The sequence below is a fragment of the Wolbachia endosymbiont (group A) of Barypeithes pellucidus genome (genome assembly GCF_964030885.1).
In the GTDB taxonomy this organism is placed as follows: Bacteria; Pseudomonadota; Alphaproteobacteria; order Rickettsiales; family Anaplasmataceae; genus Wolbachia.
This window is the reverse complement of sequence record NZ_OZ034985.1, coordinates 807,402-865,072: the sequence shown is the minus strand read 5'-3', so window position 1 is coordinate 865,072 and position 57,671 is coordinate 807,402. Positions and strand designations below refer to the sequence as shown.

Annotated in this window: 50 protein-coding genes and 3 pseudogenes (1 of these 53 only partly in view); 24 read left to right on the top strand and 29 right to left on the bottom strand. The window is 36.4% G+C overall.

Features of this window, described 5'->3' with window-relative positions:
- Together ltrA (ACQH1X_RS04420) and ACQH1X_RS04415 are read left to right on the top strand one after the other, a co-directional pair.
- Nucleotides 1-544: the 3' end of a group II intron reverse transcriptase/maturase gene (gene ltrA, locus ACQH1X_RS04420; protein ID WP_425385808.1), read on the top strand. 758 nt of this gene lie to the left of the window's left edge; 544 of the gene's 1,302 nt are visible here — the last part of the coding sequence; its start codon lies off the left edge, out of view; it ends in the stop codon at nucleotides 542-544.
- A gap of 11 nt (nucleotides 545-555) precedes the next feature.
- A pseudogene (locus tag ACQH1X_RS04415) lies at nucleotides 556-792 on the top strand (hypothetical protein); the annotation flags it as partial.
- 9 nt (nucleotides 793-801) lie between these two features.
- On the opposite strand, the gene ACQH1X_RS04410 reads toward ACQH1X_RS04415, so the two are convergent.
- The gene (locus tag ACQH1X_RS04410; RefSeq protein WP_252154099.1) at nucleotides 802-1,284 is read right to left on the bottom strand and encodes an IS630 family transposase; all 483 of its coding nucleotides are present in this window, start codon (nucleotides 1,282-1,284) and stop codon (nucleotides 802-804) included.
- Nucleotides 1,285-1,312: 28 nt separating this feature from the next.
- On the bottom strand, nucleotides 1,313-1,660 hold the full coding sequence (locus tag ACQH1X_RS04405) for an IS630 transposase-related protein (protein WP_425385784.1): 348 nt from the start codon (nucleotides 1,658-1,660) through the stop codon (nucleotides 1,313-1,315).
- 62 nt (nucleotides 1,661-1,722) lie between these two features.
- Between ACQH1X_RS04405 and ACQH1X_RS04400 the strand changes: the two genes are divergently transcribed.
- Complete coding sequence (locus tag ACQH1X_RS04400; protein ID WP_425385810.1) at nucleotides 1,723-2,097, top strand: cytochrome d ubiquinol oxidase subunit II; 375 nt, start codon at nucleotides 1,723-1,725, stop codon at nucleotides 2,095-2,097.
- Between the two features lie 19 nt (nucleotides 2,098-2,116).
- Here the strand turns inward: ACQH1X_RS04400 and ACQH1X_RS04395 are convergent, their stop codons facing one another.
- From ACQH1X_RS04395 to dcd, 6 genes are all read right to left on the bottom strand, one after another.
- Nucleotides 2,117-2,290, bottom strand: coding sequence for a hypothetical protein (locus ACQH1X_RS04395; RefSeq protein WP_425385809.1), 174 nt, complete (start codon nucleotides 2,288-2,290; stop codon nucleotides 2,117-2,119).
- Between the two features lie 11 nt (nucleotides 2,291-2,301).
- Nucleotides 2,302-3,603, bottom strand: a complete 1,302-nt coding sequence (ltrA, locus tag ACQH1X_RS04390) for a group II intron reverse transcriptase/maturase (protein ID WP_425385808.1) — start codon at nucleotides 3,601-3,603, stop codon at nucleotides 2,302-2,304.
- 26 nt (nucleotides 3,604-3,629) lie between these two features.
- The gene (locus ACQH1X_RS04385; protein WP_246433168.1) at nucleotides 3,630-4,016 is read right to left on the bottom strand and encodes a hypothetical protein; all 387 of its coding nucleotides are present in this window, start codon (nucleotides 4,014-4,016) and stop codon (nucleotides 3,630-3,632) included.
- Entirely contained in the window at nucleotides 4,006-5,178 is a 1,173-nt protein-coding gene (locus tag ACQH1X_RS04380; protein ID WP_425385807.1) for a baseplate megatron protein TIM-barrel domain-containing protein, read from the bottom strand. The genes ACQH1X_RS04385 and ACQH1X_RS04380 overlap by 11 nt, the downstream gene beginning before the upstream one ends.
- A 47-nt stretch (nucleotides 5,179-5,225) precedes the next feature.
- The gene (locus tag ACQH1X_RS04375) at nucleotides 5,226-5,645 is read right to left on the bottom strand and encodes a hypothetical protein (protein WP_425385806.1); all 420 of its coding nucleotides are present in this window, start codon (nucleotides 5,643-5,645) and stop codon (nucleotides 5,226-5,228) included.
- A 661-nt stretch (nucleotides 5,646-6,306) separates the two neighbouring features.
- Nucleotides 6,307-6,864, bottom strand: a complete 558-nt coding sequence (gene dcd, locus ACQH1X_RS04370; protein ID WP_425385805.1) for a dCTP deaminase — start codon at nucleotides 6,862-6,864, stop codon at nucleotides 6,307-6,309.
- Between the two features lie 141 nt (nucleotides 6,865-7,005).
- Between dcd and ACQH1X_RS04365 the strand changes: the two genes are divergently transcribed.
- Nucleotides 7,006-8,022, top strand: a complete 1,017-nt coding sequence (locus tag ACQH1X_RS04365; RefSeq protein ID WP_425385804.1) for a substrate-binding domain-containing protein — start codon at nucleotides 7,006-7,008, stop codon at nucleotides 8,020-8,022.
- 289 nt (nucleotides 8,023-8,311) lie between these two features.
- On the opposite strand, the gene ACQH1X_RS04360 is transcribed toward ACQH1X_RS04365, so the two are convergent.
- Nucleotides 8,312-9,112 (bottom strand): ankyrin repeat domain-containing protein, encoded by an 801-nt coding sequence (locus tag ACQH1X_RS04360; protein WP_425385803.1) that lies wholly within the window; start codon nucleotides 9,110-9,112, stop codon nucleotides 8,312-8,314.
- The gene (locus tag ACQH1X_RS04355) at nucleotides 9,102-9,230 is read right to left on the bottom strand and encodes a hypothetical protein (protein ID WP_425385802.1); all 129 of its coding nucleotides are present in this window, start codon (nucleotides 9,228-9,230) and stop codon (nucleotides 9,102-9,104) included. The genes ACQH1X_RS04360 and ACQH1X_RS04355 overlap by 11 nt, the downstream gene beginning before the upstream one ends.
- 128 nt (nucleotides 9,231-9,358) lie before the next feature.
- Between ACQH1X_RS04355 and ACQH1X_RS04350 the strand changes: the two genes are divergently transcribed.
- Entirely contained in the window at nucleotides 9,359-10,801 is a 1,443-nt protein-coding gene (locus ACQH1X_RS04350; protein WP_425385801.1) for a TrkH family potassium uptake protein, read from the top strand.
- A gap of 361 nt (nucleotides 10,802-11,162) precedes the next feature.
- Here ACQH1X_RS04350 and mgtE read toward each other — a convergent pair whose 3' ends face one another.
- Nucleotides 11,163-12,533: a magnesium transporter gene (gene mgtE, locus ACQH1X_RS04345; RefSeq protein ID WP_425385800.1), complete on the bottom strand. Its 1,371-nt coding sequence runs from the start codon at nucleotides 12,531-12,533 to the stop codon at nucleotides 11,163-11,165.
- A gap of 145 nt (nucleotides 12,534-12,678) precedes the next feature.
- Between mgtE and prfB the strand changes: the two genes are divergently transcribed.
- From prfB to ACQH1X_RS04330, 3 genes are all read left to right on the top strand, one after another.
- Nucleotides 12,679-13,783, top strand: a protein-coding gene (gene prfB / locus ACQH1X_RS04340) for a peptide chain release factor 2 (protein ID WP_425385799.1) whose coding sequence is annotated in 2 segments (ribosomal slippage) — nucleotides 12,679-12,753 and nucleotides 12,755-13,783 — 1,104 coding nt in all. Because the reading frame shifts where the segments join, the coding sequence is not laid out codon by codon here.
- Between the two features lie 72 nt (nucleotides 13,784-13,855).
- Nucleotides 13,856-14,530, top strand: a complete 675-nt coding sequence (locus ACQH1X_RS04335) for an ankyrin repeat domain-containing protein (RefSeq protein WP_425385798.1) — start codon at nucleotides 13,856-13,858, stop codon at nucleotides 14,528-14,530.
- Entirely contained in the window at nucleotides 14,494-15,486 is a 993-nt protein-coding gene (locus tag ACQH1X_RS04330; protein WP_425385797.1) for an ankyrin repeat domain-containing protein, read from the top strand. The genes ACQH1X_RS04335 and ACQH1X_RS04330 overlap by 37 nt, the downstream gene beginning before the upstream one ends.
- A 245-nt stretch (nucleotides 15,487-15,731) precedes the next feature.
- Here ACQH1X_RS04330 and ACQH1X_RS04325 read toward each other — a convergent pair whose 3' ends face one another.
- From ACQH1X_RS04325 to ACQH1X_RS04300, 6 genes are all read right to left on the bottom strand, one after another.
- Complete coding sequence (locus ACQH1X_RS04325; protein WP_252154099.1) at nucleotides 15,732-16,214, bottom strand: IS630 family transposase; 483 nt, start codon at nucleotides 16,212-16,214, stop codon at nucleotides 15,732-15,734.
- A 28-nt stretch (nucleotides 16,215-16,242) separates the two neighbouring features.
- A complete protein-coding gene (locus tag ACQH1X_RS04320; RefSeq protein ID WP_425385784.1) occupies nucleotides 16,243-16,590 on the bottom strand; it encodes an IS630 transposase-related protein in 348 nt (115 codons plus the stop codon).
- 528 nt (nucleotides 16,591-17,118) lie between these two features.
- The gene (locus ACQH1X_RS04315) at nucleotides 17,119-17,463 is read right to left on the bottom strand and encodes a DMT family transporter (protein ID WP_425385796.1); all 345 of its coding nucleotides are present in this window, start codon (nucleotides 17,461-17,463) and stop codon (nucleotides 17,119-17,121) included.
- 16 nt (nucleotides 17,464-17,479) lie between these two features.
- The gene (locus ACQH1X_RS04310) at nucleotides 17,480-17,794 is read right to left on the bottom strand and encodes a DMT family transporter (RefSeq protein ID WP_425385795.1); all 315 of its coding nucleotides are present in this window, start codon (nucleotides 17,792-17,794) and stop codon (nucleotides 17,480-17,482) included.
- 99 nt (nucleotides 17,795-17,893) lie between these two features.
- Nucleotides 17,894-19,000 (bottom strand): D-alanyl-D-alanine carboxypeptidase family protein, encoded by a 1,107-nt coding sequence (locus ACQH1X_RS04305; RefSeq protein WP_425385794.1) that lies wholly within the window; start codon nucleotides 18,998-19,000, stop codon nucleotides 17,894-17,896.
- Between the two features lie 1,102 nt (nucleotides 19,001-20,102).
- Nucleotides 20,103-23,654 carry a UvrD-helicase domain-containing protein gene (locus ACQH1X_RS04300; protein WP_425385793.1) on the bottom strand — a complete coding sequence of 1,184 codons (3,552 nt, stop codon included), beginning with the start codon at nucleotides 23,652-23,654 and terminating at the stop codon, nucleotides 20,103-20,105.
- Between the two features lie 81 nt (nucleotides 23,655-23,735).
- Between ACQH1X_RS04300 and ACQH1X_RS04295 the strand changes: the two genes are divergently transcribed.
- The 11 genes and pseudogenes from ACQH1X_RS04295 to ltrA (ACQH1X_RS04245) all read left to right on the top strand — a co-directional run bounded on the left by ACQH1X_RS04295 (nucleotide 23,736) and on the right by ltrA (ACQH1X_RS04245) (nucleotide 32,314).
- On the top strand, nucleotides 23,736-24,602 hold the full coding sequence (locus tag ACQH1X_RS04295) for a 4-(cytidine 5'-diphospho)-2-C-methyl-D-erythritol kinase (protein ID WP_425385792.1): 867 nt from the start codon (nucleotides 23,736-23,738) through the stop codon (nucleotides 24,600-24,602).
- A 4-nt stretch (nucleotides 24,603-24,606) separates the two neighbouring features.
- On the top strand, nucleotides 24,607-24,972 hold the full coding sequence (locus tag ACQH1X_RS04290; protein ID WP_425385791.1) for an Mth938-like domain-containing protein: 366 nt from the start codon (nucleotides 24,607-24,609) through the stop codon (nucleotides 24,970-24,972).
- Between the two features lies 1 nt (nucleotide 24,973).
- A complete protein-coding gene (locus ACQH1X_RS04285) occupies nucleotides 24,974-25,783 on the top strand; it encodes a metal ABC transporter permease (protein WP_425385790.1) in 810 nt (269 codons plus the stop codon).
- Nucleotides 25,784-25,914: 131 nt separating this feature from the next.
- Nucleotides 25,915-26,103, top strand: coding sequence for a hypothetical protein (locus ACQH1X_RS04280; RefSeq protein ID WP_425385789.1), 189 nt, complete (start codon nucleotides 25,915-25,917; stop codon nucleotides 26,101-26,103).
- A gap of 5 nt (nucleotides 26,104-26,108) precedes the next feature.
- Nucleotides 26,109-27,125 carry a DNA polymerase III subunit delta gene (gene holA, locus ACQH1X_RS04275; RefSeq protein ID WP_425385788.1) on the top strand — a complete coding sequence of 339 codons (1,017 nt, stop codon included), beginning with the start codon at nucleotides 26,109-26,111 and terminating at the stop codon, nucleotides 27,123-27,125.
- Between the two features lie 401 nt (nucleotides 27,126-27,526).
- Nucleotides 27,527-28,420 (top strand): Rpn family recombination-promoting nuclease/putative transposase, encoded by an 894-nt coding sequence (locus tag ACQH1X_RS04270; protein WP_425385787.1) that lies wholly within the window; start codon nucleotides 27,527-27,529, stop codon nucleotides 28,418-28,420.
- Nucleotides 28,421-28,882: 462 nt separating this feature from the next.
- Nucleotides 28,883-29,677, top strand: coding sequence for a 4-hydroxy-tetrahydrodipicolinate reductase (gene dapB / locus ACQH1X_RS04265; RefSeq protein WP_425385786.1), 795 nt, complete (start codon nucleotides 28,883-28,885; stop codon nucleotides 29,675-29,677).
- On the top strand, nucleotides 29,674-30,432 hold the full coding sequence (gene pstB, locus ACQH1X_RS04260) for a phosphate ABC transporter ATP-binding protein PstB (protein WP_253307333.1): 759 nt from the start codon (nucleotides 29,674-29,676) through the stop codon (nucleotides 30,430-30,432). The genes dapB and pstB overlap by 4 nt, the downstream gene beginning before the upstream one ends.
- A 100-nt stretch (nucleotides 30,433-30,532) precedes the next feature.
- Nucleotides 30,533-30,685, top strand: a pseudogene (locus ACQH1X_RS04255) (IS256 family transposase); the annotation flags it as partial.
- An 82-nt stretch (nucleotides 30,686-30,767) separates the two neighbouring features.
- A complete protein-coding gene (locus ACQH1X_RS04250; RefSeq protein ID WP_246433168.1) occupies nucleotides 30,768-31,154 on the top strand; it encodes a hypothetical protein in 387 nt (128 codons plus the stop codon).
- Nucleotides 31,155-31,180: 26 nt separating this feature from the next.
- Entirely contained in the window at nucleotides 31,181-32,314 is a 1,134-nt protein-coding gene (gene ltrA, locus ACQH1X_RS04245; RefSeq protein WP_425385785.1) for a group II intron reverse transcriptase/maturase, read from the top strand.
- On the opposite strand, the gene ACQH1X_RS04240 is transcribed toward ltrA (ACQH1X_RS04245), so the two are convergent.
- Nucleotides 32,311-32,793 (bottom strand): IS630 family transposase, encoded by a 483-nt coding sequence (locus tag ACQH1X_RS04240; RefSeq protein ID WP_252154099.1) that lies wholly within the window; start codon nucleotides 32,791-32,793, stop codon nucleotides 32,311-32,313. The genes ltrA (ACQH1X_RS04245) and ACQH1X_RS04240 overlap by 4 nt on opposite strands.
- Before the next feature lie 28 nt (nucleotides 32,794-32,821).
- Nucleotides 32,822-33,169 carry an IS630 transposase-related protein gene (locus ACQH1X_RS04235; RefSeq protein WP_425385784.1) on the bottom strand — a complete coding sequence of 116 codons (348 nt, stop codon included), beginning with the start codon at nucleotides 33,167-33,169 and terminating at the stop codon, nucleotides 32,822-32,824.
- Between the two features lie 399 nt (nucleotides 33,170-33,568).
- Here ACQH1X_RS04235 and ACQH1X_RS04230 point away from each other — a divergent pair.
- Nucleotides 33,569-34,204, top strand: a pseudogene (locus ACQH1X_RS04230) (phage terminase large subunit); the annotation flags it as partial.
- Between the two features lie 276 nt (nucleotides 34,205-34,480).
- On the opposite strand, the gene mutS reads toward ACQH1X_RS04230, so the two are convergent.
- From mutS to ACQH1X_RS04210, 4 genes are all read right to left on the bottom strand, one after another.
- On the bottom strand, nucleotides 34,481-36,991 hold the full coding sequence (gene mutS / locus ACQH1X_RS04225) for a DNA mismatch repair protein MutS (protein ID WP_425385783.1): 2,511 nt from the start codon (nucleotides 36,989-36,991) through the stop codon (nucleotides 34,481-34,483).
- Between the two features lie 257 nt (nucleotides 36,992-37,248).
- Nucleotides 37,249-37,386 (bottom strand): hypothetical protein, encoded by a 138-nt coding sequence (locus ACQH1X_RS04220; protein ID WP_425385782.1) that lies wholly within the window; start codon nucleotides 37,384-37,386, stop codon nucleotides 37,249-37,251.
- A 19-nt stretch (nucleotides 37,387-37,405) separates the two neighbouring features.
- Complete coding sequence (locus ACQH1X_RS04215; protein ID WP_425385781.1) at nucleotides 37,406-38,062, bottom strand: ankyrin repeat domain-containing protein; 657 nt, start codon at nucleotides 38,060-38,062, stop codon at nucleotides 37,406-37,408.
- A 185-nt stretch (nucleotides 38,063-38,247) separates the two neighbouring features.
- On the bottom strand, nucleotides 38,248-39,390 hold the full coding sequence (locus ACQH1X_RS04210; RefSeq protein WP_425385780.1) for a Fic family protein: 1,143 nt from the start codon (nucleotides 39,388-39,390) through the stop codon (nucleotides 38,248-38,250).
- A 237-nt stretch (nucleotides 39,391-39,627) separates the two neighbouring features.
- Here ACQH1X_RS04210 and ACQH1X_RS04205 point away from each other — a divergent pair, with 237 nt between their 5' ends.
- Entirely contained in the window at nucleotides 39,628-40,353 is a 726-nt protein-coding gene (locus ACQH1X_RS04205; protein WP_425385779.1) for a TerC family protein, read from the top strand.
- Between the two features lie 174 nt (nucleotides 40,354-40,527).
- Here the strand turns inward: ACQH1X_RS04205 and ACQH1X_RS04200 are convergent, their stop codons facing one another.
- The 3 genes from ACQH1X_RS04200 to serS form a co-directional block, all read right to left on the bottom strand.
- Complete coding sequence (locus ACQH1X_RS04200) at nucleotides 40,528-40,671, bottom strand: WPE palindromic element domain-containing protein (RefSeq protein WP_265035086.1); 144 nt, start codon at nucleotides 40,669-40,671, stop codon at nucleotides 40,528-40,530.
- 1,075 nt (nucleotides 40,672-41,746) lie between these two features.
- Nucleotides 41,747-43,018, bottom strand: coding sequence for a phosphoribosylamine--glycine ligase (gene purD, locus ACQH1X_RS04195; RefSeq protein WP_425385778.1), 1,272 nt, complete (start codon nucleotides 43,016-43,018; stop codon nucleotides 41,747-41,749).
- Nucleotides 43,019-43,052: 34 nt separating this feature from the next.
- Nucleotides 43,053-44,330, bottom strand: a complete 1,278-nt coding sequence (serS, locus tag ACQH1X_RS04190) for a serine--tRNA ligase (RefSeq protein ID WP_425386666.1) — start codon at nucleotides 44,328-44,330, stop codon at nucleotides 43,053-43,055.
- Nucleotides 44,331-44,473: 143 nt separating this feature from the next.
- On the opposite strand from serS, the gene ACQH1X_RS04185 reads away from it, so the two are divergent.
- The 3 genes from ACQH1X_RS04185 to ACQH1X_RS04175 all read left to right on the top strand — a co-directional run bounded on the left by ACQH1X_RS04185 (nucleotide 44,474) and on the right by ACQH1X_RS04175 (nucleotide 47,897).
- Nucleotides 44,474-45,793, top strand: a complete 1,320-nt coding sequence (locus ACQH1X_RS04185; RefSeq protein WP_425385777.1) for a hypothetical protein — start codon at nucleotides 44,474-44,476, stop codon at nucleotides 45,791-45,793.
- Between the two features lie 25 nt (nucleotides 45,794-45,818).
- A complete protein-coding gene (gene dusB, locus ACQH1X_RS04180) occupies nucleotides 45,819-46,790 on the top strand; it encodes a tRNA dihydrouridine synthase DusB (protein WP_425385776.1) in 972 nt (323 codons plus the stop codon).
- 981 nt (nucleotides 46,791-47,771) lie between these two features.
- Complete coding sequence (locus ACQH1X_RS04175; RefSeq protein ID WP_265034340.1) at nucleotides 47,772-47,897, top strand: hypothetical protein; 126 nt, start codon at nucleotides 47,772-47,774, stop codon at nucleotides 47,895-47,897.
- A 243-nt stretch (nucleotides 47,898-48,140) separates the two neighbouring features.
- Here ACQH1X_RS04175 and ACQH1X_RS04170 read toward each other — a convergent pair whose 3' ends face one another.
- From ACQH1X_RS04170 to rplJ, 3 genes are read right to left on the bottom strand one after another with little or no spacing between them, the layout of a single operon-like run.
- Entirely contained in the window at nucleotides 48,141-56,654 is an 8,514-nt protein-coding gene (locus ACQH1X_RS04170; protein ID WP_425385775.1) for a DNA-directed RNA polymerase subunit beta/beta', read from the bottom strand.
- A gap of 58 nt (nucleotides 56,655-56,712) precedes the next feature.
- Complete coding sequence (gene rplL, locus ACQH1X_RS04165) at nucleotides 56,713-57,114, bottom strand: 50S ribosomal protein L7/L12 (protein ID WP_253307301.1); 402 nt, start codon at nucleotides 57,112-57,114, stop codon at nucleotides 56,713-56,715.
- Nucleotides 57,115-57,140: 26 nt separating this feature from the next.
- The gene (gene rplJ, locus ACQH1X_RS04160) at nucleotides 57,141-57,659 is read right to left on the bottom strand and encodes a 50S ribosomal protein L10 (protein ID WP_425385774.1); all 519 of its coding nucleotides are present in this window, start codon (nucleotides 57,657-57,659) and stop codon (nucleotides 57,141-57,143) included.
- Between the last annotated feature and the right edge of the window lie 12 nt (nucleotides 57,660-57,671).

Genomic DNA, 57,671 nt, shown 5'->3' with positions numbered 1-57,671 from the left:
TGTGGTTTGTTGCGAAAGTAAGGTAGACGCGGAAGAATTTCTGGAATTACTGAAACAAAGGCTAAATAAATTTGGGTTGGAAGTATCTGAAAACAAGACCAGAGTAGTAAAGTTTGGCAAGAGGGAGTGGCAACAAGCGATAAGAGAGAAACGAAGGACGGAAAGTTTCAATTTTCTGGGGTTTACGCACTATGGTGCAAAAAGTCGTCGTGGTAGATTAATAATGGGACATAAAACCTCAAAGTTAAATCTAGCCAGAAAACTAAAAGAAATCAAGGAGTGGTTGAAAATAGTCCGCGGAAGTATTCGACTTAAAGATTGGTGGCAAGTACTGAAGGCTAAATTAACAGGACACTATAACTACTTTGGTATTAGCGGAAATTATTGGTGTTTGAAACAATTTTACACATCAGTAAGAAAGCTAGCATTTAAATGGATAAATCGGCGTAGTCAGAAAAAGAGTATGACCTGGGAACAGTTTGTACACTACGTAGAAGTAAATCCATTACCAAAGCCAAAAATACATTTTTCTTTATATGCATAAGAGGGACGACTGTGAAAACTAATATTGATGAGCCGTGTGCGGGAAATCTGCAAGCACGGTTCTTTAGGGGGAGTTGTAGTAATAAAACTCAAACGAGAGGAGTAAAGCTACAGCTTCTACCGAACATATTTGGATATGCACTTTTAGGTTCTACATGGCTCATAATGAAGACAGAAAATATAACACAAGAATGGGCACGCAAGGTTGCTTCTTATACGCTTGGTTTTGTAGGTATTTTCATGGGACTATAGTATTTTCTAAAATGAATGATAAATTTCCATTATGGTATTACCAACCAAAAGTTGTAAGTCTGTACATTTATACATTAGAGGTCTGAGGCGGCTTTTGATGGTATGCCAACAGTGTTCTATGGGATTCAAATCTGGTGAATATGTTGGAAGATACAGCACATGACAGCCAAAAGACTCTATTAATGATTTTGTTTTAGTGGTCTTATGAAATGTAGCATTATCCATAACTATGGTTGTGCCAAGTGGCAATTTAGGTAATAACATCTTCTCCAACCATATATTGAATACCTCTTTGTCACACCCACCTTTGAAAGTCATTGGTGCAATAAATCTCATTCCAATCCACCCGGCTACTATACTGATTCTCTCTCGAGTTCTCCCTGGAATATCTGCATAAATTTTCTTTCCTCTTGGAGCACGTCCATATTCTCGGTATAATTTATTATCAACTCCTGCTTCATCTATATATAAGATGCTGGAATGGTCTATTTTTGAGATTTTATCAATAAACTGCTGCCTATCTTCTTGATTGCGCTCTTGATATAGTGTGACTTTTTTTTAAAGTAATTTTTAGCTGTTTTAGTCTATACCAAATTGAATTTATTCCAAATCCAAGATTTTGTTTCATCTCTGCCAGAGTATGATCTGGATTCTTTGTAACATATTCTTCGAGTATTTTTGGGTCTATTTTTCGAATAAAGCTGCCGTTTTTAGATGGCTTGAGGCTTTCACCAGCAGCTTTCTTTTTTAACCAGCGGTACAAAGTTGCTATTCCTATCTCCAGAAGCTCTGCCACCTCAACCTTCTTCTTCCCTTTTCCTATCATCGATATTGCCTTTTCTCTTAAATCCACACTATACGCCATTATAACCCAAATACCTTATTATACCTTTATCATTTACTTTGGGAAATACTATAGTGAGTGTAATGACACCATTTTTAAATGAACGTATTAAAAACTTTTGGTTTAGTATGCCAAATTTTTATTATTTATTTTCTATTCCATTACTCACATCTTGGCTATTTTTTATGCTGTGGTTTGATCTCCAGAATACTAAACGGGAGTACCGTCCATTCTTTTTCAGTATTGCTATTTTTTTTATGGGATATTTAGGTTTAGGAATTAGTATCTACCCATGGATTATACCTTTTCAATATATCATTCTGGATGCAGCTGCTTCTGGGCCAAGTTTATCTTTAATGCTCATTGTTATAATACCGCTTTTACCAATTATTTTAACTTACACTGGTTATTGCTATTATGTCTTTCGTGGAAAATCAAATTATAAACACACATATTAAGGAGTTAGTGATCTTATGGTTAAAACGTTACCCTTAAATCAAGCAGTCGTTCTGGCAATGGCGTCAACTTAAGAGTCTTGTTCGGTAGAAGCTGTAGCTTTACTCCTCTCGTTTGAGTTATATTACTACAACTCCCCCTAAAGAACCGTGCTTGCAGATTTCCCGCACACGGCTCATCAATATTAGTTTTCACAGTCGTCCCTCTTATGCATATAAAGAAAAATGTATTTTTGGCTTTGGTAATGGATTTACTTCTACGTAGTGTACAAACTGTTCCCAGGTCATACTCTTTTTCTGACTACGCCGATTTATCCATTTAAATGCTAGCTTTCTTACTGATGTGTAAAATTGTTTCAAACACCAATAATTTCCGCTAATACCAAAGTAGTTATAGTGTCCTGTTAATTTAGCCTTCAGTACTTGCCACCAATCTTTAAGTCGAATACTTCCGCGGACTATTTTCAACCACTCCTTGATTTCTTTTAGTTTTCTGGCTAGATTTAACTTTGAGGTTTTATGTCCCATTATTAATCTACCACGACGACTTTTTGCACCATAGTGCGTAAACCCCAGAAAATTGAAACTTTCCGTCCTTCGTTTCTCTCTTATCGCTTGTTGCCACTCCCTCTTGCCAAACTTTACTACTCTGGTCTTGTTTTCAGATACTTCCAACCCAAATTTATTTAGCCTTTGTTTCAGTAATTCCAGAAATTCTTCCGCGTCTACCTTACTTTCGCAACAAACCACAAAATCGTCGCAAAACCTTATTAGTTGTATATATCCTCTGGATCTTGGTTTAAATTTCTTTTCTATCCATAAATCCAACACATAATGTAAGTATATATTTGCTAATACAGGACTTACTATACCACCTTGGGGTGTACCTTGTTTTGTTGCTTCATAATTTCCAGCTTCGACTATCCCTGCCTTGAGAAACCGCTTTACTAACCACAGCAAATTTGGGTCAGTTATTCGTTCCCTTAGACATCTCATTAGCCATTTATGCTGTATATTATCGTAGAACTTCTTGATATCCACTTCTACAATGTAGTTTATTGGCTTGTACATAACTGCTTTATCTAGTGCATTTACCGCTTGATGACAGTTTCTTCCAGGTCGAAATCCATATGAGCTGTCCAGAAAGTTTGCCTCGTAAATATTTTCTAATATCTTCTTCAGCATAATCTGTACTAATTTATCCTCGGTCGATGGTATTCCGAGTCCGCGTTTCTCTTTACTTCCAGCTTTCGGTATATATACCCTCTTTACTGGTTGTGGTTGATATTGCTTCCTCTTCATACTTTCTACTAGCACTTCGAGTTTCTCATTCAGATTTTCTCCGTATGATTCCACTGTTATCTGGTCTACTCCACAAGCCTTGTTACGCTTCAGTTCTTTATAACATCTCGCAAGATTCTCTGTATTTATCAGATGGACTAACGATGTGAATTTTAGTCGCTTATCTTGCTTTGCTCTTACTGCTATCTGGTTTAGTTTATTTTGCATGTTATTCCAACCTCCGTTGTATTGGCCTAGCAATCCCTATTCCAGTTACTATATTGCTGATCGCTTCCCCTTGTACGTGGCTTTCCCACATTCTGAGTACTATCAATCAGTCCGACTTCCCCTGCATCTTCCGCTAGTTCTTGCCTTTGTTGACTTGTTCCAGCGTACCTTTGTAGGAATGCATAGGATCTCCCAAGTTCACTTGAAGTCCATTTCAATACATGGCACGGTCTCAGATCCCGATAGAGTGAGTGATAACTTGCCTTTACGTTATCCTTCATGCTGTCTTCCATGGCCATGAAAATGTCGACCTCTATGTCTTCAGGTATTTCGGAACTCAATCCCTTCACTTTCGTTGTACCCTGCATTGTCCATCCCACTAGCTCTATTACACTCGTTACCTCATGCAACATAGTGGTCTGTTCCAAACTGTTGGCTAGACTTTGTTTGTGTTGGATTTTCACCAACTGTTCTCCAAGCACTTCTTGGCGCACCATACCCTACCCCACTATTCCAACCACCCATTACATCCTCCGCGGAATAACCAAAAGGAGGCTCTGGACCATCAGTCAGTGGAAAATAAGCATCTATGCCAACAACGTCGATATACTCTGAAGACCAAAGCTCATCCATATTATACCAACCATCATACGAATGGTATTCGCTCCAATCTGCGGCGTAGGTAACTGTTACTTCTTTCCCAAGATCAAGTTTTATCTGCTTTGCAAGCTTAACTAGCTCTATAACGGCAGGGTAATTACCTTTTTCATCTCTGATTTTGGTAAGTTCAACAAATTCAGAACCAATGATAAACCCTTCCACTTTAGTTTGTTTGGCAATGCTTGCATAATGCTCTATCAATTTGTTATATTGATTCTCAAAAAAATCACTTATATCCCCAGGGGTCCCGCTCAATCTTCCTCGCCACTCTTTGTTCTTTGTATCAAGTAAGGGCATCGGATAGAGTATTACCTTATAACCTCTGCTGTGTAGCTCTTCTATATATCTTATTAGCGCTGAATCACTAACTGTGCCACCATATCTTGGGTTTCCACTCGCATCTTTTGAAATTAGCTGAGCATTATCTCTGGTTACACCCCCTACTTGCCAATCATCAGGTAATATTGCGGAATCATCTTGAAATTCAACTGCAGGGTATATTTTACAATCTTTAATGTTCAGATCATTCACAAACCAATTGACTACTACCGATACCCACTCAACATTTGGCAAATCTTCTTTTAATTGATCCAAAGAAAGCATTGCATCGCTCTTTTTAGTGTGGTTGTTGTGATTTACCCTTTGCGCCAGTCCATATGGGACATATTGGTTGCTGCTTATTTTCTCTTGCGCGATTTTCTTCTGTATTTTTGTATCATATACAAACTCTCCTGAGCCTGGTATTATATTGATATTCCGAATATTTTTCGCTATTGAAAACCCAACGGGCTTTAATGCAGTTTGCACTTCAAATGTAAATACCGGAACACGATTATTATAGTCTGCTAAAGGAAAATTCTTGATGACTATGTAAGATATTCCCCTGTAAGCCGGCACACCTTCGATTGACGACATAAATGGATCAGGATTTTGGTCTTCTCTGCCGCGGTAAAAAGTATAATCTATTTCATCAAAGCTAAGTGATGTTGTATCTGCCCAGATTCTGTTAATTTTTCTACTTTCCCCTTGCAGATCGCAATTGCAAGCGTTGCATAGTAATTATATGTAACGTTCATACCTCTTCCAATTTTACTTTTGGTGGTTATCGCCTCTTCTTTGATTGGCTGCGCCCAAATAATATTCCCCGCAACTCGGGCAGTGCCATAGATAATTGGTATCGTCCTTCCATAGGTTGAGGTTTGAACTTGCAGATTTTTTAGTCTCGTACCATGCGTTACCTTTTGCTCTGCATCCAAACCAAACATTGCGCTATCTAGCTGTGCACCAAGAAGAGCACCGAGTTCTGAGCCGATAATCCGGCCAATTGGACCAAAAATGCTGCCTGCTTGACCAAAAATTGATGATAAAATTATTGTGGACATAATGATCCTCCTTCTGATAGATTTTTTTGAAATTGTTGAGAAAAATCCAAGTGTCACGCTACTTGGATGACACCTATAACCTTGTCATTCCAGTGCTTCCTCCTTTGTCATCCCAGCGCTCCGACACTGGGATCTATTTCATAGCTGTACGAACATTCATTTTTGAAGGTAAATTGCACAGCAAATGGTGTCATTCCAGTGCTTGACACTGGAATCCAGAAATTTTGCTTATAACTGAGCTGATGAGCTAAAGGTAGTTGTCTTACGCTAAAACAAACGTTTTTAATTAAGTTGCATAGAAGCTGGATCCCAGTGTCTGGGCACTGGGATGACACCCCACTGGTGGGAATTGCTCCCAAACTACAACGTTCGTACAGTTGTGGATCTATTTTGCATGTAACTCCAACTGTGTTTTGGCATAAAACGCGACGCGTATTAGACTTATTTGCAAGCAAAGCTTGCTAGATCCCAGTGTCACGCTACTCGGATGACAAGAAAGGGGCTACTTGGATGACAGATACTATGATAAGAAATTCAACAACTTATAATTAATAATTGAAGTTTTTAATTAAGAAAAGCACATGAGTAAATCGTGTAGCTATAATTATTGTAAGCAACAATGAAAAAGTACGGAAGTGAAAAATTACCACTCTCATGGCAATCACTTTACCAGCGGCAAAGTGATACCATGCTGATTCATATATTTTCCTTTCATATCATCATATGATTTTTCACACTCACTTTCGCCGCTTAAAAATACGAATTGGCATGCGCCTTCATTAGCATAAATTTTTGCAGGAAGTGGAGTGGTGTTTGAGAATTCGAGTGTGACATGACCTTCCCATCCAGGTTCTAAGGGAGTAACGTTTACTATAATTCCACACCTTGCGTAAGTTGATTTACCAACACAAATGACCAGTACATTCCTTGGTATGCGAAAATATTCCACTGTGCTTGCAAGCACAAAGCTATTTGGTGGAATTATGCATACATCTGTTTCCCTATCTATAAAACTATTCTCAGAAAAATTTTTAGGGTCCACAACAGCTGAATTAACGTTAGTAAAAATTTTAAATTTATTATCCACTCTTGCATCGTAACCGTAAGATGATAGTCCAAAAGATATGACACCTTTGCTGCTTTTTTGATTCACAAAAGGCTCTATCATTCCAAAGTTTTCAGCTTTTTCTCTTATCCATTTATCTGGCATAACTGCCATAACTGTTCCTTAAAGTTGTGTAATACTTACAATAATATAAAATAAAATTTAAATGTAAACTGTAGCTTTTGTCATGCAATTAAAGCTTTTCAGTTTGATTTTTTATTACAATAATTAGATTTATGTTCTTAACTAAAAATAATGCTTAGAAACTTTCTCCTGATTTTTGTATTCGTATTATTCACGCCGCTGTCAAATGCTGATGCCAGGAAATACATCAGAATTGTTGGGTCTTCAACTGTTTTTCCTTTTATCTCATTTGTAGCCGAGGAGTTCAATCGTGTATTCTCTTTTAGGACTCCAGTTGTGGAATCAATAGGAAGTGGATCAGGGTTCAAAATGTTTTGCTCAGGAATAGGGGAAGACACGCCAGACATCACCACTTCATCTCGCCCTATAAAGGAAGTAGAAAGAGAACTATGTAAAAGGAATAAAATTAATGAAGTGATAGAGATCATCATTGGCTACGATGGAATTGTCATTGCAAATTCAAATCAAAGCCATAGATTTGATTTCACAAAGAAGGACTTATTTGAAACTTTATCTGCATATTCTCAAGAAAATGATAAATTAGTAAAAAATAATAAGAAGTTTTGGTCTGATGTAAATCAAGCCTTACCAAAAACAGAAATTGAAATTTATGGTCCACATCAAAATACAGGTACATACGAAACTTTGGTTAATTCTATTATGCTTGATCAATATTCATGCATGAATTCAAGAATTTTTAAAGAGAATTATCAAGATCAGGAAGAAAGAAAGAAAGCATGTGGTAATATAAGGGATGATGGAAGGTATATAGAAGTTGGAATTAATGAAAACATAATAATACAAAAATTGAAAAGTAACAAGAACGCTTTAGGGATATTTAGTTTCAGCTTTTTAATGAGGAATCAAGATAAAATACAAGGAAGCACAATTGCAGGAATTGAGCCAACTTATGAAAATATATCATCAGGAAAATATATATTATCAAGACCTCTGTACCTTTACATAAAGAAAGAACACCTGGATACTGTTGATGGATTCAGAGAATTCATAAAAGAAATTATAGATTCGATCGGCATTGAAGATGGGTACCTATCTAGGCTTGGTCTAATTCCACTTTCAAGTGAAGATATAAAGAAAGCTTCAGCAAAAGTTTATGATATAACGTGACGGCAACACTTCTTGTATCCGTTCAGGATAGCGGCAAGGTAGTATAACCATAGAGTAAAAGTGAGTTTACAACAAATGGTGTCATGCAAGTAGCTGACACTGGAATCTAATTTCGCTTTATGATGGTGTCATTCCAGTGCTTGACACTGGAATCCAGGAAACTTAACTTTACACCAGGTAATAAAAACTGGATCCCAGTGTCAAGCACTGGGATGAAACCCTCCTGGTAGCACAACGTTCGTACAGTTGTGTGTCAGCTACTCGGATGACAGGAGATAATGCAAAAAGTCTATTGATTAACACAACACGACTTGTTTTTGTCTGTAAATACCTTGTCTGCATTTGGATTTTCCAGTTTCTCACAAACCTTAGCAATACCAGCACCCATTAATATAACTGCTGCCAAAACTGCTAAAGCCAGTGCAACTGCAGGATACGCTAGCACATAGGCTGCAACAGCACCAGCTACGCATAGTCCAGTAACACCTAGAGCGATCTTCCCTTTGTGTTCACTCCAGAAGTTTGTATCGTTCTTTTCTGGGGTTTTGTTGCTACCATTTACTGGGGTTTGTTTGCCAGTAGACTCACTGTTTTGTCCCTTTTCTTTTGAAGGAGCCTTTAGAGTATTTATTATCGCTTTCATATCTTCCTTATTTTCTACGTACTGTTCATGAGACTCAGCCCACTCTAATAGAGATTCACCATGTGGAGGCTTTACGTCAACATTAACTCCTTTTGCTATTAGAGCTTCGAATACCCTTAAATTGCCACGCTCAACAGCCTTAGATATTGGAGTATGTTTACCTCCCGCTGCGTTAACATCAGCATTTGCTTCCATTAGAAGATCTACTAGCTCTTTATGTTTAGGATCGCCACATTCCTTTTCAATAGCAATAATCAATGGAGTCAATCCATCTACATCCACTGCATTAACATCAGCCCTTACTTTTATTAGAAAATTTGCCACCTTTGAATCTTCACGGTTAAAAGCAGCTGTTAATAATGTGTGTTTAGATTCTACTCCGTTATTAACAGTAGTAAACACATGATCAAAGCTAAATTTCCCTTTTTTCCACTCTTTAATATGCATCTGAATCTAGTAATAATTGACTTTTTATTGCTTCAATTACGTTATCTTGATTCAGACTGCTGTTAGCACTTGCGAACTTTAATGCTTTGTATATTATTGAAAACTGTTCATACTCCATATCTTACCTCTAATTTATAAACAATTTAATTATCACACATATTTACAAGTAAGTCAAGTGCGCTGTTACAACAAAGTGCTTGACGTTAGAATAGCTTTTATGGTTTTGTATAGCTAGAAAGTAACTCTATGGAACGCTTACGCTCAATTGTATTTATTGTGGGAATATTCCTATTGCTGTTTAGCTTAGCAATGCTTATTCCTGCTATTACCAATAAGTATCTCAGCTACGAATGGAAAAATTTTCTCGCTGGATTCATAATTACCTGCACATCTGGCGTAACTTTTATTTTGCTCGGTAAATTAAGTAGATTGCATGGCATGCCAGCAATTTTTGCGGTTACTAGTTGCACCTGGATTGCCTTGTCTTTGTTTGCAGCTATTCCTTTCTATTTTGATAATCTGAGCTATGTTGATGCATTATTCGAAACGATATCTGGCATCACAACCACAGGGGCAACTATATTTGATGATATTGAAAAGCAATCTCCGGGAATACTGCTGTGGAGAGCAATGCTGCATGGCATAGGTGGTTTTGGTGTAATCACTTTAGGAATTGCAGTTTTTCCTATGCTCAAGATTCTCAGCCTAAATAATTTACTTTATTCTGAATATTCAGATGCTACCAAAAGGAAGTTGCCGAACACGCGAAGCGTAGTGGTTCATGTTACGGCAATATATTATGGCCTAATTTTGTTATGTATATTTTCCTATTATCTAGTTGGTATGCCACTGTTTGATGCAATATGTCACGGAATGTCCGCTGTATCAACTGGTGGATTTGCTAACTATAATGATTCTATAGGGCACTATAATAACCCTATGTTAGAAGTCATAACGATCATTTTTATGATTTTGGGTTCTCTGCCTTTTCTTAGCTATTTAAAAATTATAAGACGGTTAGACATTTGCTATGACGAACAGGTCTCTTACTTTGTTAAGATAGTTATTGTTTCATCTTTATTTGCTTGTTTTTGGTTGTATAAAAATGTTGATTTAGGAGTGTCATTATCATTTAGATGCAGCACATTTACTATCACTTCCTTGATTACGTCAACTGGTTATGCAATCTGTAATCATATAGATTGGAGCTTCATTTCAGTCTTAGCTTTTTTTCTAACCTTTGTTGGTGGATGTAGTGGTTCTTCAAGTGGTGGCATCAAAATCTTTCGTTTGATCATTTTTCTAAGGTCTATAGAAAATCACTTTCGCCTTTTATTAAACCCAGGCGCAGGCAATAGGGTAAAATTCAATGGAAAAATTCTGGAGAATGATGAAGTTCACTCTGTCTTTATATTTTTTGCAATTTTCATGTTAACGTTTACCATTTCATCAGTAGTGATGTCTTACTTAAGCAATGCGGACTTTATAACTAGCATCAGCTCAGTCTCTGCAACGCTTACAAACTCTGGCCCGGGATTTAGTAATTTAATAGGCCCTTCAGGTAACTATTCTTCTTTCAGTAATGAAGTAAAATTATTTCTATCGTTTTTAATGCTGCTTGGCAGACTTGAAATATTGCCAATCTATTTTTGTATAGGCAATTTATTCTTATTTAATAGAAAGAAATAGTTGGTGAAGTTGTGAAACTTGATATTATAGCTAAACTGACTTACGACAATTTGAAAAACGACAAATTCGTCATTCCGCTACTCGTTAGCGGAATCTATGCCGAGATACCGCGAATAAATTCACAGCTGTACGAACATTGTCTATCAGGAGGGTGTCATCCCAGTGCCCAGACACTGGGATCCAGGAATTTTATTAAGTTGGTAAGCATAAAAGTAGCCGTTTTATGTTACAATACAACGTTTTGATGATTATGAAAAGGCTGGATTTCAGACTGGAATGACACCATTCGCTGTACAGTTTACCTTTAAAAATGAATGTTCGTACAGCTATGGAATAAATCGCGGTATAGCTATAGATAGTGTCAACTGTTTAATAAAAAGATCGTAGCTAAACCAAGAAATATAAGAGCTGAGAGAATATCAGTTGTTGCCGATGTTAGGATTGAAGAAGAAACGGCAGGGTCAGACTTTAAACGATGAAGCATTATAGGAATGAAAGTTCCGATGAACGTTGCAATAATTGACATCATAATCATGGAGACCACAAAAATCATCTCCACTTTGAAGCTGTGAAACCTTATTGCTAACACTACTAATGAAATAGTAGATAAGATCACCCCGTTTATAAGACCTATTAAAAATTCTTTCATCAGTACTCTTTTTGCATTTTGCTCAGTTAGATATTTTGTTGCGATTGCCCGGATGGTTAGCGTTACTGTTTGGGATCCTGCATTTCCGCTCATTGATGCAATTATCGGCATGATTATTGGCAGTACTATAAAACTTTTTATTACATCATCGAAAAAGCCAACTACTATGGAACACATTGTTGCAGCTAAGAGGTTAAACAGTAACCAAGGTAGCCTTTTAATTATAGTTTTATGTATAGGGGCATTTATATCGGCTTTAGAAGATACACCGCTTATTTTGAGTACATCCTCTTCTGTTTCTTGTTGAACAACTTTTATCACATCTTCAATTAAGATCACACCTATAATTTTACCATTCTTATTTACTACCGGAGCTGATAATAGAGAGTAATCTTTAAATATTCTTGCTACTTCCTCTTGGTCTACTCCAGTTTTAATGATTTTTATGTCATGATCCATTATCTCTTTTATTATTGTGTCTCCTGAGTGAGATATTACCTTATTTAAATTAACACTGCCTATAGGCTCTAATTTTGAGTTGATAATGAATATCTGGTAAAATTTTTCTGGTATTTTTTTATAGTTGCACACAAATTCTGTCAGTTGATTTATTGTCCAATAATATGGAGCTATAACCATATCTTTATGTATTAACCTCCCTGCACTTTCTTCTGGGTATGATAGCAACTCCTCTACTGATTTCTGAGTCTTGCTGGGCAAATAGTAAAGTATATTTTCTACAGACTTTCTATCTAAATCTTTCACTATGGTTACTATATCTTCTACATCAAGGAGCATTAGTAACTTTGCTGTATTTTCTATTCCCAATGTTTCTATGATCTTTATTTGTAAATCTGGCACTACATGCACTAGGGCATCACTTAACAAATGTTGATCGAGGATATTAACTAGTTTCTCCCTGTGATCACTGATTGAAGTAGATAAAAAATAAGCTAACTGAACGCTATCTATCGTTTTTACAATATTACGAACATTTTCTAGCTCATCGTTATCAAGTGACTCTATTAAGTCATCAATAGCCTTTTTGTCTAAACCATAATGAGAACTTATTTTAATATTCATTATTTTACCTTTAAATATACGTGCTTGATTCCGTTGAGCATTAAAGTATAATAAAATTATTTCAAATTAACTACTATATGGTTAAATTTCTATTTTGTTTGCTGTTATTGTTAGTAATAGTAAATATATTAAAATCTAAAGTATAATGAAAACTTATTCAGAAATTCTTGAACACTTTCAAAGCTTAAATAAAAGTATTTCTCTTATCAGGAGGTGTCTTTGACATAGAAAAATTAAAGTCGCGTCTTGAAGAGCTTGACTCCCAAGCTGCAGATGATGATCTGTGGCAAGATAACCAAAAAGCACAAGAAATTTTAAAAGAACGTTCTAAAATTAAGAATGACGTAGAGTCGTTTTTAAAGCTGGAAAGCGACTACAGTAACGCTATCGATTTAATGAAATCCGCTATTGATGAAAATGATGAAGAATTTTTCTCCGAAGTTGAAAATGAACTGGTAAAGTTAGAAAAATTAATCAAGTGTAAAGAAACAGAATCCTTATTTACTGGTGAAGCAGATAACAATGACTGCTTTTTAGAAATCCACTCAGGAGCTGGCGGAACCGAGAGCAATGATTGGGCTGAAATGCTGATGCGCATGTATGTAAGATGGGCAGAAATTTATCACAACTTTAAAGTTGAAGTTATAGAAAAATTAGAAGGAGAGTCGGTTGGTATAAAGTCTGCAATGATAAAAATCGTTGGAGAAAAAGCTTATGGGTGGGCAAAAAGTGAAAGTGGAATTCACAGGCTGGTTAGAATATCGCCGTTTGATGCAAATGGTAAACGTCATACCAGTTTTGCAAGTGTAGGAGTAACTCCAGTGATAGAAGATTCAATTGATATTGCTGTGGATGAAAAGGATCTAAAGATCGACACCTACCGTGCTTCCGGAGCAGGCGGTCAGCACGTGAACAAGACTGAAAGTGCGGTACGCATTACGCATATTCCAACTGGTGTTGTAGTTCAATGCCAAAATGGTCGTTCTCAACACAGAAATAAGGATGAGGCGTTAAAATTACTTAAAGGACGTTTGTACCAAATTGAACTGGAAAAAAAAGAACAAAAGATGGCTGAAGAGTATGGTAAAAAATGCGATATAGGCTGGGGTAATCAGATCAGATCGTACGTTATGCATCCATATCAAATGGTGAAGGATTTAAGAACTGGACATGAAGTGGGTAATATAAATTCTGTTTTTGATGGTAATATAGACTGTTTCATAGTTAGTGTGCTTACTAAGCAAAATTAAGAGTTCATCTGGAGTTGACTTTCTTGCCATAATATATGATAATTAAAATGTTGTTAAAGTAGGAGTAAAGTTATGACAATTGAACACGAGCAGTGGGAAAGAATGCTAAGTGCAATTGATGCTGACAAAAATTTAAGTAAAGATAACGTAATTGGGAAGATAAAAGAGAAATTATCACAATATTCAGATGAATATAAAAAGTGGGATAAGGCTAGTTTTAATGTAAATCACCTGTTTCACGCTGTTGATAAGCCCGATAATCCATTTCTTCGGGAGGATGATGAGTGTACATTATTACATTTAGCTGCTCGTAATAACCTAGAAAATATAACGGAAGCTCTACTGGGAGTAGAGGGAATTGATGTTAATGCAGCAGATAGACTGCCTGTATGGACTCCTTTACATTACGCTGCTCGATTTAACAGTGAAAAAGTAATAGATATTCTACTAAAGGCGGAAAAAATAAATATCAATGCAGAGAGTTGTAGAAAGTGTACTCCTTTGCATATAGCTGCTCACTATGACAGTGGGAAAGCAATAGACACTTTGCTAAAAGCAAAAGACATTGATGTTAATGTAAAAGATCAAGATGATAAGACCCCTTTACATTGTGCTGCTCAATTTTGCAATGAAGGGGCAACGAGCGCTCTATTGAGAGCAAAAGACATTGACATTAATGCAATAATAAAGATAACAAAACTCTTTTACATGTGGTTGCCTCAGAGTCCTTTGGTGGAGAAGCCTTAAATATTCTGATAAAAGGAGGGGCAGATGTTAAAGCGGTAGATAAGGATGGGAATATTCCTCTACATTTGGTCGCTTCACATTATAACGATGAAGGAGTTGTAAAAGCTCTAATAGAAAACGGGGCTGATGTTAATGCAAGAAATCAAGATAGATATACTCCTTTGCATTCTGCTGTTCAAGGTGGTTGTACACGCACAGTGAAGACTCTAATAGAAGAAGGAGCAGATGTTAAAGTGGTAAATAAAAATGGAAGTACCCCTTTACATTTGGCTGCTTCACGTTATAACGATGAAAAAATTGTAAAAGCTCTACTGAAAGTAGAGGAAGTTGATATTAATGCGTTAGATGAAAATGAATGGACTCCTTTACATTTGGCTGTTAGACATGCAAGTTCAGATATAGTGAAAATCCTAATAGAAAACGGAGCGGATGTTAATGCGGCAAATAAAGATGGAAGTACCCCTTTACATTTGGCTGCTACTCATAACAAATGGGTAGTAGGTGTTCTAATAGACAAAAAATCAGACCTTTTCTCAAAAGATAATGAAGGTCGAACTCCACGAGACTTAGCTGAAGATGATGATACAAAGAAGCTTTTGAAGGTAGCAGAAGAAAAACAACTTGAAAAACTAAGCAAAAAAACAGATTTACCGCAAGATGATAAAGATACAACACGCCTTTTAGGAAAAACAGAACCTACATCAGCAATTAAAAACGGTATTATTGCCGGCTGTGCAACTGCGGCACTTAGTACTGCTATAGCAGTGACACTTTTTGCAACTGGGACAGTTGCAGTTGAATTAATGTCCGTAATGATAGCAGCAGCTATAGTTACAGCAGCGGCACTAGTGGCTGGTGGTGTAACCTATATGATGTTAAAGCCTAGCACTAAAGTGGAAGAAGCAAAAGAAGCACAAAACGTAAATGAAAAGAAGGAGCTGTGTAGAGAAGGTTGACACAGTTGTTATAAATTTCCACTAGGCAGCCAGTGCCCAGACTACTTGGATCCAGAAAACTTAACTTTATACCAGGTAATAAGAACTGGATCCCAGACTGGGATGACAAAAAAAGGAGCACTGGAATGACACCATTCGTTGTGTTTAACAAAGTTCGTACTTAGCTTCATGTTAGCCATAAACATTAAGAAATTTACCAAGCGAAAAAAAGGCAAAAGAAGCTCCGTTGGTGACTATAGTATTTTCTAAAATGAATGATAAATTTCCATTATGGTATTACCAACCAAAAGTTGTAAGTCTGTACATTTATACATTAGAGGTCTGAGGCGGCTTTTGATGGTATGCCAACAGTGTTCTATGGGATTCAAATCTGGTGAATATGTTGGAAGATACAGCACATGACAGCCAAAAGACTCTATTAATGATTTTGTTTTAGTGGTCTTATGAAATGTAGCATTATCCATAACTATGGTTGTGCCAAGTGGCAATTTAGGTAATAACATCTTCTCCAACCATATATTGAATACCTCTTTGTCACACCCACCTTTGAAAGTCATTGGTGCAATAAATCTCATTCCAATCCACCCGGCTACTATACTGATTCTCTCTCGAGTTCTCCCTGGAATATCTGCATAAATTTTCTTTCCTCTTGGAGCACGTCCATATTCTCGGTATAATTTATTATCAACTCCTGCTTCATCTATATATAAGATGCTGGAATGGTCTATTTTTGAGATTTTATCAATAAACTGCTGCCTATCTTCTTGATTGCGCTCTTGATATAGTGTGACTTTTTTTTAAAGTAATTTTTAGCTGTTTTAGTCTATACCAAATTGAATTTATTCCAAATCCAAGATTTTGTTTCATCTCTGCCAGAGTATGATCTGGATTCTTTGTAACATATTCTTCGAGTATTTTTGGGTCTATTTTTCGAATAAAGCTGCCGTTTTTAGATGGCTTGAGGCTTTCACCAGCAGCTTTCTTTTTTAACCAGCGGTACAAAGTTGCTATTCCTATCTCCAGAAGCTCTGCCACCTCAACCTTCTTCTTCCCTTTTCCTATCATCGATATTGCCTTTTCTCTTAAATCCACACTATACGCCATTATAACCCAAATACCTTATTATACCTTTATCATTTACTTTGGGAAATACTATACTATAGTTATTTATATGTACTTCAAAATATTGGCGTTTTTTATTCTAAACGCTGCAATTTAGCTGCTTTTAAATGCAACTAACCTAAATTATAAACGTTAAGAAATTTACTAAGTGAAAAAAAAGGCAAAGAAACCCCAAGGTAGCTAGTATTCAAGTTCTCCCTTGTCTATTTGACGTCTTTTACTGTCTTAAACGCTATATAAGCGCGTTTCAGCTTATATAGGTAGAAACCTAGAAGTTTTATAAAGACATGAGGTGCACATAGTGCAAAAATTAAGCATGACTTACGCCAAATACATTAAGTTTTTTGTCATTAATCCACTGCAGAGATTGCGAAGATAAATAAATAGCTTCAGTTTCATGGTAAGAGGGCTGACGGAGTTTGTCAAGCTATTTTTTGTAGCTCTCATAAGCTGGATTCCAGTTGCATGACAAGATGGAGTGCCTTTAGCGTCATCCCAGTTTGGGATCTCTTATTCCATTTTATCAACAGTTTTTTTTGCAGTATCAAACAATTTTAATCCTATAATCCCGAATGTAACTAAAATAAAGCATATTACTTCGAATAAATTAACTGGTTCATTAAATAGGTAAACTCCAAGTATCGAAGCTCCTATAGCGCCCACTCCAGTCCAAATTGCATAGCATACTCCGATAGGTATAGAACGTGTAGCGAGCGAAAGTAAATACGTACTAAGAGCCATGGAGAATATGCTAATTATTGATGGTACAAGATGAGTAAATCCATAACTATGCTTAAGTGTTATGACCCAGAACACTTCAATTAGTGACGATAAGAGTAAATATATCCAATTCATGCATAAATTTTTAGGTTTAAATAGAGAGCTTTAGCCCTATGGTTCCTATTACAATTAAAACGATACATAAAACTTGAGATAAATTAATATTCTCTGTGAAAGCGGTTGCACCAATTATAGTTATTCCAATTGTGCATATTCCAGAGGAAACTGCATAGCATACTCTAATAGGTAGAAAGCATGCTGCAAGAGATAAAAAGTAAATGCTAATGATCATAATTACCAATGTTGCAATCGAAGGCACAACTTTAGTAAAACTGTTACTAAACTTTAGCGTTACAGCCCACAGTACCTCTAGGATACTGGACAGCAACAAACATAACCAGCACATTTTCGTAACATTTCAATCTTGTATTGTAACAGAAATTGTTAGTTAAAACTACACTAAAGTGCAATAGATCTCTCTTTCGAAATTACTTTAATATCAAACTTAAAACAACATTCTAAAAAACTTTTCTACGAAATTCAATTCCTGTACGTCATTTGCTGCATAAAGTGGTGTAGTTTGTTGTTCAATGCCTGGTATTTCTACAAAAACTTTGCCCACTTCTTGACCTTTTTTAATTGGTGCAGGTATCATATCTTTATATTCAATACGCACCTTAATTTGGTCATGCAATTTGCGGTTGTAAGTTATGGTAACATCGTTTGCAACTGTGACAGGCACTTTTCTATCTTTTCCATAGAGAACATTTACTTCCTCAACTACACTGTCTTTAACGAATATTTTCTTAGTATTAAAATGATTTAAGGAGTATTGTATCAGTCTTTTTGCTTCTTCTATTCGCTCTTTCTCAGTGTTTAAACCATTTACGACAGCAAAAATTCTCCTATCATTTCGTTTTGCAGATGCTACAATGCCGTAACCACCAGCATTTGTATAACCGGTTTTTAAACCGTCAACCCCAATGTCGTGAAAAAGTAGAAAATTTTTATTCTTTTGTGCAATTTCATTATATGTCAAATATTGTTCAGAAAATAAATCATAATATTCAGGAAAATCGGTGAAAATCCTTTTTGCCAGCATTACCAAGTCTTTTGCGCTCATGAAATGATCTCCATCTGGCCACCCGCTTGAGTTGACAAAATGACTGTCATTCAGATTCAAATTTTGTGCAACCTCATTCATTTCAGCCACAAAATTCTCTTCTGATCCTGCAATGCCCTCAGCTAGTGTTATGCAGGCATCATTACCTGAGACTATTGTAATTCCTTCAAGTAATTCCCTCACCGTAACAAATTGACCTTCTTTCAAAAACATAGAAGAGCCTTTTCTTTCCCACGCTTTTCTGCTTACTCGAAATTTATCCTCCATATTTATTATTCCAGCTTTTAGATAATCGAAGGCTATATATAAAGTCATTAGCTTGCTCATTGAAGATGGGGCCATTTTTTCATCGGAATTATGGTCAAAAATGAGCGAGTCTGAAGCTAAATCTAAAACTACTGCTTGCTTTGCTTTGGTTCTAAACTGGTATGAGTATGAAGAAAAAGGAAGTATAAAAACTAATAGCAAAATTACCAATCTGCTTAACATATTTATAATTTTAAATTTACAGTGTGCTAATTAATAGTATAATTTTACAGGGGCATTTCAATAGATCTCTTACATAAAAATTCCTTGACACATTTCGCCAGCCCCCTTATCATGGTACTGGAGGTATTCATTTATCTTCAATCTGTGCAGATTAAACGACAACAGTATTACGTAATTGGCGTCTTATTTTTAATTTTTTGCACTATGAGCACCTTATGTCTTCACAACATTTCTAGGTTTTTACCTATATAAGCTGAAACGCGCTTATAAAGCGTTTAAGACAGTATAGAACGCCAATTTGCAGGATTAGAGAGTGACAACTAGCTAACACGGGATAACGGGATATCTTTTGCCTTTTTTTCTGCTTAGTAAATTTCTTAAATATTTATGACTAAAGGTTAGTTGCATTAAAAAGCAGCTGAGTCGCGGTTATTAGACGTTTAAAATATAAAAAAACGCCAATGTTTTTAAATAGATATTAATCGGGGCTTCTTTTGCCTTTTTTTTTATTTGGTAAATTTCTTAATGTTTATAGCTAAAAGAGCCCAAGAGAGGTGTCATTCCAGTGCCCCTGTGATGTCATTCCAGTGCTTGACACTGGAATCCAGTTTTCCATATAATCTCATCGAAAACGTTGTAACCACTTTCTATGCTAGTTTGCTTGTTTACAAGCAAACTTTCCTGGATCCCAGTGTCTGGGCACTGGGATGACACCATTCTTTTTCCTGGATTCCAAACTGGGATGACAGCTAGCCTGACAATCGTCATCCTGCTACGTGTTAGCGGGATCTATGCTTTGAGATACCGCGGCGGTATGACGGTTCGCGGTGGCATGACGATAAGCTCGTCCAAAAGAATCATAGCTGGGTTAACTTATATTACTTAGCTTTAAGATAGCTATCTGAGATCCCGCTAACACGTAGCGGGATGACGAGAAAGGAGTGGCGGTATGACGATAAGCTCGTCCAAAAGAATCATAGCTGGGTTGACTTATATTACTTAGCTTTAAGATAGCTATGCTGAGATCCCGCTAACACGTAGCGGGATGACGAGAAAGGAGTGGCGGTATGACGTAGTAGCTATCTCTTGTAATCAAATTTTATCAAAAGTTAGATTGCAGAGTTAAATCTTCTACCCAAATAACCACACACTCTACTTGCTTGTTTGGATATATTTCTTGTACTAAGGTTTTATAGATCAACATTTGCTTTTTTATTTCATTTAATGAGGAAACAGAAACGTTACGGTGTGATTTGTAGTCAATTATGATTGCTTTATCTTGCGTTATGCATAGCCTATCTAGTCGTACTAATACTGACTTGCTATCAATTGTTCCACTCAGTGTAATCTCTGATTTGCCTTCCAAGTCAAACAAATAGCCATATTTTTCATTAAAGGCTAATATTTTACTGTAAATTTCATCCTTATCTTCACTGATGTTGATGTTATCAAGGTATTTTCTGACCCAATTTTTTCTCCTTTCTTTTTCTATCTTGGGCATATACTGCAATATGCTGTGAATTATCAGACCTCTTGTATAACCATCTGTCATCCCAGTGCTCCTTTTTTTGTCATCCCAGTGCTCTGACACTGGGATCCAGAAATTAGATTCCAGCGTCACGCGCTGGAATGACGAAAGAGAGTGCTGAAATGGCACCAGAGAGTGAGCTGACACTTGTTCTCCTTCTTTTTCACTGGATCCCAGTGTCAAGCACTGGGATGACATTGAAGAGTGGGCTAAAGCTGGTGGAGGTGAAATCACTGGAACGTCAAAATAATCACGTTTTTTATAAATGTAAGGGTAGTTTGCATTCACACATAGCACTTCAACTTTTTCTTTAAATATTGGCTGTAAGTATGCTTGTTTCTTTTCATATGGTTCTCCATGCTGAGTGATTAGATCATACCAAGAGCCCTTTTGCACTGGCTCTTTACTTAAGATGTATAACTCATCTTCAGCACGCGTGAGTGCTACGTATAATAAACGCAAATATTCATTATAATCCTCTAGTTTTTTCTCTCTTTTTACTTGATCGCAATAAGCGTTGTTGTTTTTTCCACACCAAAATGGCACTTCTGCTCCATCAAAGATAATGCTTTCACTGTTTCTTGGCACTGTGTTTGTATCAACCAAAAATACTATGGGAGCTTGCAGACCTTTTGATTTGTGAATTGTCATTATTCGCACAGCATTGCGTTCTGATTGCATATCATTCTTAATCTCCGGGTTATTCTCCTTGATCCACTGAACAAACGCTTGAAGAGATGGGTTTTTAAATTGCAACACAAGGTTCATAAATTCGTCTAGAACCTCGAAGCACTCAAGACCTAGCCTTGCAGCAAATTTCTTCTTACCTGTACGCAATATATGTGTAAATAGTGCAAGAGGAGACTCTATGCGAGATAAGTTAATGAGATAGTTTAATTCACTATAGATAACCACAGAATAATCCTGAATTCTTTCCCATAGTGAATGCTCTTTACGATCATATGCAATGTTAAATAAATCATCCTCGGTAAAATTAAATAGTGGTGATTTTAAAGCATTTGCAAGAGCTAGATCATTTGCCTGGAGGAGTAAAAACTCGGCCAAAGCTATTAAGTCCTGCACGGCTATATAGTCCATAATTCTAAAATAATCTCGGCCTACAACTGGCACGTTTGCTTTTTTAAGTTCGCTTATTATGTAATCAACTAACACGTTTCGTTGTCGTACCAAAATCATAATGTCTCTTGGTTCTATATGGCGATCTTTAGCGACTAAAATCCGCCCTTCATTCAACCAATTGTGAATTCTGTTGGCTATTGTTTGAGCAAGTAATCGATCTGCTATTGTATAACCTTCCCTGCATGTCAGAGGAATTTGTAAAGCTTGCTGTTCTTTCTCTTTGCGCCTTGGTAACGCTGGCCAAATTTCAATATATCCTTGATCATTTTCTCTATGTGGAACATGTTTTATTTCATTATCAACAAAAGATATTTCTGCGCGGAAGTTATTAAATAATCTGTCTACAAGTGTTAAAATTTCTGGAGTTGAGCGAAATGACTTTTCAAGTTGGCATGATATCCAATCTCTGCCACCAGTTTTCGTATGAAAGTATTGTTGCATGTAGTTGAATAGATGGGGATTTGCTCCTTGAAATCTGTATATGGATTGTTTTACGTCACCAACTACAAATAAGGTTCGCTTTTCATCATTACCGGCAAAAAATTCATCGCAGAGATTTGTTATAATTTTCCACTGGCTGATGCTATTGTCTTGTGCCTCGTCAACAAGGATGTGATCTATTTTTTGATCCAAGTTAAACAATATCCAATCTTTGTAGTTTGGATTGCTGAGAAGATTTGTTGCTAAGTCAATTATATCATTGTAGTCAAGCAGTGCATTTTTTGATTTTTCACTATTATACAAATCAACATATACTTTAAATACACCAAGTAAGCTACTGGTTCTCTTGAATATTTGATAAGAGTTCATGTCTCTTATATGGGTAAATACTACATTCTGAACGCTCTCTATTATTTGCTCTGCATCTTTGAATTTCTCCAAAATACTTTTTGTTGCAATGGATGATATGCTCTTTTTTTCGTGCGATTCTGATTTTAGAAATACCTTGGCTAGGTTTTCTATTTTGGTGTCATTCCACTTTATTCCGGTGTCATCCGAGTAGCTGACACTGGTTCTTTTTTTCTGGATTCCAGTGTCAAGCACTGGAATGACAGTAGAATAAAGTATTGCACTATAACTCTGATCTCTTTTACTGCCTTCACTTAATATCTCGGCTAGTCTTTCCACGTGCTCAATTGTTTCACTCTGTAAGTCATGAATTTCATCTGGGGCGCTCAATTTATCTTTGATATATTCCGAATCATTTGCTGACGCAAATCTTTTTACACATAAAGTATAAAGCAAATCGCGTAATTTATTTTCATCAATTTCAGTTGCAATGAAGTTTATACTATCTTGCACAGCCTCATTATGAAGCACTTTATTGAATATGATGGAATGTAATTCTTTACATTCACTCAGCGTACAATTTGGGGCGATGCCAGCTTCTATGGGAAAGTTGGAAATTAATTTGTAACAGAAAGCGTGTATGGTTTGTATAGTTAAACCAAGATTTTCCAGTTCGGAGAAAAGCCTTCTTGCTCTTGTTAAATAACGATCAAGTGCTTCATTTTTTCTGGATCCCAGTGTCACGCACTGGGATGACAAGTAGGGGTGCTGGGATGACATCGAAGGGTGGACTACTGGATTTTTACTTAAATCGTGGTTATGTGGTGCTATCACCTCAGCATCATTCTCCGTTATTTCTGCGTCATCCCCTGTCATCCCAGTGCGTGACACTGGGATCCATTCTTTTTTTTTACTGGATTCCAGCGTCACGCGCTGGAATGACATTGGAAAGAAATCTAGTTGTTCTAAATCTGCTATCAACACACTCTCTGAGCATATTGCCCACTTACTGAGTATGCTGTGAATGCGATTCTCCATCTCGTTTGCTGCAGCATTGGTGAACGTTAAGCAAAGAATATTTCTTTTGTTTTCTAATAAAAGTCTCAATACTCTGTCTATTAAGATTTTTGTTTTGCCTGTACCAGCGGACGCATTTACCCATACAGAGAAATTAGGATTTATGGCATTTGATCTCATCAGAAGTGCAAAAACCTTATAGAAGTTGACTAAAATAGCATTATACATATAATGTAAAAATAGTGTTAGTGAAGATATATAATGAAAAGTTTGTGTGTAAAGGCGCCTGCAAAAATCAATCTTTTTTTGCATGTTGTAAATAAGAAGGAAACAGGATATCACTTGATTGAGGGTTTGTTTGTCTTTGCTAATCTCTCTAATTTTTTGGAAATAAAAGTAGGTGAGAAGGATTCTAGATACGATAACTCTACAGTTGAATTTATAAACTCCGAGTCTAGAATAAATAACCAGTATAACACTGTAATGAAAGCGGTTAATCTGCTGCTTAGACATGCTCCTGTACGCACTAAAGTCACTGTAAGGGTTGTAAAAAACATACCAATTGCTGCAGGACTTGGTAGTGGGTCCTCAGATGCTGGAGCTGTGGTACGTACGCTAGGGAAGCTGTGGGAGATTGATAGGACGATTTTAAATGAAATAGCCTTAAACGTTGGTGCTGATGTTCCAGCAAGTGTAGATAGCAAGCCTGTTTTTGTTAGAGGTATTGGCGAAGAATTGTGCTATGTCCAAAAATTTTCCTTACCCACAAATGTGGTGCTTGTGAAACCGAAAAAAAAGTTTTTGAGTACACCAGAGGTATTTTCCAAACATGAAGGAGAATTTTCTGAGCCAATTAAATGGAGCGATGACGCTGAAAAGGATTTGTTGAAGCTTCTTAAAGAGACGAGAAACGATCTTCAAGAAATAGCAATAAGCCTTGTACCTGAAATTAAGGATGTGATATCAACACTTAAGTCACAAGAAGGCTCTATACTTTCTCGCATGTCAGGCAGTGGTGTATCATGCTTTGGAATATTCGATAGTGAGGAAAATGCAAAAGCTGCTGCAGCTAATATCAGAAAAAAGCAACCAGAATGGTGGGTATGTGACACTCAATTAATAGTTTGACTTTATGGATATAACTCCCTTGATTTCCGAGAATAAAAATCTTATAAATGGTTACAGGGAAGGAAAATTTTTGGTGAATAATAGAGAATATTGCGGCTCAATTATAGTTTTTCCTGAAAAGGTGATTAAATTGAAAGAAAGTGATATAAATAGCAAGGAACATTTTAAATCTTTTTTAACAGAGGAAATAGAAATTTTGATAATAGGTACTGGTAAAACACGCAATATACTAAGTTCTTCAGTGAAGTCCTATCTTATGGAACAAAAAGGTTTAAATTTTGAATTTATGACAACCGGTGCAGCATGCAGAACCCATAACATTTTGATATCCGAAGATAGATTTGTTGTCAGTTATCTAATAGCCATATAGCATGCTTGAAATGTTTACCCAGGACTTTTTCATCAACAGTCTAGTTGCAGTAGTCGTAATTAGCCTAGTAACAGGCGCTTTAGGATCGTTTATGATATGGCAAAGGTTATCTTATCTTGGTGATAGTTTGTCCCATTCTTCATTGCTCGGTGTTGCACTTGCTTTGATTTTTAAGATTAGCCCATCGCTTAGCATAATGCTCATTGCAATTACATTTGCTATACTACTTTCTCTTAATTTTAACAGATTATATTCTGCTGATACGATATTGAACATTGTTACCAATGTAGTTTTATCATCGAGTTTAATACTTATGTCTTTTTTTCCATCTGGCAATAATAGTATTATTAGCTCACTGTTTGGTGATATATTAATGCTCGATCAAAGTGATATAGTATTGATTTTTTTAACCTCTGTAATAGTTACTTTGATATTAATATTTAGATGGCGTTATTGGTTAATGATTTCAATTAATCAAGATTTAGCAGTAGTTGAGAAGATTAATGTTAATTTTGTTAGACTAGAATTTTTAATCACTCTTGCTATATTTATAGCAATTGCTGCCCAATTAATAGGAATATTACTCATTGCTGCATTTTTGCTAATACCAGCAGCATCTGCAAGGCTCATCTCAAAAACTCCGATGCAGATGATTATTGTTGCAACAGTTTTTTCTGTGATTTCTGGGATATCGGGTCTGATGTTATCTGCAAGTTTTGATTTATTAACTGGACCTGCAATTATACTTGTTGCAGCTGTATATTTAATTATCGCTTATTTTATAAGGCTAGTATTAAGCAGGTTGGCTTAATTTTAATCTCGAATGTTAATAATTTTGTAATATACTCATTATAAAACATCACTATCTTAGCACAAAATAGTCTTTGCTATATTATTGTTTATGTGCTAATGGTAAGGTGTTAATTTTATGGAGTAAGCAATATGAGCGAAGAAGGATTTTTTTCCAAATATATATCTCAACCTGTGAAAAAATTTTATAATTATATTACAGGAAAAACAGAAGAGTCGGATAATGTGCAGAGTACGGCAGATGATCTGCACAATATTGCGCAAGAAAACTCAGAGTCTTTGGATACTCATGTACAATCAAATGAGAATGATATCATATAGGTGGCATGAGGGTCACACCATCCAAAGTTAAAAAATTCCTAGAGAAACCTGATGCTTTAAGTGGTGTGTTAATTCATGGAAGTGATAACAGTAGGGTTGATTTTTATGTACAAGAAATAATTGTCAGTTTGGATGAGTATTCAGCTCAGGTGATGGATTTTGCAATAGTAAATAAGTCACCCGGTTTACTGTTTTCTGAATTGGCAAACATTTCGATATTTACCAGCAAAAAATTAATTAAGCTGATAAATGTGAGTGGAGGTATATCCAAAGAGTTAAAAAACGTATTGGATCATAACGCAAGTGGTCACTATGTAATGATGGTAGCAAGTGATCTTCTACACAATTCTGCAACCAAAAGTTATATGGAGAGTTCAAAAATTTTTGGTGTAATTGCTTGCTATAAAGACAGCAACAGCAATCTTTGTGACATTATATCAAGTTACTTAAAACAAAATGATATAAAATGCACAAATGAGATAATCTACCATTTGCAATCTTACTTTAACCATAGAAAGCTGCCTATATGTTCAGAACTTGAGAAGTTAGTTTTGTATCTAGGGGAGAGAAAAGACCTAAAACTTACTGATATAGAATTATGCTTTTCAACTTCCGGCAACGACTATGCTACACTTGATGATCTATGCTCTGCCATAGCAAGTAAAGATATGTCGCGCTTCATTAGAATTTCTGATGCATTGATATCACAAGAAAATTTTTCACCGATAGCGCTGATTCGCATTATATCAAATTATTTCCTACGCCTTGAAAACGTTTTGCTGTCAGTGCAAGGTGGAATGAGTGAGCAGGCTGCGATTGATCAGCTGAGCCCTCCATTGTTTTTTAAACAATTGCAGAGCTTCAAATCTCATTTGAAAAGTTTGCAACTTTCAGAACTTAAGAAGATCTTGGAAAAATTGATAAGCTTGGAAGTTACCTGTAAAAAAACTGATTTAGATCATAAAATGATTTTTCAACATGAGATTTGTCATATTACAAATACAATTACTTGCTATAGCTAACAAAGATAAGGTGTAATCAGACTGCATTCTGTGGTTTTTAGCAAAACACGATCTTTCATTTGAGCTTTCTTCAATTTAAAGTAAATACAGAAAATTGCTGCCTATAGCTAAACTGACTTAGATTTACCGACAATTTGAAAAACCGTCATTCCGCTACGTGTTAGCGGGATCTATGCTAAGAGATACCGTGACGGTATGACGGTTCGCGGCAGCATGACGATAACCTCGTCATCCCGCTACGTGTTAGCGGCTAAGATACTGCGAATGAATCGCGGTATGACGGTTCGTGGCAGTTGTAAGTTAAAAATATATGACGCGTTAGCTATAGCTATCTTCAAAAATATGATTGAATAATTATTAATAATAGTGTATAATTATTAATATTTTTAAGCACTTTTGCTATGGCTCTTTCAAAATTTCTCGATCCTCGCAATGATTTGTGTTTCAAAAAAATCTTTGGAACGGAAAAAAATAAGAATATCCTGATCCACTTTTTGAACGATATTTTAGGGTTTACTGAGATAAATGCAATACAAGAAGTTGAGTTTCTTAGCACTATTATGGATCCCGAAGTTGCCTCTGATAAACAAAGTATTGTTGATGTTCTCTGCAAGGATTCTCACGGAAATAGATATATAGCAGAAATGCAGCTCGCTAGAGACAAGGGCTTCGAAAAACGCGCTCAATTATATGCCGCTAAAGCCTACTCAAGACAATTAGATAAATCTGGCAACTACATTGATTTAAAGAAAGTCTTCTTTATTGCTATATCAAATTGTAGCTTACTTCCTGAAGAAGTTGGTTATATCTCTACTCATAATATACGTGATATAAAAACTAATGGACATTACTTAAAAGATTTTCAATTCGTCTTTATTGAGTTGCCCAAATTTTCAAAAAGTAAAGTAGAGCAGTTAGAAAGTATAGTAGAAAGGTGGTGTTTCTTTTTTAAATACGCAGAAGAAACAACAGAAGAGGACTTAAAAGAGATAGCAGAAAAAGCGCCAATAATAAAGCTAGCATATGATGAATTAGACAAGTTTCGTTGGAACGAAAAAGATTTAGTAGCTTACGAAGAAAGAATAATGGATCTACGGAAAGAAGAAGCCATTCTTGAATACAGACTTGATCTTGCTGAAGAGAAAGGTATACAAAAAGGTATAGAGAAAGGAAAAATTGAAGGGAAAATTGAAGTCGCAAAAGCAATGCTGGCTAATAATGTTGATGTTGACACTATTGTCAAGTTTACTGGCCTTTCTATTAGTGAGATTGAAGAATTAAGTGGAAATCTGTGAACGGTTACACTTGGAAAACCTTTGTGGCATAATTTAAGTGGGCAGCGTAGTCTACGATTACCGCATAATTTACTATATAGATATTCCAGAACATATAGACTTCAATTGAACACAGAAAAGATTCTTATCAAAGTTAATTACCCTTATTGTCAATAACTATTAGCTACAGACCAGTTCTTGTTAAGTTGCAGTAAAGAAATGAGTCATATATAGCTAAACTGACTTAGATTTACCGACAATTTGAAAAACCGTCATTCCGCTACTAGTTAGCGCCGCGGCGGTATGACGTGTTGCTTGGGTCAGCTATAGCTAAAGTAACTTAGGTTCACCGACAATCGTCATTCCGCTACTAGTTAGCGGAATCTATCCGCAACGGCATGACGTGTTGCTTGGGTCAGCTATAGAATATAGATCAGAAGTGACAGAGCTTAAAAAAAGGCCTAATATAACACAAAAAGCTTTATGAAAATCAGAGTTGGAGTAATAGGCTGCTTAGGCAGAATGGGCAAGAAAATACTCAATGAATTAATTACAAATGCCGAAGTGGAAATAGCAGGTGCTGTTGCCCGTTCAGGCAGTAAGTACATGGGCTTAGATATTGGACCAATTATAGGCTGCGGTTCCAATCTAGGAATTGAAGTTACAAGTTCTATTAATGGCATATTTGAGTCATCTGACGTTGTAATAGATTTTACAACTAAAGAATGTATGTTAGACTGCCTTAAAGCAGCTGTAAAATTTAAAACACCGCTAGTTAGTGGCACAACTGGAATAGAAGGTGTCGATTTAAAAGAGTATGCTGCTGAAGTTCCAATATTATGGTCAGCAAATATGAGTGTTGGGGTTAATGTGTTGCTGAAATTGGTAAAAAAAGCTGCTGAGCTTTTAGGTAATGAATATGACGTTGAGATTTGGGAAATGCATCATAACTTAAAAAAGGATTCACCATCTGGAACAGCTATAGAACTTGGCAAAACAATTGCTAACGCTTCAAAAGTGGATTTTCAGTCCAATCAATATTTACATAGTGGTTCAAACATAAGAAAAAAGGGGGAAATAGGTTTTGCAGTATCTCGTGGAGGTGGAGTAATAGGAGATCACAGCGTGATGTTTGTTAATTCTGATGAACGGATAGAACTAAACCACAAAGCAATTGATCGCACAACATTTGCTAGAGGAGCTGTTCAAGCAGCAGTATGGCTATATGAAAATAAAAGAGAAATTCCGGGGCTCTATTCAATGCAGGATGTGATATGAGCAATACACGTGCCTCTGTTAAAGATTTAAATCTCTGGTATGGCTCTAAGCAAGTTTTATTCGATATAAATTTGAATATTTATAAAAGAAAAGTTACTACTTTTATCGGACCATCCGGGTGCGGTAAATCAACATTTTTGCGTTGTTTTAATCGTATGAATGACTATGTACCTGGATGCAAAACTGTTGGTGAATTAGATATCGATGGGCTGGGTGATATATATTCACGCGATATGGATGTTGTGCTACTCAGAGCAAAAGTTGGCATGGTATTTCAAAAGCCAAATCCTTTTCCAAAATCAATATATGACAATGTTGCTTATGGGCCAAAACTGCATGGTATGGTGAAGGATAAGCAAAAATTGAATGAGATGGTGGAAAATAGTTTAACTAAAGTTGGCTTATGGGAAGAATTAAAAGACAGATTGCAAGATAGTGCACTCGATTTATCCGGTGGCCAACAACAGAGGCTATGCATCGCTCGCGCAATTGCAGTGAAGCCAACTATTTTATTAATGGATGAACCGTGCTCCGCTCTTGATCCAATGGCAACCAATGCAATCGAAAATCTTATACAAGAGCTGAAATTAAGGTTTACTATAATTATGGTAACTCATTCAATGAAGCAAGCTAAAAAGTTATCTGATAGTGTAATTTTCTTTCATAATGGCAGAATTGTTGAGTCTGGAAGCACTCAAGAAATATTCGAAAATGCTCAATCTCCCTTAACAAAGGAGTATATCCTGGATCATTAGGTTTCTGTCATCAAAGTAGCTTGGCTACGGGAGTGTTAAATAAACTGTGTCAAACCGAAAAAAAAGTAATAAATTGATATAAAAAAATGGAGGTTTGACAATGAGTCAGAAAGTAGTAAACAGAACTACCGGTTTGGTAGATTATAAAGAATTAGAAACAAATATCCTGTCGTCTATACGAGAAGGAAGACCGTTGACAGGAAGAGATGGAGCATTAACACCGTTTATAAAAAAGTTGCTGGAGGTAAGCCTGGGTGCGCCAAGAAGTGCTTGGAGAACAGTTGGTGAAAATCCAACACAAACAAAGTCTAGCCAACAGTTTGGAACAGACCACTATGTTGCATGAGGTAACGAGTGTAATAGAGCTAGTGGGATGGACAATGCAGGGTACAACGAAAGTGAAGGGATTGAGTTCCGAAATACCTGAAGACATAGAGGTCGACATTTTCATGGCCATGGAAGACAGCATGAAGGATAACGTAAAGGCAAGTTATCACTCACTCTATCGGGATCTGAGACCGTGCCATGTATTGAAATGGACTTCAAGTGAACTTGGGAGATCCTATGCATTCCTACAAAGGTACGCTGGAACAAGTCAACAAAGGCAAGAACTAGCGGAAGATGCAGGGGAAGTCGGACTGATTGATAGTACTCAGAATGTGGGAAAGCCACGTACAAGGGGAAGCGATCAGCAATATAGTAACTGGAATAGGGATTGCTAGGCCAATACAACGGAGGTTGGAATAACATGCAAAATAAACTAAACCAGATAGCAGTAAGAGCAAAGCAAGATAAGCGACTAAAATTCACATCGTTAGTCCATCTGATAAATACAGAGAATCTTGCGAGATGTTATAAAGAACTGAAGCGTAACAAGGCTTGTGGAGTAGACCAGATAACAGTGGAATCATACGGAGAAAATCTGAATGAGAAACTCGAAGTGCTAGTAGAAAGTATGAAGAGGAAGCAATATCAACCACAACCAGTAAAGAGGGTATATATACCGAAAGCTGGAAGTAAAGAGAAACGCGGACTCGGAATACCATCGACCGAGGATAAATTAGTACAGATTATGCTGAAGAAGATATTAGAAAATATTTACGAGGCAAACTTTCTGGACAGCTCATATGGATTTCGACCTGGAAGAAACTGTCATCAAGCGGTAAATGCACTAGATAAAGCAGTTATGTACAAGCCAATAAACTACATTGTAGAAGTGGATATCAAGAAGTTCTACGATAATATACAGCATAAATGGCTAATGAGATGTCTAAGGGAACGAATAACTGACCCAAATTTGCTGTGGTTAGTAAAGCGGTTTCTCAAGGCAGGGATAGTCGAAGCTGGAAATTATGAAGCAACAAAACAAGGTACACCCCAAGGTGGTATAGTAAGTCCTGTATTAGCAAATATATACTTACATTATGTGTTGGATTTATGGATAGAAAAGAAATTTAAACCAAGATCCAGAGGATATATACAACTAATAAGGTTTTGCGACGATTTTGTGGTTTGTTGCGAAAGTAAGGTAGACGCGGAAGAATTTCTGGAATTACTGAAACAAAGGCTAAATAAATTTGGGTTGGAAGTATCTGAAAACAAGACCAGAGTAGTAAAGTTTGGCAAGAGGGAGTGGCAACAAGCGATAAGAGAGAAACGAAGGACGGAAAGTTTCAATTTTCTGGGGTTTACGCACTATGGTGCAAAAAGTCGTCGTGGTAGATTAATAATGGGACATAAAACCTCAAAGTTAAATCTAGCCAGAAAACTAAAAGAAATCAAGGAGTGGTTGAAAATAGTCCGCGGAAGTATTCGACTTAAAGATTGGTGGCAAGTACTGAAGGCTAAATTAACAGGACACTATAACTATAGTATTTTCTAAAATGAATGATAAATTTCCATTATGGTATTACCAACCAAAAGTTGTAAGTCTGTACATTTATACATTAGAGGTCTGAGGCGGCTTTTGATGGTATGCCAACAGTGTTCTATGGGATTCAAATCTGGTGAATATGTTGGAAGATACAGCACATGACAGCCAAAAGACTCTATTAATGATTTTGTTTTAGTGGTCTTATGAAATGTAGCATTATCCATAACTATGGTTGTGCCAAGTGGCAATTTAGGTAATAACATCTTCTCCAACCATATATTGAATACCTCTTTGTCACACCCACCTTTGAAAGTCATTGGTGCAATAAATCTCATTCCAATCCACCCGGCTACTATACTGATTCTCTCTCGAGTTCTCCCTGGAATATCTGCATAAATTTTCTTTCCTCTTGGAGCACGTCCATATTCTCGGTATAATTTATTATCAACTCCTGCTTCATCTATATATAAGATGCTGGAATGGTCTATTTTTGAGATTTTATCAATAAACTGCTGCCTATCTTCTTGATTGCGCTCTTGATATAGTGTGACTTTTTTTTAAAGTAATTTTTAGCTGTTTTAGTCTATACCAAATTGAATTTATTCCAAATCCAAGATTTTGTTTCATCTCTGCCAGAGTATGATCTGGATTCTTTGTAACATATTCTTCGAGTATTTTTGGGTCTATTTTTCGAATAAAGCTGCCGTTTTTAGATGGCTTGAGGCTTTCACCAGCAGCTTTCTTTTTTAACCAGCGGTACAAAGTTGCTATTCCTATCTCCAGAAGCTCTGCCACCTCAACCTTCTTCTTCCCTTTTCCTATCATCGATATTGCCTTTTCTCTTAAATCCACACTATACGCCATTATAACCCAAATACCTTATTATACCTTTATCATTTACTTTGGGAAATACTATAGCTAACACGGGATTTCTTTTGCCTTTTTTTCTGCTTAGTAAATTTCTTAAACATTTAAACTAAGGTGAGTTGCATTTAAAAGCAGCTAAATTGCAGTGTTTAAGACTTAAAAAACGCCAATACTGAAAGTAGACAATGACTAGGGCTTCTTTTGCCTTTTTTTTATTTGGTAAATTTCTTAAATATTTATGGCTAAACGACAACCGTCATCCCGCTGCTTGTTAGCAGGATCTATGCTTTTAGATACCGCGGCGGTATGACGTCTTGCTTACAACCTATAGCCTTGTCATTTCAGTGCTCCTTTTTTTGTCATCCCAGCGTCACGCGCTGGTTTCAACATTATATCATGAACAAAATCAACTTTCTAAAATTCATTAAGTTATGCTTTTAAACGGTGTACCGGGGTGTGAGTATAATGATTATCAGTACATAAAAGTCATAGCAGACAGGCTAGAAGCAGCGAGCGTTGGTGAAGTGAGGCGAATAATATTCAATATGCCTCCGTGTTCAATGAAGTCCATGTGCATAAGCGTTGCGTGGCCCGCATGGATACTGGGCAACTGCAAGAATAATAGTTGCAAGTTACTCTCGGCTGCTCAGCGAAAAGCACTCGCTTGATACAAGGTGCGTAATGCAATCTGGTTGGTATAAAAAGCTATTTCCAGAGGTAGAACTATCCAAAGATCAGAATACCAAATACAAATTCCAAACAGTGCAAAGAGGATACAGAATCGCAACATCAGTTGGAGGAACATTAATCGGTGAAGGTGGTGATTTCATCATCGTGGACGATCCGCTCAGTTTTGCTCAAGCTTTGAGTGAAATGTTTAGAAAGCGCGCTATAAACTGGTTTGATCAGACTCTAGTAACCAGGCTTAACGACAGAAAAAAAGGAGTAATCGTTCTTGTGATGCACAGGCTACATCAGGAGGACTTAACCGGACACCTTCTCTCCAAACCAAAAAACATATGGCACCATATTGTCCATTCCATTAGCTTTACTACGCTCGTTACCTCACGCAGCATAATGGTCTGTTCTAGGCTGTTGGCTAGACTTTGCCTAAGTTGGATTTTCACCAACTGTATTCTAAACGCTTTCTTGGCGCACCCATAGCAAGAGTACCTAAAAAGCATTAATAATTATACACACAATTATTCAACCATATTTTAAGCTTACAATTTTGAGCTTAATTTGACACATATGGTGGACTGTGTGGGCAACTCTTCACTTAAACAATAGTTATGTAAGAATTTCCTCTCAAGCCTTTAGCTCCTCAAACACCTCACTTGCTCTATTTAAAACAGAATCAGGAAAACCAGCAAGTTTTGCCACATGTATTCCATATGACTCATCTGCAATGCCTTCAATTACTTCATGTAGAAAGATAACCTCTCCGTTCCACTCTCTTATTTTTACACAAAAACATTTCACGTTCTTCAAGTATTTGCTTACTTTAGTTAATTCATGATAATGAGTTGCAAAAATGGCGCGGCACTTATTTACATTGTGAATATGTTCAATCACCGCCTGTGCAATAGATAATCCATCATACACCCCTGTGCCCCTACCAATTTCATCAAGTATCACCAAGGAACGGTCCGTTGCCTGATTTACTATCGTTGCTGTTTCGATCATCTCTACCATGAAGGTAGAATAACCAGCTGTTATATTATCTGTTGCACCAACCCTGCTAAATATCTTGTCAATCACTCCAATATGCGCACTCTCTGCTGGCACAAATGACCCCATGTGAGCTAAAACTGCAATGAGAGCGTTTTGCCTCAAGAAAGTGCTTTTTCCAGCCATATTAGGACCAGTAATTAGATGTATACCAGCTAAATTGATGCTATTTGCAATGAATTTATCGTTAACTTCAACCACTGGATGTCTTCCGCTACAGATATTGAACTCTTTGCTGTCATCAATGATGGGTTTTACGTAATTATTTTGCACTGCAAGCTCTGCAAACGCGGTTCTAATATCAAGTTTTGCCAAAGCATTTGCAGCAGAAGCAATTTTTTCAGATTCTTTAGCAACTTCACTACACAGTTCACTAAAAATTTTCATTTCTAAGCTGATTGCAGCATCACGTGCCGTAAGAATTTTATTTTCTAGTTCTTTCAATTCATTAGTAGTGTAGCGCATGCTATTTGCTAAGCTTTGCCTATGAATAAATATATCCAAAGTTATTTTGTGATTTGCCGACACTTCAACGTAATAACCGAGTATGTTGTTGTGTAATATTTTGAGTGCGGCAATGCCAGTTAGGTTGCGATAAGATTCACGGAGTTTGGTTATCAACTTGTTACTGTTATTTAATATGTAGGATAACTCAGATAATTCTGAGTTGTATTTTGAGTGAATAAACCCTCCTTCTTTCATGGAACTGAGGTTATTATCAAGTATAGCACTATTTAGCAGTTCAAATAGATCTTTATGATTGCCAAGGCTTTTATGTATTGTGTTTAGTTCACTCTCGTCACTACTTATCACCTGAGTAGTAGACACTGGTTCCTTTTCTCTGGTCAAGCACTGGAATGACATCTGAGAGTTAATTGCTGGTTTTTCACTTAAACAATAATTATGCAAGGTAGACAGAAACTCAGACAACTCTAAAGTTTTTCCTAGGCCTATTTTTAATAGGTTCATATCCTTTGGTGAACCACGCCTTAGTATTAAGCGCGATAAAGACCTCTCAATATCCGGAATGTTAGATAATATCTCTCGTATTTTTCTGCGTGGCTCATGATTATTTACAAAAAATTGAGCGGTGCTGAGCCTCAAATTGATTGCCTTGGAGCAAGCAAGTGGTGAAGCAAGCATTTGTTTTAACAGGCGTCCACCAGAGGCTGTAACTGTGTGATCAATAACTGAAATTAGTGAACCTTTCTTTTCACCAAATTGAGTTGAAAACAACTCAAGATTTCTCCTTGCTGAAGCATCAATAAGCATGAAATTTTGTTGCTTATAGGTTTTTGGGAATTCAAGCCTTGGAATAGAGCCCCTTTGTGTTACTCTGACATATTCAAGCAGTGCACCGCACGCCATGATTTCTACTTTGCTGAAATTTCCTATACTCCCAAGTTCCCTGATTTTATAAAACTCGCATAATGTTCTGTGAGATTTACTATACTCAAAAAAGCTCTGTGCGTGTTGCGTAATTGATATTTTATAATTTTTTAAAACCGATCTAATTTTTTCGTCCTCAGTGAATTTTTCAGAAATTAATAATTCTCTTGGTGATATACGCAATAAATCACTATCTAGAGCTTTCAAACTCGTTAAAGTGTGAAAAAATTTTCCCGTCGATAATTCAAGCCAACTAATAGCATATTCGTCATTTTGTTCAACTATGGACGCGAGATAATTATTGCTTTTATCCTCTAATAGTGAATCTTCTATAATTGTACCTGGAGTTACAACTCGCACTACATCACGTTTTACTATGGATTTATAGCCCCTCTTTTTTGCTTCATCAGCAGTTTCTAATTGGTCACAGATTGCTACTTTGAATCCTAAATCTATTAGCTTGTGTAGGTAAGATTCACTACTGTGTGCTGGCACTCCACACATTGGTATTTCTTGCCCACACGAATTACCTCTCTTAGTGAGCACTATATTCAGCAATTTCGCAGCTTTAATAGCATCATCGAAAAACAACTCATAAAAATCTCCTAGCCTATAAAATAGCAGATGATCCTTGTATTGAGCTTTCAGGTTCAAATATTGCTCCATCACAGGAGTGTTTCTTTCTTTCACAAAGCTCATAATATTTTTTAATATATTGTATTGGTAATAAATTCAATGTTATTATAGATTATATTGCGCATGTGAATAACATAAATTTTAAATAGGTGTATAGAGGGGAAAATTTAAAACAATTAAATTTCCTGGATCACGGTGTTAGCTACTTGGATGACATAAAGAGTAGGAGTATCAGTTGTCATTCCAGCACGTGACGCTGGAATCCAGAGTATCCTAATTACAAGATTTATTATTTAGTTTGAAAAATACTATAGCTTTTTCTATGTAAGTTGTGGCCCTTCTTTATCATTTTTATCATTTGCAGCAGTTGCACCACCAACAGATATTTCAGAGCTAACAGTGCCAATAGTTTTTTCTATCGCTTTAGCCTGTTCATAGCCTTGACTCAAAAAATACATGGTCAGTCCAACAGCTATACTAGCAACAAGAACAGGTGCTATCATTACACCTGGTATAATACCACCAGAAAGACTTACTGCAACACATACCAGCTCCAAGTACAACACCAAGAAAACCACCAATCATTATGCCAGGCACCAAACTGCCTATCATAGCGCTTTCTTTTTTCGTATTAGCTTGTTTTTTCATACTTTTAATAAGCACTTCTTTTGTTTTTCCTTGAGCTAAATCTAAAGGAATTTTATTATCCGCGTTTTGTATCAAAGGATTTGCACTATATGCAACAAGAAGGGTGGTTATTTCTTCAGTTTTATTACCTATAACTGCATGATGTAGTAATGTATTTCCCTTTTCATCTTTAAAGTTTATATGAGTACGAAGTTCCTCATCTAGATTTCTTGTTGGGTTGTTTTTTGCATATATCCTAGATTGTATTGCTCCATCTAAGTATTGTATTACTTGTTCTAGTGATTGCTCGCCAGGATTTTGTATAAAATGAAGCAGAATTTCGTGTACTATCGCTTCCTTTGTAGTTTGTGGGCATTGTAAAGCGTAATTAAATGTCTGTGTAGTAATAACTTCTTCTTTTCTTTTTTTAAGAACAACCCTTAAATCTTCAATCGCCTTTTCACCATCTTTTATTCCAAGAATTATTGAATCCAAATTATTTATCATGCTATCCTCCTTGGTTTGATTGCATTACTCATTAATAAATAATATAATAAATCCTGCTAAAAGTCAAGCAATTAATTAATAAGTTAATATAATTCTCCAAAAGGAGCTCCTTACTTTTTGTTCAGCATGTCCATTGGATCAGACTCTTTAAGCTTGCTGTTTGCTGAATTTATTCATCACAATAGCTACAATGTGCTATCGAAGTTCTCTGTAATCTTAGTTGGTTCTTCTAGAATATTCAAAATATCAGTTGCACAATAAACCCGATCTCTCTTTCCTTGAGAAGTTTGTGAAACGATGCCTAAATCTTCAAGCTTTACGATTGCTCTTTGGGCTGTTGTAAATACGACACCTAAGTTTTCAACCACTTTCCTTATAGTAAAGTAAGGGTTTACAGCGAGATACCTTACAATACCACTCGCAACTCCTTCAGTTTTAGAACTAACTTCAGTTTGCCAATTTGCAATCAAAATGTTAATTCGTTCTGCTCTTGACAATGCATCCAATGATTGCAGTACTACACCATTTAAGAAATAAGAGAACCAATCATGCCACGTGCCTCTGTTGCTTATATTGTAAAGTTGGTCATAATACTCACTTCTTGTAGCTTCAAAAAATGCACTTAAGTATAACAGAGGTGATGATAATAATTTTCTTTCGATCAGAAGTAATGTTATTAATAAACGTCCAATACGTCCATTGCCGTCCAAGAATGGGTGAATCGCTTCAAATTGATAATGACATAGAGCTATATGTATAAGTGGGGGTAATGTTCTATCATGTAGAAACTTTTCAAAAGAGTTCAAGCAACCCATCAGTTCACCTGGCATTGGTGGCACATATTTTGCTGTGTCTATTGTACATCCTGGGCTTCCAATCCAATTTTGCACTCGGCGAAATTCTCCTGGCCTTGCACACTGCATAAGCCTCCCGTAAATTTCTTTAATTAGCTGGAGCGACACTGGAAGGGACTGTAAACGTTTTAGTCCATAATCGAGCGCTGATATATAATTGCGTACTTCTTGTAAATCATCGGGATTGCGATCTACATTAGCACCTGCTTCTTGAGCCAAAATTTCACCAAGAGTTGCTTGAGTTCCCTCGATTCTACTTGAAAGAACTGCTTCACGTGTTATAAAGGGTCGTATGAGAAGATGAGGGTTAGGCAATTTAGCTCCTTCCCTGGATAACATACCCAAAATATGATCTGCTCTGGAAAGACTATTAACTAAATCATTGTCCCATTCAAATTTTGGTGGCAAGGGGTTAGGTATAAATGCCTGATAACCAGCGAATACTTTGCCTGATGGTGATCCTTTAATATACATTCATTCAACCTAGTACACTATTTTTATAGTATATATTATTTTCAAATAAAGTCAAAAATGAAAATAAGGAACTCTCTTATTATTGATTTTGCTCAAAAACGGAAATAGAAGAAGCTGCTGAACTTTATATTAGCAGTTATCCTGTTTTTCTGGAGAACTGCTATAAAACTTCTGAGTGAAGTCACTTAATTTTTACACATCTATTGTAGAGTAAGAGGAGCCGAATTTGGGACAAAAATGCTAGCTGATGCTTGGACTTTACTGACACTTACACTACTTGAAACTATACTTAGTGTAGACAATTTAATTTTTATTTCTCTAGCAATAGATAAGGTACCAAATGCGCTGAGAGAAAGAGTGCGCCTTATGGGCCTTGGATTAGCACTATTAATGCGTTTTGTAATACTATTTTTTACATCATCTATATTGTCAATGCAAAAACCCATATTTCACACTGCATCGCTAAATATTTCAGCAAGGGATTTACTTATGATCGCAGGGGGATTATTCCTTATTGTTAAAAGCTCTATGGAGTTATGGGATGACATCTTTGTATGTAAGAAAAATAAAAAGAAAGCAAACGTTAAATCAAAATTTTTTTTAGTTGTGCTACAAATTATATTAATAGATTTAGTTTTTTCAGTTGATTCGATATTAACTGCTATAGCATTAACTTATAACATGGTAATAATTGCTACAGCATTTACATTTTCCATGCTAGCAATGCTGTTTTTATCAAGTTATACCGCCCAGTTAATCAAATCTAACCCAGGCTTAAAAGTAATTGCTATCTTATTTATTTTACTTGTCGGTGTGTACCTCATACTTCATGGATTTCATGTAGAATTACCAAAAGAATATTTGTATTCTTCATTTATGTTTGCACTGCTTGTGGAAGTTATAAGCAAAATAAAGAAAATTAACCGTCATACCGCGAATGAATCGCGGTATCTCAGCCGCTAGCACGTAGGGGAATGACGAATTACTACACCGTCACGGTATCTTTAGATCCCGCTAACAAGCAGCGGGATGATGATTGTCAACTTCCCCTGTCATCCCAGTAGCTCCTTCGGTGTCATTCCAGTGCTTGACACTGGAATCTAGTTTTCTTTACAAATTCATCAAAAGTGCTTCATTCTATAACGCAAAACCCATACTCACCAAACCCAATGCATTACTTGCAATTAAGTTTCCTGGATCCCAGTGTCTGGGCACTGGGATGACACCCTTCCTGGCGGAGATTGTTCTCAAATCACAATGTTCGTACAGTTGTGGATTCATTCGCGGTATCTCAGCCGCTAACACGCAGCGGGATGACGAGGTTATCGTCATGTTGCCACGAACCATCATACCGCCGCAAACCGTCATACCGCGATTCATTCGCGGTATCTTTAGATCCCGCTAACAAGCAGCGGGATGACGAGGTTATCGTCATGCTGCCACGAACCATCATACCGCCGCAAACCGTCATACCGCGATTCATTCGCGGTATCTCAGCCGCTAGCACGTAGGGGAATGACGAATTACTACACCGTCACGGTATCTCTAGATCCCGCTAACACGTAGCGGGATGACGAGGTTATCGTCATACTGCCGCGAACCTTACTATTACCCACAAATAAAGACATGGTATTGTATTTACTCAAATAATTTAATTTTATTAACCTGAAAGCTTATTGGATTAAAATTATTAAATTAAGAGTTATAATTTTAGCAACTAAAAGCTGTAAATTGCACCATATAAACAGTTATTTCAAGCAAAAGTTATGCCATTAAGAGCTATGCAACAAACATTTATATTTGTGGGTAATAGTAAGACCGCGAACCGTCATCCCGCTGCAGTATCTCATCCGCTAACAAGCAGCGGGATGACGGTTGTCGTTTAGCCATAAATGTTTAAGAAATTTACCAAACGAAAAAAAAGGCAAAAAAAGCCCTAGTCATTGTCTATTTTCAGTATTGGCGTTTTTTAAGTCTTAAACACTGCAATTTAGCTGCTTTTAAATGCAACTCACCTTTGTTTAAATATTTAAGAAATTTACTAAGCAGAAAAAAAGGCAAAAGAAACCCCGTGTTAGCTAGTTGTCACTTTCTAATCCTGCAAATTGGCGTTCTCTACTGTCTTAAACGCTTTGTAAGCGCGTTTCGGCTTATATAGCTAGAAATGTTGTGAAGACATAAGGTGCACATAGTGCGAAAAATTAAAAATAAGACGCCAAGTACGTTGTTTTTTTTGCTGTTTAATCTGCACAGATGAAGATAACTGAATACCTTCAGTACCGTGATAAGGGCGCTGGCGGAGTTTGTCAAGTAAGTTTTTCGTTTCTGTGAGCCACCTGCTAACCGACAGCTAACATTAACTACCAATATCATATCTGAAGAAACCCCCTGGCCATTCTAAAAAATTTAATGCTGAGTACACCTTACTTTTGGCTTCCTCTATAGTGCTCCCTTCTGCTACTATATTTAGCACTCTTCCGCCATCTGAAACCCAATTACCACTCTCATCTAATTTAGTACCAGCATGAAACACCAATATACCAGGAATGCTTTCAATTTTATCTAATCCCTTAATTACTTCTCCCTTTTGATAATCACCCGGATAGCCTTTACTTGCAACAACTACACAAATTGTAGATTTGTTATTAAGCTCCACCATTTTGACATTTAACTTTCCTTCTGCAGCTGACAACATCAATTTTAACAAATCGCAATTTGAATCAAATCTAGGTAATATAGATTGCGTTTCTGGATCACCGAATCTAACGTTATACTCGAGAAGTTTTGGACCATCTCTGCAAATCATTAAACCAGCAAAGAGTACTCCCTTATAAGGCGTACCCATGTTAACCAATGCTTGAGCTGTAGGGTATATTATTTTTTGGATAATTTTTTGCTCCATGTCCTTACTTATAATTGAAGGTGATGAGTACGATCCCATGCCTCCAGTATTTTGGCTTTCATTACTTTCATCAACTCTCTTATAATCTTTTGCACACCCAAGAGTTACTACTTTCAACCCATCAACAAGAGCAAAAAAACTTACTTCTTCTCCAATTAAAAACTCTTCTATGATTATTTCTTCACCTGATTCACCAAATTTTTTCTCCACTAGCATTGAATCTATTGCTGAAAAAGCTTCGTTTTCTGCGCAACATATCATCACGCCTTTCCCTGCCGCAATTCCATTTGCTTTCACTACAAGTGGAAACTTTATTTTATTGCTACGTACAAAATCTTTAGCTAATCCTTCATCAACAAAACACTCGTACTTGGCAGTTGGTATACCATATCGCTTGCATAGTCCCTTGGTGAAAGACTTCGATCCCTCAAGTTTTGCAGTTGCTTGACTTGGAGCAAAAACATTTATTCCCTCTGCAACTAAATCATCAGCAAGCCCATCAATTATTGGTTGTTCTGGACCAATAACAACCAACTCTATATTTTCTCTCTTGCAAAATTGTGTAACATCCACTGAATTTTGAATATTTACATCCACAAGAACTCCCAAATTTTCCATGGCTGGGCGACCAGGAGTGACATATAACTCAGTCAAGATAGGAGATTTTTTTAGAGCCCAAAGTAGAGCGTGCTCACGTCCACCAGAACCTATAACCAGAACCTTCATCTTTATTTCCTCGCTTTTCTATATGTCAAAATTATTATTTGCTTATAACAGTATCATTACTCATGTATTTTTGCAACACGTTTGGTATTGCAATCGACCCGTCAGAATTTTGATAATTCTCCATTATGGCAATAATCGTTCTTCCTATAGCTAAAGCTGAGCCGTTTAAAGTGTGAATATATTTTTTCATCTTTTTATCAGTTTCTGAAGAGTATTTAGCGTTCATCCTTCTTGCTTGAAATGCACCACAATTTGAGCAGCTTGATATTTCTCTATATTTATTTTGCTCAGGTAACCATACCTCTATGTCATAAGTCCTTTGTGCAGCAAAACCCATATCACCACTACACAGTAGCATTACTCTATACGGTAATTCTAGTTTTTTTAATATCTCTTCAACAACACTCGTCATGCGCTCAAGTTCATCATTTGATTGGTTTTCAGTTGCGATACTCACCAATTCCACTTTACCAAATTGGTGTTGCCTTATCATGCCTCTCGTGTCTCGCCCTGTGCTGCCTGCTTCTTTACGAAAACACTCTGAATACGCAGTAAAACGAATAGGCAGTTCTTTTTCCTCCACTATTTTATCAGCAACCAAATTTGTTAAAAACACTTCACTTGTGGGAATCAACCTCAATTCGTCGGTAGTTAAATACGAATCGTCAGAAAATTTCGGTAGCTGACCAACATTATACATAGCTTCGTTTTTCACCAAAGCCGGGTGGTACACCTCAGTATAGCCAAATTCATTAACATGCATTTCAAGCATAAAATTTATTAGCGCTCGTCCAAGCTTAGCTAACTGTCCTTTTAATATCGCAAATCTTGATCCGGAAATTCTCGCCGCTTGTTCGAAGTCCATTAAACCTAACTTTTCTCCGAGTTCATAATGAGATTTTGCTGTAAAATCAAATTGCCTTTTTTCTCCGTATTTTTTAACTTCTAAGTTAGAACTCTCATCTACACCTATTGGCACATCTTGCGCAGAAATATTCGGCAAGTTAGATAAAACATTCACTAACTTATCCTTTTCTGCTTGCTCTTTTAAGCTGATTGCCTCTATCTCATTCGTGATGTTTTTTGATGATTTTATTTGCTCTTCACAGGGGCTCTTGCTCATTTTTAGCTTTTTTATTTCCTCTGTGATTTCATTGCGCTGCCTATTTAAATCTTGCAATTTAGTGGTTAATGACCTTTTCTCGTGATCAATTTCTAATATCTCTTTTGCAGTAAACTCTCTTATCCCCCTGCTTCTCATTGCCTTTTCAAATCCTTCAGGGTTTTTGCGTATATATTCTATATCGTGCATATATTGTGCTATTACTAACATTATTACTGTACTTCAAAAGCTCTTAATATTCAATATTTTCTCATACTACTAAAATTATTATGGTTGATTTTTTTGTTAGAATTTGTTAAAATTTAATTAACTTAGCGTTCATAGGATATAGTATGTTGGGCATCACAGAAAAATATAATCAATTTAAAGAGAGCACTTACTTTGCTGGTGGGAAATTTGTTATCTGCGCTACTTGTGTATGCCTAGCAGCCACATTCGCTGCTGGCTGTTTAGGAGCGGTAATAGGATCCCCTCTATTGACCTTTCCACTTGCTATGCTAATTTCTCATCCTGTGATTTGGATTATAATGGGAGTAGTTCTTACAACAGCATACAAATCAGCGAAGAACTATATTAATGGAAATGGAAAAGGAGCTTCAAAGGGGGAAAAGAGTGAAGAAAAAGATACAGAACTACAAGATTTGCAAGGCAAGACTCCAGAAAAGCAAGCAAGACCGAAAACTCCTGATAGGGATAGTGGTATTGTACCAGATGGCACAGAAAGCCCAGAGAATAGAAGTCGTAGAAGTTCCAGTGCTTCGTTAGATGATAGTGGTCATGGTTCAGATTCAGAAAGTGAGCAAACTCAAAAAACAAAAGTTAAAACATATAATACTGCAGGGGACGGTAACTGCTTTTTCCATGCTGTATTTGGTGATAATAGCTCTGGTCAATATAAGGCTGAAAAAGCACAAGATATGAGAATGGAATGGCACAAATTTTTAAGTCAATTTACATCTTTGGATGATTCGAGTATGCCAGATCTTCTAAGAAGGCATCTAGAAACGCTTTTTAATATGTTTTTAAACAAGCCAGGAGATCTAACTAGGAGGTCAGACGAAATAAAGAAGCTGGTTGAACAGACAAATGAAAAGACTAGAAATGCTAAAGATAAGGTTGGGGAGCTAGTAGGTAGAATTATTAGAAATTTTAATGTATCGCATGATAAGGCTATCAGCGATCTAAGAGAATATGCAGAAGCTCTTGATCCAGATAATTTTGATGAAGAGATTTACAAAACAAAATACAATAGTGATGTTATTACAAATTCATTTCTTCATAACCCTGAACTTTACAAAGCTTATTTAGAAGCAATAAATAATCCGTGCTATTATATTTTTATCAAAGAAATTCCTATTTTAGCTTCTTTAGCTAACATTAAAATTAATGTCTATTATAAAGACAATAACAACGAGAAGCACGAGGAGTTTGAGCCAGATCCACAAATGATAAATGATGATCAGCTAAATCAAGTATTTTGTCATGAAAGTTATAAACTAAACGACGAGTTATGGGGTAACAAAAAACGCGAAACAATATATTTAAAACCTGGTCATTATGAGAGAGCCGAGTTGAAAGAAATAACACCTTCTTTCAGAACTAGCAGTGTTTCATCTTTAGATAAATCATCATCTTTTTGCTCTATAATGTAATTAAATTATAAGATCAACATAATTCATGCCCCTTCAAATAGGAAACTTAACAATTGATTCTCCGGTAATCTTAGCCCCGATGTCTGGTGTAACTGATTATCCATTTAGAAGTATTGTAAAGAAACTTGGTGCAAGTTTGTTAGTCTCAGAAATGATTGCAAGCAGAGCCATGATTATGCAAACTCGCCAGAGTCTGCAAAAAGCAAAAGTCGATGAATTAACTGCTGTGCAGCTTGCTGGATGCGAGCCGGATGTAATGGCAGAGGCTGCAAAGCTCAATGAGGATATGGGTGCAAAAATAATAGATATAAATTTCGGTTGTCCTGTTAAAAAAGTTGTAAACGGTTATGCAGGATCAGCACTAATGCGCGATGAGAAAAAAGCCGCTGAGATAATTGAGGCCGTAGTCAAAGCAGTGAATGTGCCAGTTACGGTGAAAATGCGCACTGGATGGAACGATGAAAATCGCAATGCACCGAGACTTGCGAAAATTGCCGAGGATTTAGGAGCAAAAATGATTACTGTACATGGAAGGACAAGAGCGCAGCTCTATAACGGTCAAGCAGATTGGAAATTCGTTAGAAATGTTAAAGAGCAAGTGAAAATTCCAGTTATAGTAAACGGCGATATTAAAAACTTGAGTGATATTCAAAGTGCTCTTAAAGAATCCGGAGCAGACGGAGTGATGATAGGTCGTGGTGCCTACGGTAAACCTTGGCTGATTAATCAAGCAATGCACTTTCTCAGTGGAAGTAAAACTTCTGAACCAACAGCTTCAGAGAGATTAAGCATCATACTTGAGCATTACGATAATATTCTTGAGTACTATGGAAATGACACGGGGATAAAGATGGCCCGCAAACACATAGGTTGGTACAGTAGCGGGCTTCAATGCTCATCTGAATTTCGTGTGAGAGTAAATAACATGACAGATAGCACAGAAGTGAAAGAAAATATTATTGGCTTTTTTGGTCAAGAGACACACGTATCTGTTTAGGGGCGTGGCTAATGTACAAATATTGAAGCAAAAGTGGTCAGTGCTTGACACTGGCTTTTTAAGTCATAAAAACCTACTTGACAAACTCCGCCAGCCCCCTTATCATGAAACTGAAGCTATTGTATTTGCTTTCGCCAATCTGCAGATTAAAAGGTAAGGATTACTTAGTGTATCGGCGTCTTATGTTCAATTTTTTGCAGTATATAGATACTGTATGTCTTTACAAAACTTCATCTACATCTAGATTTTTATCTAAATAAGCTGAACGCGCTTATAAAGCGTTACAAGACATCAAAAAATGCCAATACTCGACAGAGATAGTAAAAGACTAGCTAACTCGGGGATTCTTTGTCTTTTTTTCTGCTTAGTAAATTTCTTAAACATTTGCAGCGTAGGTTAGTTGCAATTAAAAGCAGCTGAATCTCGCTTGTCAAGCGTTTAAAACATAAAAAACGCCAATATTTTAAAGCGGATAATAACCACGGGGCTTCTTTTGCCTTTTTTTTTACTTGGTAAATTTCTTAACGTTTGTAGCTAACATGAAGCTAAGTACGAACTTTGTTAAACACAACAAATGGTGTCATCCCAGTGCTTGACACTGGGATCCAGTTGAGCTATTTCAACAAAAATACTGCATTTTGAGATGAACGTTTATTCTCACCAGACTTATTTACAAGTATAACAATTAAAGTCTGGATTCCAGTGTCAAGCACTGGAATAACACCGAAGGAGCTACTGGGATGACAGGAGAAGCTGACAACCGTCATCCCGCAGCGGGACTAGAGATACCGTGACGGTATGACGAGGGAGAACAGTTAGCGGCTGAGATACCGCGAATGAATCGCGGTATGACGTAGGACTGCTGTCATGCAAGTAGCTGACACTGGCATCCAGTCTTTATTATGCAGCCACTTGGTTAGAATTAAGTTTTCTGGATGCCAGTGTCAGCTACTTGCATGACAGGAGAAAGAGGCTACTGGAATGACAGGAAAAGGGGCTACTTGGATGACAGGAAGAGAAGGCTATTTAGAAGACCCAAAAAGGGTGTCATTCCAGTGCTTGACACTGGAATCCAGCCTTGCCGTAATCTCATCAAGAACGTTGTAACCACTTTCCATGCTAGTTTGCTTGTGAACAAGCAAATTTTTCTGGATCCCAGTGTCTGGGCACTGCCCTTTTGGATGGAAACCAGTGTCAGCTACTTGGATGACAAGAGAATGATGTTATTCCAGACTGGAATGACACCATCTGTTGTAAACTCACTTTTACTTTATTGGTTATCTTGTTATGCTACCTTGTCTACCTTATTTTGTCACTCTCCTGAACTGATACGAAACACACTAGCTGTACTCAATTCGACTGATCATATGCCACTACGCTCTCTTCCTCACCAGAGTGTAAATAACAACCATTATCCATCAACCATTTCTCGTCATAAGTTTCAATATCAAAATATTTTTCATATTCATCTATATTATCACAAAGTGAAAGTGCTCTGATCTTATTCATAATCAAACCTGTACCAGCAGGAATTAATCTTCCTACTATAACATTTTCTTTTAATCCACTTAAAGGATCACTCTTTCCGCAGAATGCTGCTTCTGTAAGTACCTTTGTTGTCTCTTGGAAAGAGGCAGCAGAAATAAAGGAGCTAGTTTCAAGACTTGCCCTAGTAATCCCCTGCAGAATAGGAAGATAATGAGTAGGCCGTTTGCCAGAGTTACTCATAGCATCATTTTCCCTATCAACTTCCAGCTTGTCAATGCTTTCGCCAACCAAGTACATAGTATCACCAGGATCAGTAATTTCCACTTTTTGTAGCATTTGTTTTAAGATCACCTCTAAATGCTTGTTGTCTATACGAACACCCTGCAATCTATAAACTTGCTGTATTTCAGAAATCATATAGTGTGCTAAAGCTTCTAACCCAAGCACACGTAAAATATCATGGAGATCAGGGTCACCATCCATCAATAGATCACCTTTACGTACAAAATCACCTTCATTGACTATTACATGCTTACTTCTTGATACCAAATATTCAACTGGAGAAATTTGTTCATCTACAGGTTTAATTAATATACTGCGTTTTCCTCTACGGTCTTTTTCAGAAAACGCTACATAGCCATCTATCTCACTAACAATAGCATGCTCTTTAGGACGACGTGCTTCAAATAACTCTATAACCCTCGGTAAACCACCAGTAATATCACGAGTTTTAACTGACTCTCTTGGTGTTCTTGTAATAACATCACCTGCATGAACCTTCTGGCCATCTTGTACATTGAGCACTGCCCCGATTGGTATAAAATAACATGCTTCAACGCCACTTGCGAGTGTCATTACTTTACCATTATCGTCAAGCAGCACAATACGAGGACGTAAATTAGCTCCACCAGAATGCAATTTCCAATCTTTTACTACTTTGCTCGATATTCCTGTAGATTCATCCATCACTTCAGTGATCGAAACTCCATCTTTTAAGTCCTGATAAGACACTGTACCAGTCTTCTCCGTGATAATAGGCAATGTATAAGGATCCCATTCCGTAACTTTATCGCCAATTTTTACTGACCCACTCTCATCCACATAAAGTTTAGCACCGTAAGGTACACTATGCTTCAACTTTTCACTACCAAGGCTATCAATCAACACGACTTCACAGGAACGGCTTATCACAATTTTATTTCCGTTTCTATCTATAATTATATTACTATTGTTTAACTTTATTTTAGCATTAATAGAAGCTATAATATTCGAGGATTCAACGCCTCTAGTCATTACTCCACCTATATGGAAAGTACGCATCGTTAACTGAGTACCTGGCTCTCCAACAGATTGAGCAGCTATAACACCAACTGCTTCACCTATTGAAACAATTTTACCAGTTGCAAGGTCTCTTCCATAACATAAAGAACACACACCAGGACTTATTCCACAAGTTAAAGGCGATCTAATTTTTATAGCATCAAGACCTGCAATGCTGATTTGCTTTACTTTATCCTCATCAATTAATTCCCCTGCTTTTACTAATAATTCTTTTGTCACTGGGTTATATATATCATTTGCAGCTGTTCTACCCAGCACAACACTCTCTAGAGATGCAACTATAGTACTTCCTTCAACTGTAGCTCTCACAACAAGACCATTTTTTGTTTTACAGTCATGCTTTGTAACTATGCAATTTTGAGACACATCAACTAAACGACGAGTTAAGTATCCAGAGTTTGCAGTTTTAAGCGCAGTGTCAGCTAAACCTTTACGTGCACCGTGAGTAGAATTAAAATATTCAAATACGTTCAATCCTTCACGGAAATTAGAAATTATAGGTGTTTCTATAATCTCACCAGAAGGTTTGGTCATGAGCCCTCGCATTCCTGCTAGCTGTTTCATCTGTGAAGTAGAACCCCTTGCACCAGAGTTAACCATCATATACACTGAGTTGTACTTACTATTTTCATCATATATAGATATTGCTTTTAACATATCATTAGCTATCATATCCGTACACTTAGACCATTCATCTATAACCTTGTTATACCTCTCACTTCTAGTTATTAGCCCATCTTGATATTGCATAGAGAATTTCTTAATTTCACCCCTCGCGTGATCAACATGTGTAGCTTTAGTTTCAGGTATAACCATATCACAACGACCAAAAGAAACACCAGAAAATGTGGCATACTCAAAGCCAAGTACCATTAATTTATCAGAAAATGCCACTGTAGCACTTTGACCACAGTTACGATATACCAAATCAACTATACTAGTTATTTCCTTGACTGTTAATATCTGATTTATTAGATCGAAGCCTAGATTCTCATGCTTAGGAAAAATTTGCCATAATATTAAACGGCCAGGAGTTGTACAAACAGTTTTATAGTGAGTTTCACCGCTGCTATTAATATCCTCCATCCTATACTTTATACTAGAATGAATATGCAAAGTACCATCACTCAAAGAATGCTCAACTTCACAAAAAGCACCAAAAGATGGTATATTATCTTCCTTAGGTTCTTGTAAAGTCAGATAATATATACCAAGTACTATATCTTTACTAGGAACTATAATCGGTCTGCCATTAGAAGGACTTAAAACGTTATTAGTAGACATCATCAACACCCTAGCTTCAAGCTGAGCTTCCAATGAAATTGGCACATGCACTGCCATTTGATCACCATCAAAATCAGCATTAAACGCCGTACAGACAAGCGGATGAAGCTGTATTGCTTTGCCTTCAATAAGGATTGGCTCAAAAGCCTGAATACCAAGTCTATGTAGCGTAGGCGCTCTATTCAACAAAACAGGATGCTCTTTTATTACCTCTTCAAGCATATCCCAAACTTCTGGTTTTTCTGCTCTTATCAACTTACTAGCAAACTTAATAGTTGGAGCCATACCATACATCTTAAGCTTTGAGTAAACAAAAGGTTTGAATAGTTCAAGAGCCATTCTTTTTGGTAATCCACACTGATTTAGTTTCAAAGTTGGACCAACAACTATTACAGAACGTCCAGAGTAGTCTACCCTTTTTCCTAAGAGGTTCTGGCGAAAACGACCCTGTTTTCCTTTTAACATATCACTAATGGACTTTTTATATCCAACAGCACCAGCTTTATTTACCAAAGTACTACGACGACTATTATCAAAAAGAGAATCAACTGCTTCTTGTAACATTCTTTTTTCATTACGAATCATAATCTCAGGAGGATTTAAGCTCAACAATTTCCTCAACCTGTTATTTCTATTAATAATAGTCCTATAATGATGATTCAGATCAGAAACTGCAGGACGACCACTTTCAAGCGATACCAAAGGACGCAAATCAGGTGGTAAAATAGGTATAGTTGTAAGTATCATCCACTCAGGCCTATTTCCAGATTTAATGAAGTTTTCAACAATACGCAATCTCTTTATAATTTTCTTTCTTCTTATCTCAGAAGCAACAGACTCTAATTCTAGTCTTAAATCCTTCCTAATTTCATGTAAATCAAGGCGCGTTAGCAACTCTCTTATAGCTTCAACACCTTGCATAGCTACAAAACTATCGATCCCATAGCTATCTTTAGCTTCATTATAAGCTTTTTCACTAATAATCTCACCTTTTTCAAAAGGCGAAACAAGAGGATCTATCACGATATAATTATCGCTATGTAAAATATTCTCAATATCTCTGAGAGACATATCCAATAATGCTCCAATTCTTGAAGGAAGCGATTTCAAAAACCATATATGAGCAACAGGAGATGCAAGCTCTATATGACCCATCCTTTCTCTTCTTACTTTAGAAGATGTAACTTCTACTCCGCATTTTTCGCATATGCGACCCCTGTGTCTTCTTTTTTTGTATTTTCCACATAAACACTCATCGTCATTGACAGGGCCAAAAACCTTAGGGCAAAATAATCCACCTTTCTCAACTTTGAACGTACGATAATTTGCAGTTGAAACATCTTCTATCTCACCACAAGATATACGCTTAATACTTTCAGGGCTAGCAATCGATATGCTAACCTCATTAAAAGGTTGTGCAATGTTAGTGTGAGATATATCTTCAATCACTACATCATTTTGCTTTAAATCTACATTTAAACATAAAGAACGTAGTTCTTTTATCATCACATTAAAGGATTCAGGAATTCCACATTCAAAATTACTGTCACCTTTTATTATCGACTCGTAAATCTTAACTCTACCATTAATATCATCAGACTTCACAGTTAACATTTCCTGCAAAGTATAAGCAGCACCATAGGCTTGTAATGCCCAACATTCCATTTCACCAAAACGCTGACCACCAAAATGAGATTTTCCTCCTAGAGGTTGTTGAGTAACCAAACTATAAGGCCCTACTGAACGCGCATGAATTTTACCATCAACTAAGTGGTGCAACTTAAGCATGTACATGTAACCAACTGTAACCTTGCGGTCGAATTTTTCACCACTGCAACCGTCATATAATACAGCTTGTCCAGAGTTATCCAAACCAGCAAGTTCAAATAATTTTGCTATTTGTTCATCTTTTGGACCCTCAAATACAGGTGCAGCAACAGGAACGCCATCACGTAATTTACGTGCAAATTCAATGAGATTATTATCACTAATATTACGAATATCATTACAGATAGATACGTTACTACCATAGCTATAAACCTCAATCAGGAAATTACGTAAATTGCTGTATGAACTTTTACAAGAGTTCAAATAGTTCTCTACTAACGCATTCAACTCGTCATTTAGTGCATTCTTATTAGGTGTATTTAAAACAGAAGCCATTATTTCATCATCATCAATATTTTCAATTTTTTTATTGTCAAGGTATGCTACTGCAAATTGTGTAAAATTATCATCGTTAAGGGACCTAATTCCCTTGCAAAAAGCACTTTTGATTTTATTGATCTCATCGAGAATATTACTTACCCTTTCCCCTAATTTTCTACAAGCCCAACCTACATGCGTTTCCAGTATTTGCCCTACATTCATTCGTGAAGGAACACCAAGAGGGTTAAGAATAATATCAACAGGAGTACCATTTTCCAAATAAGGCATATCTTCCACTGGCACAACTCGAGAAATCACACCTTTATTCCCATGTCTACCAGCCATTTTATCCCCTGGTTGCAGACTATGTTTCACAGCAATGAAAACTTTTACTGACATCGACACACCTTGAGGCAGGTCATAACCTTCATGTAATTTTTCTACTTTTCGCTTAAACTGTGCTACTGCATGTGATACTTTTTCATCAAAATCTTTTTTTAAGCTCTTAACTTGCTCATAAATGGATTGGTTTTTTAATCCTATACCCCACCATTGCTCACGTTCAATAGAGTCAAATTTTTCTCGATCTTGAGAACCAGAATTAATAAGAAGTTTCTTCAGTTCATCATAGAAATATTCACTAGTAACATTGATTATATAATCTCGCTCTTCCTCAAAGTCATTTACCTCTTTTTGTTTGATGAGTAATGCCCTTTCATTTTCTTCAACCCCCCTGCGTGTAAAGACTTGTACATCAATTACTGTCCCTTCAACATCTGGAGATGTATATAAAGAGGAATCCGCACAATCGAATGACTTTTCACCAAAAATTGTCATTAATAACTTCGTTTCAGGAGGCAATGAAAGAGAAGGTTTAGGTGTAACTTTACCTACCAGAATATAGCCTGGACCAACTCTTGTACCAATTTTCACTATACCACTATCATCCAAGTGATATAGATTTTCTTCATTAACACCAGGTATAGCACGAGTTATTTTTTCTGATCCTAAAGGGGTATCATGTACAACACAGTCAAATTCTTCTATATGAATAGAAGTAAAGAGATCTTTTTTAACAACTTCACTAGAAATAATAATAGAGTCTTCAAAGTTATAACCTTGCCAAGACATAAAAGCGACTAGCAAATTTTTACCAAGCGCCAACTCACCACTGTTAATTGCAGGACCATCAGCTATTACATCACCCTTTTTAACATAATTACCTACGCACACTAGCGGTCTTTGATTAATACAAGTATTATGGTTAGAACGCTGAAATTTCCTTAGATGATAAATATCTACGTCCAAGTAGTTAACCCTTTCTTTATCAAAAGCACGTATAACTATAGAGTTACTATCAGAACTATCAACTATGCCATCGCGTTTTGCTAAAACTACAGCACCAGAGCCAGAAGCTACAAAAGACTCCATACCAGTAGCAACCAGAGGAGCGGTAGGCTTCAATAAAGGTACGGCCTGACGTTGCATATTTGAGCCCATTAATGCTCTATTAGCATCATCATTTTCTAAAAATGGAATCAAGGAAGCTGCAACTGATATTACCTGCTTAGGAGATACGTCAATGTAACTCACCTGATCACTACTTACCATAATGAAACTACCAGCATATCTACAGTATAGCATGTCATCAACAAAGCAATTATTTTCATCGAGCTTTACGCTGGTATCAGCTATATAATATAAACCTTCATCTATAGCAGACAGATACTCAATTTGATCAGTAACAACCCTATTAACTACTTTTCTATAAGGACTTTCAATGAAACCATATTTATTAATACGCGCGTATATAGCTAAGCTGTTGATTAACCCTATATTTTGCCCTTCAGGAGTCTCAATAGGGCAAATTCTTCCATAATGAGTTGGATGAACATCACGCACTTCAAATCCTGCCCGTTCTCTTATTAAACCGCCAGGACCTAACGCGGACAACCTTCTTTTATGTGTTATTTCAGATAACGGATTAGTCTGATCCATAAATTGAGATAATTGAGAAGAATTGAAGAAATCTCTTAAGACATTAGTTAACACTTTTGGATTAATAAAATCAGATGGAGAAACTTTATCTAAACTAGAAGTGGACATAGAATCAACTATTGCGCGTCCCAATTTCAACAACCCAGTTCTAAATTGATTTTCTATAAACTCTCCAACTGATCTTACTCTTCTGTTTCCTAAATGATCAATATCATCTACAGATCCTTGACCGTCACGTAACAATACTATTTTTTTCACAATTTCAATAATATCTTCATATGTTAAAACAGCTAAATCCTCATCATAATTTAATCCAAGGTAAGAGTTAAGCTTCAACCTACCAATGTTAGACAAATCATAATATTCCGGACTGAAGAAAAGATTACGGAAAAACTCCTCTACTATCTCTAAAACAGGAACTTCACCAGGACGCAAAACTCTATATATTTCATATAGCGCATCCTGATAAGACATGTTTTCGTCTAAGAAAAGCGTATTTAATATATAAGGTCCAACAGATACATTATCTATGTTCAATACTGATATTTCATCCACAGACAATAACTCAAGCTTCTTTATGTCTTCCAGCTTTATAGATTCACCAGCAGATAAAATTTTCGTAGAGCTAGCACTATCCATTAAATCTTCTGCGAGGAATAAACCACATATAGAATTAAAAGGAACCAGATACTCTTTTAATTCATTATCATATAGCTTTTTAGCTAATCTTGAGGTAATACGAACGTTAGCTTTAAGCAGCACATTACCTTCAATATCCATTAAGTCGAAAGGCAGCCTCACTCCTTTAAATTTATCAGGAACAAAAGGCACTTTCCAACCATCTTTATGTTTTACATACTTTATTTTCTGATAAAATCTATCGAGTATATCATTATTTGATAGACCCAACGCCTTTAATAAAACTGAGATTGGCAATTTTCTTTTTCTATCAACACGAAAATACAAATGGTCTTTAACATCAAATTCAATATCAAGCCAAGAACCCCTATAAGGAATAATTCTAGCAGAATAGATCAATTTACCAGAATTGTAAGTTTTTCCCTTATCGCTATCAAAAAATACACCAGGAGACCTATGCATTTGTGAGACGATAACTTTTTCCACACCATTAATGATGAAAGTGCCCTTATCAGTCATCATAGGCAACCCACAAAAGTGGACTTTCTGCTCTTCTATAGATTTTACAACGGTTGCAAGTTTAGAATGATCTCCACTCTCTTTAATCGATTTATATTCATCGAGAGAAATACCATCCTGCATAACAACAAGACGTATAGAAGCAATAACCTGAGCAAAAAAAGTTACACCACGCTTTATACACTCAGATTCATCATACTTAGGATCATCTACCCTACAACTTACAAACTCAATAGTAGCCCTACGCAAAGGATCATTTATTGGAAAGATTGTATGAAAGATAACTTCAAGTCTTTCATTACCCTTATTCTTAGGAGCAAATGAATCATACGATTCTTTTTGAACCTTAACCAAATCCAATAAAGAATCTTTTAAATCAATCGACCTAGAATAAGAAACTCTAGGAACAAAAGCACCAGAAGCGTACATATAAGAAGAATCAACCATTAAAATACCCCAAATTAATTAAAAGAGCTATATCAATATAAAATTAATACATTAAATATTATTCAAGCTCCACTTTAGTTGCTCCTGCTTCAATAAGTTTTTGCTTGATTTTTTCTGCTTCGTCTTTAGGAACATTAGCAGTCAAATCTTTAGGTAAAGATTCAACCAACTCTTTTGCTTCTTTTAAACCCAATGTAGAATTAACTTCTCTCACAGCTTTAATAACTCCTATTTTTTTACTCGCATCAATTTCTTTAATCACAACTTTATACTCAGCTTTTTCTTGAGCAGCAGGAGCAGCAGCATTATCACTAATAGGCGCCCCAGCACCAACAGCTCCACCAAGAAAAGAACCAGCAGGCAACCCTATTTTCTCTTCTAGAACTTTTACAAGTTCAGAAGCCTCTAATAGGTTTAAAGATAATATTTTATCAACCAAATCACTTGTTACATTACTCATAATTATCACCTTACTTAACAATAAATTTATTTTTTAGAACTATAATAATCCAAAACTCTCATAAGCCTCATAGAAGATGAATTAATAGACAACGCCAACCGAGCAGGAATATCATAAGATATTAAACGCATAATTTTAACACGCAATTCATCCAGAGAAGGCAACTTAGCCAATTTATTAACATCTTCCACTGTTAACAATTCATTTAAATGAGCTGCGCAAATCATAGACATTTTTTCTTTGTTAGCATTAGTAAAATCAACTATTAATTTTGCAGCTTCTACTATGCCACTAGAGTATATAATAGCAACAGGACCAGAAAATTTGCCTGATAAATAAGAAAATTTACCAGTCCTTTCTAAAGCCAAGCGAGCTAGAGTGTTTTTAACTACTAATACCCCACCTGCTATAGATTTTAGGCTATTTCTCAGAGTTAACGAATCATTAGCATTTATAGATTTAAAATTTACTAATATTAAGAAATCATTATTTACAAATACGTTTATTGTGCTCTGTATAAATTCATCCTTATTTTTACGCTTCACGGTATCACTCCC

What these genes read in the sequence shown, in the direction of transcription:
- ACQH1X_RS04200 (WP_265035086.1), bottom strand. Translation starts at nt 40,671, where the DNA reads ATGAATCCACAACTGTACGAACATTGTGATTTGAGAACAATCTCCGCC.
- mutS (WP_425385783.1), bottom strand. Translation starts at nt 36,991, where the DNA reads ATGAGCTTTGTGAAAGAAAGAAACACTCCTGTGATGGAGCAATATTTG.
- mgtE (WP_425385800.1), bottom strand. Translation starts at nt 12,533, where the DNA reads ATGAATATTAAAATAAGTTCTCATTATGGTTTAGACAAAAAGGCTATT.
- ACQH1X_RS04350 (WP_425385801.1), top strand. Translation starts at nt 9,359, where the DNA reads ATGGAACGCTTACGCTCAATTGTATTTATTGTGGGAATATTCCTATTG.
- ACQH1X_RS04175 (WP_265034340.1), top strand. Translation starts at nt 47,772, where the DNA reads ATGACAGGAAAAGGGGCTACTTGGATGACAGGAAGAGAAGGCTATTTA.
- ACQH1X_RS04315 (WP_425385796.1), bottom strand. Translation starts at nt 17,463, where the DNA reads ATGAATTGGATATATTTACTCTTATCGTCACTAATTGAAGTGTTCTGG.
- ACQH1X_RS04235 (WP_425385784.1), bottom strand. Translation starts at nt 33,169, where the DNA reads ATGGCGTATAGTGTGGATTTAAGAGAAAAGGCAATATCGATGATAGGA.
- purD (WP_425385778.1), bottom strand. Translation starts at nt 43,018, where the DNA reads ATGAAGGTTCTGGTTATAGGTTCTGGTGGACGTGAGCACGCTCTACTT.
- ACQH1X_RS04400 (WP_425385810.1), top strand. Translation starts at nt 1,723, where the DNA reads ATGACACCATTTTTAAATGAACGTATTAAAAACTTTTGGTTTAGTATG.
- ACQH1X_RS04300 (WP_425385793.1), bottom strand. Translation starts at nt 23,654, where the DNA reads ATGAGATCAAATGCCATAAATCCTAATTTCTCTGTATGGGTAAATGCG.
- ACQH1X_RS04305 (WP_425385794.1), bottom strand. Translation starts at nt 19,000, where the DNA reads ATGTTAAGCAGATTGGTAATTTTGCTATTAGTTTTTATACTTCCTTTT.
- ACQH1X_RS04295 (WP_425385792.1), top strand. Translation starts at nt 23,736, where the DNA reads ATGAAAAGTTTGTGTGTAAAGGCGCCTGCAAAAATCAATCTTTTTTTG.
- ACQH1X_RS04375 (WP_425385806.1), bottom strand. Translation starts at nt 5,645, where the DNA reads ATGTCCACAATAATTTTATCATCAATTTTTGGTCAAGCAGGCAGCATT.
- ACQH1X_RS04285 (WP_425385790.1), top strand. Translation starts at nt 24,974, where the DNA reads ATGCTTGAAATGTTTACCCAGGACTTTTTCATCAACAGTCTAGTTGCA.
- ACQH1X_RS04355 (WP_425385802.1), bottom strand. Translation starts at nt 9,230, where the DNA reads ATGGAGTATGAACAGTTTTCAATAATATACAAAGCATTAAAGTTCGCA.
- ACQH1X_RS04405 (WP_425385784.1), bottom strand. Translation starts at nt 1,660, where the DNA reads ATGGCGTATAGTGTGGATTTAAGAGAAAAGGCAATATCGATGATAGGA.
- dcd (WP_425385805.1), bottom strand. Translation starts at nt 6,864, where the DNA reads ATGGCAGTTATGCCAGATAAATGGATAAGAGAAAAAGCTGAAAACTTT.
- rplL (WP_253307301.1), bottom strand. Translation starts at nt 57,114, where the DNA reads ATGAGTAATGTAACAAGTGATTTGGTTGATAAAATATTATCTTTAAAC.
- ACQH1X_RS04220 (WP_425385782.1), bottom strand. Translation starts at nt 37,386, where the DNA reads ATGTATTTTTTGAGTCAAGGCTATGAACAGGCTAAAGCGATAGAAAAA.
- ACQH1X_RS04335 (WP_425385798.1), top strand. Translation starts at nt 13,856, where the DNA reads ATGACAATTGAACACGAGCAGTGGGAAAGAATGCTAAGTGCAATTGAT.
- ACQH1X_RS04210 (WP_425385780.1), bottom strand. Translation starts at nt 39,390, where the DNA reads ATGTATATTAAAGGATCACCATCAGGCAAAGTATTCGCTGGTTATCAG.
- ltrA (WP_425385785.1), top strand. Translation starts at nt 31,181, where the DNA reads ATGCAAAATAAACTAAACCAGATAGCAGTAAGAGCAAAGCAAGATAAG.
- ACQH1X_RS04320 (WP_425385784.1), bottom strand. Translation starts at nt 16,590, where the DNA reads ATGGCGTATAGTGTGGATTTAAGAGAAAAGGCAATATCGATGATAGGA.
- ACQH1X_RS04365 (WP_425385804.1), top strand. Translation starts at nt 7,006, where the DNA reads ATGCTTAGAAACTTTCTCCTGATTTTTGTATTCGTATTATTCACGCCG.
- ltrA (WP_425385808.1), bottom strand. Translation starts at nt 3,603, where the DNA reads ATGCAAAATAAACTAAACCAGATAGCAGTAAGAGCAAAGCAAGATAAG.
- ACQH1X_RS04310 (WP_425385795.1), bottom strand. Translation starts at nt 17,794, where the DNA reads ATGTGCTGGTTATGTTTGTTGCTGTCCAGTATCCTAGAGGTACTGTGG.
- ACQH1X_RS04385 (WP_246433168.1), bottom strand. Translation starts at nt 4,016, where the DNA reads ATGTTGCATGAGGTAACGAGTGTAATAGAGCTAGTGGGATGGACAATG.
- ACQH1X_RS04290 (WP_425385791.1), top strand. Translation starts at nt 24,607, where the DNA reads ATGGATATAACTCCCTTGATTTCCGAGAATAAAAATCTTATAAATGGT.
- dusB (WP_425385776.1), top strand. Translation starts at nt 45,819, where the DNA reads ATGCCCCTTCAAATAGGAAACTTAACAATTGATTCTCCGGTAATCTTA.
- ACQH1X_RS04380 (WP_425385807.1), bottom strand. Translation starts at nt 5,178, where the DNA reads ATGTCGTCAATCGAAGGTGTGCCGGCTTACAGGGGAATATCTTACATA.
- ACQH1X_RS04270 (WP_425385787.1), top strand. Translation starts at nt 27,527, where the DNA reads ATGGCTCTTTCAAAATTTCTCGATCCTCGCAATGATTTGTGTTTCAAA.
- ACQH1X_RS04185 (WP_425385777.1), top strand. Translation starts at nt 44,474, where the DNA reads ATGTTGGGCATCACAGAAAAATATAATCAATTTAAAGAGAGCACTTAC.
- ACQH1X_RS04170 (WP_425385775.1), bottom strand. Translation starts at nt 56,654, where the DNA reads ATGGTTGATTCTTCTTATATGTACGCTTCTGGTGCTTTTGTTCCTAGA.
- dapB (WP_425385786.1), top strand. Translation starts at nt 28,883, where the DNA reads ATGAAAATCAGAGTTGGAGTAATAGGCTGCTTAGGCAGAATGGGCAAG.
- ACQH1X_RS04250 (WP_246433168.1), top strand. Translation starts at nt 30,768, where the DNA reads ATGTTGCATGAGGTAACGAGTGTAATAGAGCTAGTGGGATGGACAATG.
- ACQH1X_RS04280 (WP_425385789.1), top strand. Translation starts at nt 25,915, where the DNA reads ATGAGCGAAGAAGGATTTTTTTCCAAATATATATCTCAACCTGTGAAA.
- serS (WP_425386666.1), bottom strand. Translation starts at nt 44,330, where the DNA reads ATGCACGATATAGAATATATACGCAAAAACCCTGAAGGATTTGAAAAG.
- ACQH1X_RS04215 (WP_425385781.1), bottom strand. Translation starts at nt 38,062, where the DNA reads ATGATAAATAATTTGGATTCAATAATTCTTGGAATAAAAGATGGTGAA.
- ACQH1X_RS04205 (WP_425385779.1), top strand. Translation starts at nt 39,628, where the DNA reads ATGCTAGCTGATGCTTGGACTTTACTGACACTTACACTACTTGAAACT.
- holA (WP_425385788.1), top strand. Translation starts at nt 26,109, where the DNA reads ATGAGGGTCACACCATCCAAAGTTAAAAAATTCCTAGAGAAACCTGAT.
- pstB (WP_253307333.1), top strand. Translation starts at nt 29,674, where the DNA reads ATGAGCAATACACGTGCCTCTGTTAAAGATTTAAATCTCTGGTATGGC.
- ACQH1X_RS04360 (WP_425385803.1), bottom strand. Translation starts at nt 9,112, where the DNA reads ATGCATATTAAAGAGTGGAAAAAAGGGAAATTTAGCTTTGATCATGTG.